At 30.2% G+C, this 57,671-nt stretch carries 49 protein-coding genes and 1 tRNA gene (1 of these 50 only partly in view); 27 read left to right on the top strand and 23 right to left on the bottom strand.

The annotated features are described in order from the left end of the window. Positions 1-20 precede the first annotated feature (20 nt). From G507_RS0106945 to G507_RS0106925, 5 genes are read right to left on the bottom strand one after another with little or no spacing between them, the layout of a single operon-like run. Positions 21-563, bottom strand: coding sequence for a c-type cytochrome (locus G507_RS0106945; protein WP_026716824.1), 543 nt, complete (start codon positions 561-563; stop codon positions 21-23). Between the two features lie 8 nt (positions 564-571). Next, the gene (locus tag G507_RS0106940) at positions 572-1,096 is read right to left on the bottom strand and encodes a DUF3341 domain-containing protein (protein WP_026716823.1); all 525 of its coding nucleotides are present in this window, start codon (positions 1,094-1,096) and stop codon (positions 572-574) included. Between the two features lie 4 nt (positions 1,097-1,100). Then, positions 1,101-2,507: an NrfD/PsrC family molybdoenzyme membrane anchor subunit gene (nrfD, locus tag G507_RS0106935; RefSeq protein WP_026716822.1), complete on the bottom strand. Its 1,407-nt coding sequence runs from the start codon at positions 2,505-2,507 to the stop codon at positions 1,101-1,103. 33 nt (positions 2,508-2,540) lie between these two features. Then, entirely contained in the window at positions 2,541-5,588 is a 3,048-nt protein-coding gene (locus tag G507_RS0106930) for a TAT-variant-translocated molybdopterin oxidoreductase (RefSeq protein ID WP_026716821.1), read from the bottom strand. 31 nt (positions 5,589-5,619) lie between these two features. Then, positions 5,620-6,939: a c-type cytochrome gene (locus G507_RS0106925; protein WP_026716820.1), complete on the bottom strand. Its 1,320-nt coding sequence runs from the start codon at positions 6,937-6,939 to the stop codon at positions 5,620-5,622. 216 nt (positions 6,940-7,155) lie between these two features. On the opposite strand from G507_RS0106925, the gene G507_RS0106920 reads away from it, so the two are divergent. Together G507_RS0106920 and G507_RS16535 are read left to right on the top strand one after the other, a co-directional pair. Next, entirely contained in the window at positions 7,156-7,533 is a 378-nt protein-coding gene (locus G507_RS0106920; protein ID WP_026716819.1) for an SPOR domain-containing protein, read from the top strand. A gap of 3 nt (positions 7,534-7,536) precedes the next feature. After that, positions 7,537-9,735, top strand: a complete 2,199-nt coding sequence (locus G507_RS16535) for a TonB-dependent receptor plug domain-containing protein (protein ID WP_051191512.1) — start codon at positions 7,537-7,539, stop codon at positions 9,733-9,735. A gap of 111 nt (positions 9,736-9,846) precedes the next feature. Here the strand turns inward: G507_RS16535 and infB are convergent, their stop codons facing one another. The 3 genes from infB to rimP all read right to left on the bottom strand — a co-directional run bounded on the left by infB (position 9,847) and on the right by rimP (position 14,496). After that, a complete protein-coding gene (gene infB / locus G507_RS0106910; RefSeq protein ID WP_026716818.1) occupies positions 9,847-12,684 on the bottom strand; it encodes a translation initiation factor IF-2 in 2,838 nt (945 codons plus the stop codon). Positions 12,685-12,771: 87 nt separating this feature from the next. Next, positions 12,772-14,013, bottom strand: a complete 1,242-nt coding sequence (gene nusA, locus G507_RS0106905; RefSeq protein WP_026716817.1) for a transcription termination factor NusA — start codon at positions 14,011-14,013, stop codon at positions 12,772-12,774. Positions 14,014-14,028: 15 nt separating this feature from the next. Further along, positions 14,029-14,496 (bottom strand): ribosome assembly cofactor RimP, encoded by a 468-nt coding sequence (gene rimP / locus G507_RS0106900; protein WP_026716816.1) that lies wholly within the window; start codon positions 14,494-14,496, stop codon positions 14,029-14,031. Between the two features lie 172 nt (positions 14,497-14,668). On the opposite strand from rimP, the gene G507_RS0106895 reads away from it, so the two are divergent. Beyond that, positions 14,669-15,493: a universal stress protein gene (locus tag G507_RS0106895; protein ID WP_026716815.1), complete on the top strand. Its 825-nt coding sequence runs from the start codon at positions 14,669-14,671 to the stop codon at positions 15,491-15,493. 50 nt (positions 15,494-15,543) lie between these two features. On the opposite strand, the gene G507_RS0106890 is transcribed toward G507_RS0106895, so the two are convergent. After that, positions 15,544-15,614: transfer RNA gene (locus G507_RS0106890), tRNA-Gln, on the bottom strand. 151 nt (positions 15,615-15,765) lie between these two features. Here G507_RS0106890 and G507_RS0106885 point away from each other — a divergent pair. Together G507_RS0106885 and G507_RS0106880 are read left to right on the top strand one after the other, a co-directional pair. Further along, positions 15,766-18,972 (top strand): glycosyltransferase family 117 protein, encoded by a 3,207-nt coding sequence (locus G507_RS0106885; RefSeq protein ID WP_026716814.1) that lies wholly within the window; start codon positions 15,766-15,768, stop codon positions 18,970-18,972. Positions 18,973-19,024: 52 nt separating this feature from the next. Beyond that, entirely contained in the window at positions 19,025-19,654 is a 630-nt protein-coding gene (locus G507_RS0106880; RefSeq protein WP_035665777.1) for a polysaccharide deacetylase family protein, read from the top strand. On the opposite strand, the gene G507_RS0106875 is transcribed toward G507_RS0106880, so the two are convergent. From G507_RS0106875 to G507_RS0106865, 3 genes are all read right to left on the bottom strand, one after another. Continuing rightward, positions 19,651-19,947 (bottom strand): thioredoxin family protein, encoded by a 297-nt coding sequence (locus G507_RS0106875; protein ID WP_026716812.1) that lies wholly within the window; start codon positions 19,945-19,947, stop codon positions 19,651-19,653. The two genes, G507_RS0106880 and G507_RS0106875, sit on opposite strands and share 4 nt — an antisense overlap. Positions 19,948-20,144: 197 nt before the next feature. Then, positions 20,145-21,614, bottom strand: a complete 1,470-nt coding sequence (locus G507_RS0106870; RefSeq protein WP_026716811.1) for a hypothetical protein — start codon at positions 21,612-21,614, stop codon at positions 20,145-20,147. A gap of 231 nt (positions 21,615-21,845) precedes the next feature. Continuing rightward, positions 21,846-23,078, bottom strand: a complete 1,233-nt coding sequence (locus tag G507_RS0106865) for a metallophosphoesterase (protein WP_084518942.1) — start codon at positions 23,076-23,078, stop codon at positions 21,846-21,848. A gap of 121 nt (positions 23,079-23,199) precedes the next feature. On the opposite strand from G507_RS0106865, the gene polA reads away from it, so the two are divergent. From polA to G507_RS0106795, 13 genes are all read left to right on the top strand, one after another. Further along, positions 23,200-26,052, top strand: coding sequence for a DNA polymerase I (polA, locus tag G507_RS16530; protein ID WP_035665775.1), 2,853 nt, complete (start codon positions 23,200-23,202; stop codon positions 26,050-26,052). A 106-nt stretch (positions 26,053-26,158) separates the two neighbouring features. Then, positions 26,159-27,061 carry a nucleotidyltransferase domain-containing protein gene (locus tag G507_RS0106850; RefSeq protein ID WP_026716809.1) on the top strand — a complete coding sequence of 301 codons (903 nt, stop codon included), beginning with the start codon at positions 26,159-26,161 and terminating at the stop codon, positions 27,059-27,061. Continuing rightward, positions 27,054-28,499 carry a B12-binding domain-containing radical SAM protein gene (locus G507_RS0106845; protein ID WP_026716808.1) on the top strand — a complete coding sequence of 482 codons (1,446 nt, stop codon included), beginning with the start codon at positions 27,054-27,056 and terminating at the stop codon, positions 28,497-28,499. Before G507_RS0106850 ends, G507_RS0106845 begins: the two co-directional genes overlap by 8 nt. Then, positions 28,489-29,265 carry a class I SAM-dependent methyltransferase gene (locus tag G507_RS0106840; RefSeq protein WP_026716807.1) on the top strand — a complete coding sequence of 259 codons (777 nt, stop codon included), beginning with the start codon at positions 28,489-28,491 and terminating at the stop codon, positions 29,263-29,265. Before G507_RS0106845 ends, G507_RS0106840 begins: the two co-directional genes overlap by 11 nt. After that, complete coding sequence (locus G507_RS0106835; RefSeq protein WP_026716806.1) at positions 29,262-30,632, top strand: B12-binding domain-containing radical SAM protein; 1,371 nt, start codon at positions 29,262-29,264, stop codon at positions 30,630-30,632. The genes G507_RS0106840 and G507_RS0106835 overlap by 4 nt, the downstream gene beginning before the upstream one ends. A gap of 3 nt (positions 30,633-30,635) precedes the next feature. Next, complete coding sequence (locus G507_RS0106830; RefSeq protein ID WP_026716805.1) at positions 30,636-31,691, top strand: glycosyltransferase; 1,056 nt, start codon at positions 30,636-30,638, stop codon at positions 31,689-31,691. Next, positions 31,675-32,823, top strand: coding sequence for a lipopolysaccharide biosynthesis protein (locus tag G507_RS0106825; protein ID WP_026716804.1), 1,149 nt, complete (start codon positions 31,675-31,677; stop codon positions 32,821-32,823). The genes G507_RS0106830 and G507_RS0106825 overlap by 17 nt, the downstream gene beginning before the upstream one ends. Before the next feature lie 189 nt (positions 32,824-33,012). Further along, complete coding sequence (locus G507_RS0106820) at positions 33,013-33,843, top strand: methyltransferase domain-containing protein (RefSeq protein ID WP_026716803.1); 831 nt, start codon at positions 33,013-33,015, stop codon at positions 33,841-33,843. After that, positions 33,836-34,513: an FkbM family methyltransferase gene (locus G507_RS0106815; protein ID WP_026716802.1), complete on the top strand. Its 678-nt coding sequence runs from the start codon at positions 33,836-33,838 to the stop codon at positions 34,511-34,513. The genes G507_RS0106820 and G507_RS0106815 overlap by 8 nt, the downstream gene beginning before the upstream one ends. Then, positions 34,506-36,029, top strand: coding sequence for a B12-binding domain-containing radical SAM protein (locus tag G507_RS0106810; RefSeq protein WP_026716801.1), 1,524 nt, complete (start codon positions 34,506-34,508; stop codon positions 36,027-36,029). The genes G507_RS0106815 and G507_RS0106810 overlap by 8 nt, the downstream gene beginning before the upstream one ends. Then, positions 36,030-36,698, top strand: a complete 669-nt coding sequence (locus G507_RS0106805; RefSeq protein ID WP_026716800.1) for a methyltransferase — start codon at positions 36,030-36,032, stop codon at positions 36,696-36,698. Further along, the gene (locus tag G507_RS0106800) at positions 36,695-38,002 is read left to right on the top strand and encodes a serine hydrolase domain-containing protein (protein ID WP_026716799.1); all 1,308 of its coding nucleotides are present in this window, start codon (positions 36,695-36,697) and stop codon (positions 38,000-38,002) included. Before G507_RS0106805 ends, G507_RS0106800 begins: the two co-directional genes overlap by 4 nt. Then, the gene (locus tag G507_RS0106795) at positions 38,002-38,733 is read left to right on the top strand and encodes a nicotinamide mononucleotide transporter family protein (protein ID WP_026716798.1); all 732 of its coding nucleotides are present in this window, start codon (positions 38,002-38,004) and stop codon (positions 38,731-38,733) included. Before G507_RS0106800 ends, G507_RS0106795 begins: the two co-directional genes overlap by 1 nt. Here G507_RS0106795 and G507_RS0106790 read toward each other — a convergent pair. Then, the gene (locus G507_RS0106790; protein ID WP_026716797.1) at positions 38,728-39,756 is read right to left on the bottom strand and encodes a LacI family DNA-binding transcriptional regulator; all 1,029 of its coding nucleotides are present in this window, start codon (positions 39,754-39,756) and stop codon (positions 38,728-38,730) included. The two genes, G507_RS0106795 and G507_RS0106790, sit on opposite strands and share 6 nt — an antisense overlap. A 242-nt stretch (positions 39,757-39,998) precedes the next feature. Between G507_RS0106790 and rplM the strand changes: the two genes are divergently transcribed. The 7 genes from rplM to G507_RS0106755 all read left to right on the top strand — a co-directional run bounded on the left by rplM (position 39,999) and on the right by G507_RS0106755 (position 48,183). Then, complete coding sequence (gene rplM, locus G507_RS0106785) at positions 39,999-40,454, top strand: 50S ribosomal protein L13 (protein ID WP_026716796.1); 456 nt, start codon at positions 39,999-40,001, stop codon at positions 40,452-40,454. Further along, positions 40,454-40,840, top strand: coding sequence for a 30S ribosomal protein S9 (rpsI, locus tag G507_RS0106780; protein ID WP_026716795.1), 387 nt, complete (start codon positions 40,454-40,456; stop codon positions 40,838-40,840). Before rplM ends, rpsI begins: the two co-directional genes overlap by 1 nt. Positions 40,841-41,069: 229 nt before the next feature. Continuing rightward, positions 41,070-41,930, top strand: coding sequence for a 30S ribosomal protein S2 (gene rpsB / locus G507_RS0106775; RefSeq protein ID WP_026716794.1), 861 nt, complete (start codon positions 41,070-41,072; stop codon positions 41,928-41,930). A 127-nt stretch (positions 41,931-42,057) separates the two neighbouring features. Next, positions 42,058-42,882 carry a translation elongation factor Ts gene (tsf, locus tag G507_RS0106770; RefSeq protein WP_026716793.1) on the top strand — a complete coding sequence of 275 codons (825 nt, stop codon included), beginning with the start codon at positions 42,058-42,060 and terminating at the stop codon, positions 42,880-42,882. A 162-nt stretch (positions 42,883-43,044) separates the two neighbouring features. After that, a complete protein-coding gene (locus tag G507_RS0106765) occupies positions 43,045-46,821 on the top strand; it encodes a TraB/GumN family protein (protein WP_026716792.1) in 3,777 nt (1,258 codons plus the stop codon). A gap of 8 nt (positions 46,822-46,829) precedes the next feature. Beyond that, on the top strand, positions 46,830-47,390 hold the full coding sequence (locus G507_RS0106760; RefSeq protein ID WP_026716791.1) for a DNA-3-methyladenine glycosylase I: 561 nt from the start codon (positions 46,830-46,832) through the stop codon (positions 47,388-47,390). A 70-nt stretch (positions 47,391-47,460) separates the two neighbouring features. Next, the gene (locus tag G507_RS0106755) at positions 47,461-48,183 is read left to right on the top strand and encodes a YoaK family protein (protein WP_026716790.1); all 723 of its coding nucleotides are present in this window, start codon (positions 47,461-47,463) and stop codon (positions 48,181-48,183) included. Between the two features lie 110 nt (positions 48,184-48,293). Here the strand turns inward: G507_RS0106755 and G507_RS16525 are convergent, their stop codons facing one another. From G507_RS16525 to G507_RS0106735, 4 genes are all read right to left on the bottom strand, one after another. Beyond that, positions 48,294-48,725, bottom strand: a complete 432-nt coding sequence (locus tag G507_RS16525; protein ID WP_051191509.1) for a hypothetical protein — start codon at positions 48,723-48,725, stop codon at positions 48,294-48,296. A gap of 118 nt (positions 48,726-48,843) precedes the next feature. Then, the gene (gene aat / locus G507_RS0106745; protein ID WP_026716789.1) at positions 48,844-49,491 is read right to left on the bottom strand and encodes a leucyl/phenylalanyl-tRNA--protein transferase; all 648 of its coding nucleotides are present in this window, start codon (positions 49,489-49,491) and stop codon (positions 48,844-48,846) included. 118 nt (positions 49,492-49,609) lie between these two features. Continuing rightward, entirely contained in the window at positions 49,610-49,984 is a 375-nt protein-coding gene (locus tag G507_RS0106740) for a DUF3127 domain-containing protein (protein WP_026716788.1), read from the bottom strand. An 11-nt stretch (positions 49,985-49,995) separates the two neighbouring features. Next, positions 49,996-50,871 carry a flavin reductase family protein gene (locus G507_RS0106735; RefSeq protein WP_026716787.1) on the bottom strand — a complete coding sequence of 292 codons (876 nt, stop codon included), beginning with the start codon at positions 50,869-50,871 and terminating at the stop codon, positions 49,996-49,998. A 97-nt stretch (positions 50,872-50,968) separates the two neighbouring features. Between G507_RS0106735 and G507_RS0106730 the strand changes: the two genes are divergently transcribed. Beyond that, positions 50,969-52,123, top strand: coding sequence for a sensor histidine kinase (locus G507_RS0106730; protein WP_026716786.1), 1,155 nt, complete (start codon positions 50,969-50,971; stop codon positions 52,121-52,123). Here the strand turns inward: G507_RS0106730 and G507_RS0106725 are convergent. The 3 genes from G507_RS0106725 to greA are packed head-to-tail and all read right to left on the bottom strand — an operon-like array spanning position 52,113 to position 54,177. Next, the gene (locus G507_RS0106725; protein ID WP_026716785.1) at positions 52,113-53,261 is read right to left on the bottom strand and encodes a transglutaminase domain-containing protein; all 1,149 of its coding nucleotides are present in this window, start codon (positions 53,259-53,261) and stop codon (positions 52,113-52,115) included. The two genes, G507_RS0106730 and G507_RS0106725, sit on opposite strands and share 11 nt — an antisense overlap. 42 nt (positions 53,262-53,303) lie before the next feature. Further along, complete coding sequence (locus G507_RS0106720) at positions 53,304-53,693, bottom strand: HIT family protein (protein ID WP_026716784.1); 390 nt, start codon at positions 53,691-53,693, stop codon at positions 53,304-53,306. Between the two features lie 10 nt (positions 53,694-53,703). Then, entirely contained in the window at positions 53,704-54,177 is a 474-nt protein-coding gene (gene greA, locus G507_RS0106715; protein WP_026716783.1) for a transcription elongation factor GreA, read from the bottom strand. A 148-nt stretch (positions 54,178-54,325) separates the two neighbouring features. On the opposite strand from greA, the gene G507_RS0106710 reads away from it, so the two are divergent. Next, a complete protein-coding gene (locus tag G507_RS0106710; RefSeq protein WP_026716782.1) occupies positions 54,326-54,748 on the top strand; it encodes a Rieske (2Fe-2S) protein in 423 nt (140 codons plus the stop codon). 39 nt (positions 54,749-54,787) lie between these two features. Here the strand turns inward: G507_RS0106710 and G507_RS0106705 are convergent, their stop codons facing one another. The 3 genes from G507_RS0106705 to G507_RS0106695 all read right to left on the bottom strand — a co-directional run. Continuing rightward, positions 54,788-56,980 (bottom strand): TonB-dependent receptor, encoded by a 2,193-nt coding sequence (locus G507_RS0106705; RefSeq protein ID WP_026716781.1) that lies wholly within the window; start codon positions 56,978-56,980, stop codon positions 54,788-54,790. Between the two features lie 263 nt (positions 56,981-57,243). Beyond that, positions 57,244-57,645, bottom strand: a complete 402-nt coding sequence (gene arfB, locus G507_RS0106700) for an alternative ribosome rescue aminoacyl-tRNA hydrolase ArfB (RefSeq protein ID WP_026716780.1) — start codon at positions 57,643-57,645, stop codon at positions 57,244-57,246. Then, on the bottom strand, positions 57,646-57,671 hold the 3' end of the coding sequence (locus tag G507_RS0106695; protein WP_026716779.1) for a DUF4301 family protein. 1,516 nt of this gene lie beyond the right edge of the window; 26 of the gene's 1,542 nt are visible here — the last part of the coding sequence; the start codon falls outside the window, past its right edge; the stop codon is at positions 57,646-57,648. It abuts the gene before it with no gap.

Here is a 57,671-nt window from a genome sequence, read left to right as displayed (position 1 = left end):
TTCAAAAAAGTGTTTTACAATTATAATTCTGATCTCAATTTTAAAACATAATCAGCTACTTGCCATCTTTCTTCTTGTGAAAGTTGATTTGCATGTGAACCCATTGAGTTTAATCCGTAAGTTACTACGTGGAAAATACTTCCTGAAGTAACTTCTCTATCTTTATAGCTAGGTACTCCTAAAAATTTTTCTCTTTCTACTAGTTTTCCTTTACCGTTTCCTTTTTCACCGTGGCAAATTGCACAATAGATATTATATAATTCTTTTCCTTTTTCTGGATTAGATGATATAGAATCTAAAGGTGATGTCATAGATTTAGACATAGCATAACCTTCAGGTGTATTAGGGATTTCGTATGGAACAAAACCTCTTTTGATAGCACCATCTGGCACTAATTGTCCTTCTTTTCCATTTTTAAATGCATCACTTTCTGAATATGTTTCATATCCAACAGATTCATACATATTTGGGAAAAATTGATAGTTTGGTTTAGCATTATCATGGCAAGAAGTTACCATAATTGACAAACCTACTAGTACTATTATTTTATATAAGCTTTTCATATCTTGTATTAATGCTTTTCTATTACTTTAACTTCAACTGCTCCAGTAGTTTTGAAGAAAGATACTAATTCTTCTTCATTTCCGTGAATTCCAACTTCCATTAAAAAATGATCATCAGTTGTTCTTACGTCAGGATTTTCAGCTTGTTTAAATGGCCATAATTTACTTCTCATGTAAAAGGTAATAACCATTAAGTGAGCGGCAAAAAACACTGTTAATTCAAACATAATTGGAACGAATGCTGGCATATTTTGTAAATAACTAAAACTTGGTTTTCCCCCAATATCTTGAGGCCAATCACTAATCATTATAAAATTCATCATTGCAGTTGCAACAGACAAACCAACCAAACCATATAAGAAAGCAGCAATTGCAATTCTTGTTGGTGCCAATCCCATTGCCTTATCTAATCCGTGTACTGGAAAAGGAGTATAAACCTCTTCTATATGATGATGTGCAGATCTAGTCTTGTGAACTGCATCTAATAATACATCATCATCATTGTATATAGCGTGTATAACTTTACTCATGATATTATTAATGATTATCTGAATTATTATCTTGTTGTGCTCTTGCTCTTTTGAAATTGTCTCCTGAAGTTTTCAAAATTGTTTTAACTTCAGCTTGAGCAATTACTGGGAAACTTCTAGAATATAATAAAAATAATACAAAGAAGAATCCGATAGTTCCAATGAATATACCTGCATCAACAAACGTTGGTTGAAACATTGTCCAAGACGAAGGTAAGTAATCTCTATGTAAAGATGTAACAATAATTACAAAACGCTCAAACCACATTCCAATATTTACTACAATGGAGATTATGAAAGAGAAAGTAATACTTGTTCTTAGTTTTTTAGACCACATAAATTGTGGAGAAAATACATTACAAGACATCATCAACCAATATGACCACCAGTAAGGACCAGTTGCTCTGTTTAAGAATGCGTATTGTTCATACTCTACACCTGAATACCAAGCTATGAATAATTCCGTAATATATGCCGTTCCAACAATAGAACCCGTAATCATAATTACAATATTCATTAATTCGATATGTTGAACTGTAATATATTCTTCTAAGTTTGATACTTTTCGCATAATGATAAGCAAAGTATTTACCATTGCAAATCCAGAGAAAATTGCACCAGCCACGAAATATGGTGGTAAAATTGTTGTGTGCCAACCTGGAACGATAGAAGTTGCAAAGTCAAAAGATACAATTGTATGAACCGAAAGTACAAGAGGTGTAGCCAATCCAGCTAATACTAATGAAACTTCTTCAAAACGTTGCCAGTCTTTTGCCCTACCACTCCATCCAAAAGATACAATTGAGTATATCTTTTTGGTAAAAGGTGTAACAGCTCTATCTCTAATCATTGCGAAATCAGGTAACAAACCAGTCCACCAGAAAACTAATGATACTGAAAGATACGTTGAAATTGCGAATACATCCCAAAGTAAAGGCGAATTAAAGTTAACCCATAATGAACCAAACTGATTTGGAATAGGTAATACCCAGTATCCTAACCATGGACGACCCATGTGAATGATCGGAAATAAACCTGCTTGCATTACTGAGAAAATCGTCATTGCTTCTGCAGAACGGTTAATTGCCATTCTCCATTTTTGACGGAATAATAATAGTACTGCTGAAATTAAGGTTCCTGCGTGACCGATACCAACCCACCAAACGAAGTTTGTGATATCCCATGCCCAACCAACTGTTTTGTTTAATCCCCAAGTACCTATACCTGTAGTTATAGTGTAAGTCATACAACCTAATCCCCAAAGGAATGCAGCAAGTGCGATTGTAAAAACTGTCCACCAAAGTTTGTTTGCTCTACCTTCAACAGGTCTAGCAACATCTACTGTAACATCGTGGTAGGATTTATTTCCTACTACTAAAGGTCTTCTAATGGGTGCTTCGTAATGAGACGACATATCCTTTATATTGTTTCTTGTTAATTAAAAATTTTATTTATCGTTTGTAACCTTCACATGATAAAACACATTTGGTTTTGTTCCAATATGTTCTAGTAAGTGATACATTCTTTTATCTTCTGCTAATTCAGCTATTTGAGATTCTTTATCGTTAACGTCTCCAAAAACCATCGCTCCACTTGAACAAGCAGATGAACAAGCTGTTTGGAATTCTCCGTCTTTGATTTGTCTTCCATCACGTTTAGCGTCAAGAATAGTTTTTTGTGTCATTTGAATACACATAGAACATTTTTCCATAACTCCACGAGAACGGACATTCACATCTGGATTAAGAACCATTCGTCCTAAATCATCGTTCATGTGATAATCAAATTCACTGTTTTTATTATATAAGAACCAGTTAAAACGTCTTACTTTATATGGACAGTTGTTTGCACAATAACGAGTACCAACACATCTGTTGTAAGCCATATGGTTTTGACCTTGACGACTATGAGAAGTTGCGGCAACTGGACAAACAGTTTCACATGGTGCGTGATTACAGTGCTGACACATAATTGGTTGAAACGCTATTTGTGGATTTTCCGAAGGATCTTCCATATCTTTCAATGTACCAATTACACTAGTCAATCCGTGAGCATTCTCTTTTAATTCAACATCACCAGCAAATGTTTCTTCGTGAGAATAATATCTATCAATACGCAACCAGTGCATATCTCTACTTCTTCTTACTTCAGATTTACCAACTACTGGCACATTATTTTCTGCGTGACATGCTATAACACATGCTCCACAACCTGTACAAGCATTTAAGTCAATAGATAAATTAAAATGATGACCTGTTGATCTATCAAATGATTCCCATAAATCTACTGATGTAGCAGGAACTTCCTTGTGATCTAAAGAAACCATAGGAGTTGGATTCCAAACTTCTGAATTTTCTTTTACAAAAGTACTTAATGTAGTTTCCTTGATGATATCACCTCTACCCATTAATGTTTTTTGCAACTGAACACATGCAAATTCATGTTCACCACTAGCTTTTGAAATACTTGCAGATAAATTTGAGTTCAAATTAGCATATAACTCATAAGCATTTACACCTACTTGCATTTCAGACTTCATTGACTCTTTCTTACCATATCCGAATGCTAAACCAACCGTTCCAACAGCTTGACCTGGTTGAATAATTACTGGTACATTTTTCAGTGTAGTATTCCCAACTTTAATATCAGCATAACTTCCGTTAAGACCTCCATTCGCAACATTCCAATTTTCTAATTCTAATTTTTCAGCATCTTTCTTAGAAACAGTAACATAATTATCCCAAGATACTCTTGTAATTGGATCAGGAAATTCTTGCAACCAAGGGTTATTCGCTTGCTGCCCATCACCTAAACCAACTTTAGTATACAATACTAGGTCCATTCCAGATGATTTAGCACTTGCTAATTTAGATGCAGAAGCAGCATAATCTGCAGATGTTGCTGTTAAAGCTGAAGCTTCACTTGCAACAAATCCATCATGCACGGCTTTATTCCATGTTTTTCCATTTAAAGGAGCATTACTCTTTAAATAATCATGGTAAGAAGTTGCATTATCAGTTAACGACAATAATACTTCTTGGAATTGTTTTGTATCAAACAACGGATTAATAGTTGGTTGCTGAATACTATAGTTCCCTCTAGTTATTGCAACATCTCCCCAAGATTCTAAATAATGTGGAGTTGCGGCCGCAATTGAAGCAACTTTTGCTGTTTCATCTTCTTTCATTGAAAATGCAACAGATAATTTTGTTTTCTTTAAACCTTCTACAAACTCTTTTGAATTTGATAAAGTATATACTGGATTAACTCCACTCATTAATAAAGTGTGAACTTTTCCTGCTTTTAAGTCTGAAACTAGTTGATTTACTTCTTTTGCGTTACCTTTTCTTGTAAGAATCGCGTTTGAAGTATTGAAAGCTTCAGAATTTAATTGATTATTAATTGCCAATGTTAGCATTTGAGCATCAACATCATCTAATCCACAAACAAGAACTCCTTTAGAGCCTGCTGCTTTTAATTGTTGAGCTGCTTTTAAAACATCTGCTTCATATTTGTCAATTTTTGATGTACCAACAGATGCACCAGAAACAACATTATATAGTTTAACTAAAGCTTGTTTTTGATTAGCAATAGTTAATGGAATTCTTTTATCTGCTTTTGCACCAGCTAAAGACATATTTGCCTCTATTTGGATATGCTTCGACATTTTTCCGTTTTTAGGAATCCTTCCTTTAGCATAACTTGAATCAAAACCACCACCTTGCCAATCTCCTAAGAAATCTGCACCTACAGATACAATAACATCAGCTTTTGAAAAGTCGTAATTAGCTAAAGCTCTAACACCATAAACTGCTTGAAAAGCATCGAGTGCATTTGACTCAGAAACTGCATCATAAACTACATGCTTAACATTAGGGTATTTAGTTATTAAATTTGCTAACAAAGTATCCGTTGAAGGACTAGCAGAAGTGTTAGTTAAAACCACAACACTTTCTCCTTTTGCTTTTGCGTCTTCAAGACTAGATTTGATTTTTGCATTTACAGCATTCCAATCAGAGTCTTTTTGATCAATTTTTGATTTTTTTAAACGTAGACTATCATATAGTGAAAGAACTGATGCGTGAACTCTTGCGTTAGCTCCAGATCTTGCACCTTCTAAATTGTTATTCTCTACTTTAATAGGACGACCTTCGCGAGTTTTGATTAAAATATTAGCAAAATCAAAACCATCAGCAATCGTTGTTGCGTAGTAATCAGCAACACCTGGAATTATTTGTTCTGGTTGAAGTACATAAGGTATTGACTTTACAACTGGACCTTCACACGCAGCCAAAGATGCAGCTGCAGTACTAAATCCAACGTATTTTAAAAAGTCACGACGAGAAGTTGAAGAAGAAGATAAATTTTCTTTATCTCCTAAAAACTCATCAACTGGTATTTGCTCCACAAACTCGTTGCTTCTTAGCGTCTCAACAATAGAGCTATTTTCGTCTAGCTCTTCAACACTTTTCCAGTATTTTTTGTTTGATGCCATTGTATATAAATATTAGCTTCTTAAATTATTATTAATAGTGACACTTACCACATTCTAAACCACCCATTTGCGCTGCAGTTAACTGCTTAACACCGTATTTCTTAGATAGTTCTTCGTGTATTTTTGTATAGTATTCGTTGTCTTCTACTTTTACATTTGTTTCTCGGTGACAATTAATACACCAACCCATAGTTAAAGGTGCAAATTGTTTTTGAATTTCATATTCCTGAACTGGTCCATGACAAGTTTGACATTCTACTCCAGCAACAGAAACGTGTTGTGAGTGATTGAAATAAACAAAATCAGGTAAATTGTGAATACGCACCCATTTGACTGGACTCGTTTTCCCTGTATATGACTGAGTTGATTCATCCCAACCTACAGCAGTGTATAATTTATCTATTTGCTCATCGTAGAAAGCTTTTGAATATTCTTCTGTAGCAGTTGTTTCAGCAACTTCAGCAATATTTTTATGACAGTTCATACAAACATTTAATGATGGAATATTTGAGTGCTTACTAACTCTTGCGGCAGAATGGCAATATTTACAATCAATACCATTGTCACCAGCATGAATTCTGTGTGAATAATGAATTGGTTGAATTGGCTCATATCCTTGATCAACACCTATTTGCATTAAATATCCATAAGCAAAATAAGCACTAACTAATAAGAACAAGATTGCCGTTACAACCATTAAGAATTGATTTTTGGCAAATGCTTTCCACAAAGGAAGTGATTTCTCTTTTACAGGAGCTTCTATTCCGTTTGCTTTTGCAATTTTATTTAATACATTACCCACTAAGAACAACATAACAACTAACATCATCAACACCAAAGCCAAAGCTCCAAGTATAATGTTATTTGAAATGCCTGATCCTCCTCCTTGAGCTTCAGTTCCTGGCACAGCAGCAGCAACAGCAGCTACTGGCAAAGGCTCAGAAGTATAAGCTAAAATGTTATCAATGTCCGCTGTAGACAATTGAGGAAAAGCTGACATTGCTACTTTTCCATTTTCTTCGTAAACTTTTACTGCTAATGCATCACCCGACTTGATTAAATCAGCACTGTTGTGAATCCATTTATACAGCCATTCTTTTTCATATTTTTCAGCCACATTACGTAGCGCAGGACCCGTAGCTTTGGCGTCCAACTTATGACAAGCTGCACAATTTGCATTGAACAATTCTTTTCCTTTTGCAGCATCACCACCAGTAGCAGGAGCAGCATCAGCAACAGGTGCATCAGCCATAGCTGCATCTTGAGAATAAGAAACTAATGATAAAGATAGCGTTAAAGCTAAACTGAAGAAAATCCTAGAAAACGATTTATGGTTACCCACCTTTTTCATATTTAAAATGATTATCGACTATAATTGGTATAGTTTTAGTTATAAATGTGCTTAATTAATCTGACACCTTTTTTAAAACTCCGACAAAAATACAATAATTGGATTATTATCAAAACCTTAATTTTACCTTAAAATGCAATTTATACTTGTTCTAAATAAAACATTAGTTTTAACAAATACATTTTAAGTGTAAATTTGCATTAAACATTATTCATTATGAAGAAATTAACGACTTACAAATTACTTTTTTTAGTGCTGATATTCAGCTTTATATCGCACAAAAATTTTTCTCAATCCATAGAACAAGACCCGAAAATTGAGGCATTATTAAAAGAAAAAAGAAAAATTAATACCGGAATAACCATAAATGATTTGTACAAAATTCAAATTTTTAATGGCAAAAAAGATGACGCTTTGAAAACATTAAATGAATTTAAAAGCAATTATAAAGAAATTGACGGTACAATCATCTATAATAATCCGACATTTAAAGTTTGGGTTGGCAGTTTCAAAACTAGAATTGAAGCCGAAAATGCTTTACTTGAAATTAAAAAGAAGTATCCCTTGGCTTTATTAATAAAACCCAATAAATAAGAAATGAAAAGAGCCTTTCTTTTATATAGTCTGTTTGTAGCTACATATACATTTTCACAAAACAAAAAAGACACTACTGCGGTAAATCATCTTGAAGAGGTAGTCCTTTCAACAGTTAGACTACCTAAGAAAAAAGAGGCTCTACCTATTCAAGTAGAAACAATCAATTTAAAACAAATTGAGTTTCAAAATTTTCAAAACACAGCCGATTTATTATCAAACTCAGGTACTCTAGTAGTTCAAAAATCCCAGCAAGGAGGAGGAAGTCCAACAATTAGAGGTTTTGAAGCTAGTAGAGTTTTATTGTTAGTTGACGGCATACGAATGAACAACCTAATATACAGGTCTGGGCATTTACAAAATGTAATTTCTGTTGATGAAAACTTACTTGAAAACGTTACTGTTTTTTATGGCCCAACATCAACTCTTTTTGGAAGTGATGCACTTGGTGGGACTATTAATATGACTACCAAAAAAGCAAAATTTATATCGAATCAGGTTGAAAGAATTAGTGGAAATGTTTTAACAAGATATTCCTCTGTAAATGAAGAAAAATCAAGTCATTTTGAATTAAATTATGCCAAAGAAAATTGGGCTTCCTTAACTTCTTTCTCTTATAATGATTTTGGTGACTTGAAAATGGGAAAAAGGAAGAATCATAATGGAAATTTCTTTGGAGAAAGACCTTTTTATATTGAAAATATAAATGGAGTTGATGTTTTAACCGAAAATTCGGATAAATTTATTCAAAAAAATTCCGGTTTTAAGCAGTATAATTTAATGCAAAAAGTTGCTTATAAAAGTCAAAAAGGGTTTGAACATGGTTTAAATTTTCAGTTTTCAAACAGTACAGATATTCCAAGATACGACAGATTAACCGACGCTTCTTCTTCAGGTTTAAAAAATGCTGAATGGTATTATGGACCACAAAAAAGACTTCTAGGTATTTATAGTTTAACAAAAGAAAAAGTTTTTTTGAATAGTGATTTAAAAATAGATTTTGCTTATCAAAACGTAGAAGAAAGTCGTCATAATAGAAGATTTGAAAATTACAACTTACAAAATAGAATTGAGAAAGTTAACATGTATTCTATAAGTATTGATTTGCATAAAGAGTTTACTAAAAGTGATTTATTTTATGGTGTTGAAAGTTATTTAGAAGATTTAAATTCTTCAGCTTTTTCAAACAATATTAATACTGGGGAAATTAAAATAATTGACACACGTTATCCAAACGGAAAAAACAATATGTTAAGAAATGATTTATATGTTTCTTATAATACAATATTGTCAAAACGAACAAATTTCAATATTGGTGCTAGAGCAGGATTCACTATTTTGAACAGTACAATTTCAGATGATACCTTTTTTGCACTTCCTTTTAATGATATAAATCAAAAAAACTTTACTTATAGTGGAACTGCCGGTTTAGTTCATAAGCCTTCTAAAAACATTGATTTAAAAACTAATATTAGTACGGGATTTAGAGTTCCAAATATTGATGATTTAGCTAAAATTTTTGAATCTGGTGGTGGATTTGTAATAGTTCCAAATGCAGATTTGAAGCCTGAAAAAACAATTACAACTGATTTGGGATTGGTTATTAAGTCGAATAATAAACGTTTTCAGATAGAAAACACATATTACTTTACTCGTTTTATCGATGCTATTATTACAGACAATTATCTATATAATGGTCAATCAACCCTAACATATAATGGAAGTCAAAGTCAAGTTTTAGCGAATCAAAACAAAGGTAGAGCTTATGTAACTGGCTTTTCAACTAACATAAAAGGCTATCTAGTTTCTAGTTTACAATACGTAGCTAATTTTAATTACACATTAGGAAGAATTACTAGTGAAGAAGAAAAAACTCCTCTTGATCACATTCCTCCTTATTATGGTAAAGTTGGCTTGAACTATGAAAAAAACTGGGGAAAAATTGAAGCTTACGTTTTATACAACGGTAAAAAACCAATAAGTGATTATTTCTTAAATGGTGAAGACAACGAACAATATGCTCCAAATGGAGGAATGCCCGCTTGGGAAACTTACAACCTAAAAACAGCCTTTACAATCATTCCAAAAGCAACTTTATTTGTAGGCGTTGAAAATATTTTAGATACGCAGTATAGAGTTTTTGCTTCAGGAATAAATGCTCCCGGAAGAAATATTTATGGTGGTTTAAAGTATGATTTTTAAGCAATATTCAAACATGATAAAAAACATTAATTAATTAACAAAAAAAACCCAAGCTTTTAAACTTGGGATTTTTTATTTATATGTTCTGAAACTTATTGAGAATAAACAATTTTATTTCAATTTTTTCTTGACTTCTACTTCTTGGAAAGCTTCGATGATATCTAACTCTTCGATGTCGTTGTAGTTCTTAATTTGCATACCACAATCGTATCCTTTTGACACATCTTTAACATCATCTTTGAAACGTTTTAAAGTTGATAATTCTCCTGTATGAACAACTACACCATCTCTGATTATACGAATTTTAGAATTTCTAAATATTTTTCCATCAGTAACCATACAACCTGCAATTGATCCAATTTTAGAAACTTTAAAGATTTCTCTAATTTCCGCAGTACCTGTAATTTCTTCTTTTAATTCTGGAGAAAGCATTCCTTCCATTGCATCACGTAAGTCATCAATTGCATCATAAATGATTGAGTAGTTACGGATATCAATTTCTTCTTTTTCTGCTAATTGCTTAGCATTTCCTTGTGGACGAACGTTAAATCCGATTATAATTGCGTCAGAAGCAGAAGCTAACAATACGTCAGATTCAGTAATTGCTCCAACACCTTTATGTATAATATTTACTTGAATTTCTTCTGTTGATAATTTAGAGAATGAATCAGAAAGTGCTTCCACAGATCCATCCACATCACCTTTAAGAATAATATTTAATTCTTTAAATTGACCTAAAGCGATACGACGACCAATTTCGGCAAGCGTAATATGCTTTTGAGTACGTACAGATTGTTCTCTTTGTAATTGAGTACGTTTTGCAGCAATTTGTTTTGCTTCTCTTTCGTCTTCATAAACATTGAATTTATCACCTGCTGTTGGTGCACCGTCTAAACCTAAAATAGATACAGGAGTTGATGGACCAGCTTCAGTAATTACATTACCTCTTTCATCATGCATAGCTTTAATCTTACCATGATTTTTACCTGCCAACATATAATCTCCAACACGTAATGTACCTGCTTGTACTAAAATAGTTGAAACATAACCTCTACCTTTATCTAATTGTGCTTCCACGACAGTTCCAATAGCGGCTTTATCTGGGTTTGCTGTTAATTCTAATATTTCAGCTTCTAATAAAACTTTTTCTAAAAGTTCTTTTATACCTGTTCCTTTTTTAGCAGAGATATCTTGAGACTGGTATTTTCCACCCCAATCTTCTACTAATAAATTCATAGCTGCTAACTTTTCTTTTATTTTTTCTGGATTTGCAGTTTCTTTATCTACCTTATTTATAGCAAAGATCATTGGAACTCCAGCTGCTTGAGCGTGACTTATTGCTTCTTTAGTTTGAGGCATTATATCATCATCTGCAGCAATTACAATAATTGCAATATCTGTTATTTGAGCTCCACGAGCACGCATTGCTGTAAAGGCTTCGTGACCTGGTGTATCTAAAAAAGCGATTTTTTGACCACCTTCTAAAGTTACTCCATATGCCCCAATATGTTGTGTAATTCCACCTGATTCACCAGCTATTACATTTGCTGAACGAATATAATCCAATAAAGATGTTTTACCATGATCAACGTGTCCCATTACAGTAACAATTGGAGAACGAGATTGTAAATCTTCTGGTTTATCTTGAACTACTTCTAAATTTTCTTCAATTTCTGAAGTAATAAATTCTACTTCATAACCAAATTCGTCTGCAACAATTGTTAATGTCTCAGCATCTAAACGTTGGTTTTGGGTAACCATGATACCAAGTGTCATACAAGTACCGATTACTTTGGTAACAGGCACATCCATCATTGTTGCAACTTCACCTACAGTAACAAATTCTGTAACTTTAATTGTTTTACTTCCTTCGTCTAATGCTTGTTGTTCATCTTCAGAACGTTGACGGTGAGAATCTCTTTTATCTCTTCTGTATTTGGCAGCTTTAGATTTTCCACCTTTACCTCTACCTTGAAGTCTTTCTAGAGTTTCTTTAATTTGGTTTTTAACGTCTTCTTCAGTAGGCTCTGTTTTTTGAATAACAGGTTTTTTACCGCCTTTGTTAAAACCACCTCTTACAAACTCTTTTTTACCACCTACATTACTAACACCTGGAACTATAGGAGTTCCTGGTTTAGCAATTCTACGGCGTTTATTTTTATTGGCATTGTTATTCGCTCCAGGAGTTCCTGCTGCTTTTACATCACCTGCTTTTTTAACTTCTTTTTTAGGATCTTTCTTTTTAGGTTTATTGAATTGAGATAAATCAATTGTTTTTCCTGTAAAAGTAGCACCTGCTAATTTAGTATATTGAGTTTCAACTTTTTCCTCTTCTGGCTCAGTTGATGTTTCAACTGGAACTACTGCTTCTTCTTTTTTAGAAATCTCAGCAGCCTTTTCAACTTTAGGAGCTTTTTTCTCAACTTTTGGTTTTTCTAAAACCGGTTTGTTTTCAGCTTTTGGAGTTTCCACTTTAGGAGCTTCTGCTTCTGGAGTTTCAACCTTAGGGGTCTCAACTTTTGGAGCACCAACTTTTGGAGTTTCCACTTTTGACTCTACTGCTTTTTCTTGAGGCTTACCTGATTTTTTTAAATCCAAGTCAATTTTACCAACAGTTTTTGGACCTGAAAGCTCAGCTTTTGCTTTAATCACTTCAAGCTTTTGCTTTTCTTCTTGCAATCTTTTTACTTCAAGTTCTTTTTCGAGTTCTCTTTTAAGGGCTTCTTTTTCTTTACGCTTTTCTTCACCAACTTCAAGAGAGGCAACTTTTTTTCCTTTGTCAGCAGAAAATTGACCACATAAAATATCATATTCCACTTGAGAAATTTTTGCGTTAGGACTTGAATCAATTGAATGATCTTTTTCTTTTAAGTAGTCCACTGCTCTCTCTAAGGAAATATTTAATTCTCTTAAAACTTTGTTTATTCGTATTGCTCTTTCTTCAGACATAAATTAATTTAGTATTTCTTCTGAACTATATTTTTACAAATATAATCTTTTTTTAATCTTTTTTATTAAGCTTAATAGGCTTTAAAACTATCTATCAAACTCTTCTTTTAAGACTCTAACAACCTCTAAAACTGTTTCTTCTTCAAGATCTGTTCTACGAACTAAATCCGCAACATCTTGATCAAGAATACTTTTAGCAGTGTCTAAACCTATTTTTTCAAATTCTAGTATAACCCATTCTTCAATTTCATCAGAGAATTCTCTTAATTCAACATCATCTTCTTCTTCTGTTAAACCTTCTCTAATTACATCTAATTCGTATCCTGTAAGTTGTCCAGCTAATCTAATATTGTGTCCACCACGACCGATTGCTTTTGAAACTTCTTCTACTTTTAAGAACACTTCTGCCGTTTTCTTTTCTTCATTAATTTTAATCGAAGAAACTTTAGCAGGACTTAATGCTCTTGTAATATATAACTGGGTGTTTGTTGTATAATTAATTACATCAATATTTTCGTTACCCAATTCTCTTACAATTCCGTGAATCCTAGAACCTTTCATTCCAACGCAAGCTCCGACTGGATCAATTCTATCATCATAAGAATCTACAGCAACTTTCGCTTTTTCACCTGGAATACGAACTACATTCTTAACAGAAATTAATCCGTCAAAAACTTCTGGAATTTCTTGTTCAAATAATTTTTCTAAAAACAACGGTGCTGTTCTAGACATTATAATTTGAGGTTTATTTCCCTTTAATTCAACACTTTCAATAATACCTCTTACGCTATCTCCTTTTTTGAAATAATCACTTGGGATTTGTTTTTCTTTTGGAAGCACAATTTCGTTACCTTCATCATCCATCAAAATTACAACTTTTGGACGTACGTGATGTACTTCAGCTGTATAAATATCACCTATTAAATCTTTAAATTGCTTGTAAAGATTCGTATTGTCGTGTTCGTGTATTTTTGAAATTAGGTTTTGACGTAAAGCTAAAATAGCTCTTCTTCCTAATTGAATTAATTTTACTTCTTCAGATACATCTTCACCTACTTCAAAATCTGGCTCGATTCTTCTTGCTTCAGATAATGATATTTCAGAATTTTCATCTTCTACTTCTCCATCAGCAACAACGACTCTATTTCTCCATATTTCCATATCTCCTTTATCAGGGTTTATGATTATATCAAAGTTGTCATCTGATCCGTATTTTTTCTTTAATGCGTTTCTAAAAACATCTTCTAAAATAGCCATTAACGTTACTCTGTCTATGAGTTTGTCGTCTTTAAATTCTGAAAACGAATCGATTAATGCAATATTCTCCATGTTGATTCTAAATAATTAAAATGATATTAATACAATTGCTTCTTTTATTTCAGCGTAAGCAATTTCTTTTTTATTGTTAACCGTTTCTTTTCCTTTGCCAATTTTCTTTGGCTCTCTTGATTGCCACTCTAATGTGATTTTTTCATCATCAGCTGCTACAAGCTTGGCTTCAATTTTCTCCATTTCGTTGGTAGTTACCCTTAAGTTTCTACTCACATTTTTTTTGTATTGTCGTATGAAATTTAAAGGAGTAGAAACTCCAGCTGAAGCAACATCAATTGAATATTCAAGCTCATCTTTGTCTAATTCGTGTTCAATCGCACGACTTATAACTATACAATCTTGTAGGTTCACACCATTATCATCATCCAAAGTTATCGAAATTTTGTTGTCTTCTGTAACAACCAAATCAATTAAAAACATTGATGGATTCTGGGATAGAGCCTCATCTAGAAGGACTTTTACTGTTTCTTTAAAACTCATAATTTTATAAAAAGAGGGAAGCATTGCTTCCCTCATTATCTAAACTGTCATACAAATAACGGTGCAAATATACATAATTTTTTAAATAAATAAAACCTTTGATTTATATAATTAATTTTCATACCTTTATGTAAATAAAAAATTACATATAATTAAAAATAATATATACACAATGAAAAAAATTTTAGTACCTACAGATTTTTCTAAAAGCGCAGAACATGCATTAAAAGTTGCAGCACAAATTGCTAAAAAAAATAATGGAGAAATACTATTAATTCATATGCTAGAATTACCAACTTCTGGAAATGACGCTGTTTCAAGCTCGCATGACATCCCTGAATTAATGTTGTTTAAAAATGCAGCTTTAAACAAATTAGAAGAAATTATGAATGCTGATTTTTTAAAAGGCATTAATGTTTCTAAAGTTATTCAATTTGAAATGGCTTTTGATGGGATTCTTAAAAGCGGAAAAGCACATAATGCGGATTTAATAGTTATGGGTTCACATGGGGCAAGCGGTTTTCAAGAAATGTTTATAGGGTCTAACACAGAAAAAGTAGTCAGAAATTCAGATGTTCCTGTTTTGGTAATTAAGAAAGAAGATGACAACTTTAACGCTGACAGTTTTGTTTTTGCATCTGACTTCTCAGACGAAATTAGAGAGCCCTTCAAAAAAGTTGTTGAATTTGCTAATAATTTCAATTCTCACTTGCATTTAGTAATGATAAATACTCCTAACAGTTTTAAATCAACTCATGTTGCCAAAGAAATAATGGATAATTTTACTGCAGGTTTCAAAATCGACAACTATTCAACTCATATTTACAACGATGTAAATGTAGAAAAAGGAATTTTACATTTTGCAAAAAGCATTAAAGCTGACTTAATCGGAATGAGCACACATGGTAGAAAAGGTATTGCGCATTTCTTCAACGGAAGTATTAGCGAAGACTTAGTTAATCACGCAAAAAGAGCCGTTATTACTTTTAAAATCTAATAAAAAAATACAAGCATAAAAAAAGCCCCGATATACTCGGGGCTTTTTTGTTGTCCCACAAGGACTCGAACCTTGAACGACGGTACCAAAAACCGATGTGTTACCATTACACCATGGGACATGGTTTGCTATTGCGAGTGCAAATGTAACACATATTTTATTTAATGCAAATTTTTCTAAAAAAAATATTAAAAAATTAATTTCAGCGTTACTTATAATAAAAAAATAGTTTCTTTGTACAATTGATAAAATAATCTCATTTAAATTTACTTATGACATCATTTAACTTTAATAAATGGAATAATATTCTAGGTTGGTTTGCGTTTGCAGTAGCTCTAGTTACTTATAGCTTAACTGTTGAACCTACTTTAAGTTTCTGGGACTGTGGAGAATACATATCGACAGCTGCTAAACTAGAAATTGGTCATCCACCAGGAGCACCTCTATTTCAAATGCTGGGCTCTTTCTTTGCAATGTTTGCAACAAGTTCAGATAAAATAGCATTAATGGTTAATATGCTGTCCGTTTTTTCGAGTGCATTTACTATTTTATTTATGTTTTGGTCTATGACTATTTTACTTAAAAAAATAGTTCCGAGCACAAATAAAGATGAAAAAAGCAATTTTATCATGATTTTGGGAAGTGCTTTAGTCGCATCTTTAGCTTTTACTTTTACAGATAGTTTTTGGTTTAATGCAACCGAAGCAGAAGTTTATGCAATGGCTTCTTTATTTATTGCTTTATTACTTTGGTTAGCCTTGAGATGGGAACAAGAAATGGATGAACCTAGAGGAAACAGATGGTTAGTCTTAATTTCTTTAGTGATTGGACTTTCTTTTGGCGCTCACTTTATGGCATTACTAACTATTCCATCAATTGGTATTCTATATTACTTTAAAAAATATAAAGAGATCACTCTTAAAAACTTTATTATTGCTAATGTTGTTGTTGTTGTAATTTTGTTCTTTGTATTTAAATTCTTGCTTCCTTATACGCTGTCATTCTTCGGAAAAACAGAAATTTTTATGGTAAACACCTTTGGCTTACCTTTTAATTCAGGTACAATCTTCGCCTTTATCCTAATCATAACTTTCTTTTATTTTGGATTAAACTATACCCGAAAAAAAGGGCATGTTTTTTATAATACTATTTTACTTTGCTTATTATTTATCCTAATTGGTTTTTCAACTTGGATAATGTTACCAATTAGAGCAAATACAGATATTCCAATCAATGAAAATAAACCATCTGATGCCGCCGAGGTCTTAGCTTATTATAACAGAGAGCAATATGGAGAGCAAAAAACATTTTATGGGCCAATGTTTTCAGAAACATATGCAGGAATTGACGAAAACAATCCTTATTTCGATGAAAAACCCAATTATGAGAGAGATTATACCACTGGAGAATATGTAATTACTAATGATTACAAAAACGGAAATCAAAATTTGGATGACAACCACAAAGGATTTATGCCAAGGATGTGGAGCACTGATCATGCTGAAAACTATATGCTTTTTACCGAACCCTTAGAGTTTAGAATAAATCCAGAATATTCGCATGAAGACGAATTAGTTCAAATAGTTTCTGAATTCAGAACAGCTTATGCTCAAGGAAAAGTAGATTTAGAAGACTATTCTGCATTTTTAAAAGGATATGGAGATTATTTGATTATTGAAAAGCCTTCATTTGCCAACAACATGAAGTTTATGTTTGAATACCAATTTGGCTACATGTACTTAAGGTATTTAGGATGGAATTTTGTAGGTCGCCAAAACGATCTTCAAGGAAAATATGATAATGAAAATGGTAATTGGATTAGTGGAATTAAACCATTAGATGAAATTAGACTAGACAATCAGTCTCAATTAACGTCTGACATGAAAAATAATAAAGCTAGAAACACTTATTATTTCTTACCGCTTATATTAGGTATTGTTGGAATGATTTTCCATGCAAAAAAAGACTTAAAAAGCTTCTATGTTCTTTTAGCATTGTTTTTATTTACAAGTTTTGCTTTAAAAATATTTTTGAATGAAAGACCTTTTGAACCACGTGAGCGTGATTATGCAGTTGTAGGTTCCTTTTATGTATTTGCCATGTGGATTGGTTATGGTGTTTATGGAATATATGAAGGATTAAAAAAATTCTTAAGTCCGAAAATTACAATTCCTGTTGTTTTAGCAGCAACTATGTTAGCTGGGCCAGTACTTTTAGCATCAGAAAACTGGGACGATCATGATCGTTCTGGAAAATATACAGCCTTAGCATTAGCAAAAGCATATTTAGATTCATGTGATCCTAATGCGATTTTATTTACTATTGGAGACAACGATACTTTTCCGCTTTGGTATGCACAAGAAATTGAAGGTTACAGAACTGATGTTCGAATAGTAAATACTAGTTTATTAGCAACGGATTGGTACATAGATCAAATGAAAAATAAAGCTTATAAATCCGAACCATTACCAATTTCATTTACCAGAGATCAATATAAAGGTAGCAATAGAGACGGTGTTCTTTTTGTAGAAAAAACGAAAGAGCCATTAGTTCTTGACGAAGTTTTAAAGTTTATTAAACTAGAAGACGAAAGAGCAACTGTAGAAATGAACAGTGGTCAAAGATTGCATTATTATCCTTCTAATAAAATAATTATTCCTGTCGATAGGGAAGCAATTATTAAAAATAATGTCGTAGCAAAACAGTTCCAAGATTCTATTGTTCCTGCAATGTATTTAACCATTAAAGGAAATGCGTTATACAAAAATCGTTTAATAATGCTTGACATTTTAAATGAAAACAATTGGAAACGCCCTATGTATTTTACTGGTGGAAGTTTTGCTGACGAAGATTTCTTATGGTTAAAAGATTATTTAGAATTAGTTGGAAATTGCTATAAAATTGTCCCAATAAAAACACCAAAAAAAGAAGGTGGTAGTCCATTAGATATGGGCATTATTAATAGTGAAAAAATGTATGATATCATTATGAAGCTAGACTGGGGAAACAGTGGAAATCCTGATATGCTTCACGATACAGAGACAAGAAAAAATGCTGTTTCTTATCGTTCAAATATTGCTAGATTAATGGAAGTATTAATTAACGAAGGTAAAAAAGAAAAAGCAGAGAAACTTATTGATTTAGCAATGGCAAAAATGCCAATTGAACAATTTGGCTATTACACTTTGGTTGAACCTTTTGCAACTGGATATTATGAATTAGGCAAAAAAGAGAAAGCGCAACAAATATTAAAAACTTTAATTGGTAAATATCAAGAAAACCTTACTTATTATAGAAGTTTAACCATCAATCAACAAAACAGATTGGTAAATGATATCAGTCTAGATATTGAAAGATATAGAAGTTTATTAGAAATTATTGAAAGCGCAAATGACACTAATTTCTACAATACTGAAAAAATAAAATTCAACAACTACAACAAAATGTTTCAGCGTTTTGAGAGGGATATGTTAAAATAATTTAATAATTCAAAGCCTAATAAGACAAAAACTTATTAGGTTTTTTATTTATATGGTAAAAGTTCCAAAATTCATTAAAAAAATATTTTACAATCAGGTTTGGGATATTCCAAATGCTGAAAATAAAATATATCTAACATTTGATGACGGTCCAACACCTTTAATAACAGAATGGGTTTTAGATATACTTGAAAAGGAAAACATTAAAGCTACATTTTTCTGTATTGGAAATAACATTGAAAAGTATCCTGAAATATTCAAAAAAACAATTAAAGCTGGTCATTCCATAGGAAATCACACATTTAATCATTTAAAAGGATGGAAAACAGCATCAAAAAGATATGTTGAAAATATTGATTTATGCAGTACTATCATTCAACAATCAGCAATCGACAGACATCAATCATTATTATTTCGTCCTCCTTATGGAAAGATAAAACCCAATCAAACTAGATTGCTTAGATTAAAAGGTTTTAAAATAATAATGTGGGATGTTTTAAGTAAAGACTACGATCAAGCCATTTCGCCCGAAAAATGCCTAGAAAACACCAAAAGAACAGCTTCTGGAAGTATTTTAGTTTTTCATGATAGTTTGAAAGCACAGAAAAACCTTGAGTATACTTTACCCAAAGCAATAAAACTTCTAAAAGAAAAAGGATTTGTTTTTGATACGATAAATTAAGCTTGCTCTTTTACGATGCTTATCAAAGTATTAGCATCTAATTCACCGCTTTGTCTCCAAACCATTTGACCCGATTTGTAAATCATCAAAGTAGGCAAACCTTTAATACGAAGTGCTTCTGCAAGTTCTTGATTTTTGTCAATATCAATTTTTATAACTTTGGCTTTATCACCAAGCGCTGCTGCTACATGACGAATTACTTCGTTCATTGCAATTGAAGGCTCATTCCATTCTGTAAAAAAATCTAACAAAACAGGAACTTGAGCATCTATAAGTTCTCCAAATTTTGACATAAATTTGATGTTATTTATAGTAAAAATTTAATTTCACCATACAATTTATTGTACAAATGTAGTATTTTCTATGATATAATATAAAAAATTATCGTTTTTTACGATATGTTTCGAAATCACATAATCGCTTCAATAGATTCTTATTAAAAAACTACAACTTGATTTTACACAATACGTGATAGCAAAAATCAAATCAATTAGTTAAAAATTAAATTATATGATGTAATTAAAAACTGTTCATTCCCAGCCGTAACTTTTTGCACATATATTTCAATATAGTCATTTTTTGCGACATCAACTGTACCTATTATTGACACAGATTGCCTAGCATTTGTTGTTGTTACATCAATTTCTACCTCACTTCCAACCACAACACCTCCATTTTTATATATTGAAAAAATATAACGGCTTCCACCAGTTGCAGTAAAAGATAATGCACCCAATACATTTAATGCTCTTCTATCCTCACCTTTATATATTAAACGATTTTCACTATTGCCGCCAGTACCCTCAGCAGTTCGAAAAAGCCTAATTGAATTAGTATTTACAGGCAACTTAAAAGGAGTTGTATTAGTAATAGTTACTATACTTGAACTCTGATAATACAAATTTCCAGTTGCTGCGTCATCACTTTCTCGAGGAATTCCTGGTGAGCTAACAGACCACGTGTTACTAAAATTATAACCTGTGTAAGTTTGTGCTGCACTATACTCCTTAATATAACCTTCAGTTGCAGTAGTTGTTCCTGAAAACACAGTTCCTTCTAACGTTCCTGTTCCAACAGTTAGACCAGAAGTACTAACATCCATTGCTACATCAGCACCGTCAACAGTACTGAAACCACTTCCTTTTTCGATTAGTCCAAACGTACCGGTAAATTTTTCAAAAGTTCCACTATTTGAGCTTAGCCATGCTTGATTATCTAACAAACAATTACCAATATTAGAATAAGTTATTCCATTTACATTACTTACAAACTGAACAATTCCACCATAATAAAGACCTAAACCAGAAATACTTCCTACACTAGTTGTCATTCCTACTATTATCGTATTCTGAACCAAAAGAGAGGAAGCAGTTGCTATTCCTGGACCGGTAATTTCAAAAGCTTTGGCTCCTTTTAAAGTAACGTTTTTTATACTTCCACCAGTATTACCTTTAAATACAACCCCTCCAGTAAACTGTAAAATATCTTCGTTTGCATCTAATCCCGCAACATACGCATTGTTTAAATCTATAGGTTTGGTTAGAGTTATGGTACCGTTTATTTCATAAAAAGTATTAGTGTTCAACTGATAATTGCCCGAAACAATAGTAGAAGAAGCTATCAAATCTGCTTCAGTCTGTATTCTCGCAAAATTTGTTCTAGTTGCAGATCCACTATTAATTCTAACCCAAGAAGAAGTTGCAGTATTGTAATAATAAAAAGATTTTAAGACAGTATCATAAACAATTAATCCGTCGGCAGGCGAAGATATTGCTGTCCTTTGTGTAGTCGTCATTCTTGGAGTCAAAAGACCCGAAGTTGTAGATGAAATATCTAACATAGAACTAGCAGCTGGAGAAGTAGTTCCAATACCAACTTGTGCATTTACATTTTGCGTTGAAAAGAAAAGCATAAATGAACAAATAATGCTTCTAATCAGTATATAAAAAGTCTTTTTCATCACGATCATATTTAATGTTATCGAGACAAACATACAAACAAAAAACCGATTAAAAGTATATTAATCGGTTAAAGTGCGTTTTCGGTTTTAAAAAAAAATATTTAAAATACAAAAAATCGTGTTGCTAAATATAAAATAAAAATTCAATTGTTTGATTTTCAGATATTTATAAATATTTTAAACAATAAAAATAGTTAACAAAAATTAAAATTATAAAAAATATGGTGGAAATTATACGGTTAAACCTTTATTTTTTAAAGTGATAACCGTAATTTCGGGCATAATACCCACTCTTCCAGGATAAGCATGAAAGCCAAAACCACGATTAACGTATACATATCTGCCCTTATTTTCGTACAACCCTGCCCATTGTTTATACACATATTGCACAGGACTCCATTTTAACCAACCCGGAATTTCTATACCAAATTGGAAACCATGAGTATGTCCAGATAAAGTTAAATGATAATTATTTTCATCATGTTGAACCTCAGCATCCCAATGACTTGGATCATGAGACATTAAAATTTTAAAATCTTCTTTTAACAGACCTTGTGATGCTAACTTTAAATCGCCAGCTTTTTTGAAATGTTTTCCCCAGTTTTCAACACCAACTAAACGAATTGAATCATTCTCTTTTTGAATTTTTATATTTTCATTGAGCAATAATTTAAAATCAATTTGACGATGTAGGTCTTTTATTGCTTCAAAATTATCTTCTTTATCTTTTTCAGAATCCCAATCACTATATTCGCCATAATCATGATTTCCTAGTATTGAATATTTTCCTAAAACTGGATTATGTATTTTTTTAAACGTTTCAATCCAAGGATGCATTTCTTTTGCATGCGTATTTACAATATCACCAGTAAACAAAACCATGTCACTATTTTGTTCATTAATTAAATCGATTGCATATTGTATTTTTTCAGGATTATCAAAACTTCCACTGTGTATATCTGATATTTGAGTTATGGTTGTTCCGTCAAAAGATTCAGGTAAATCTGGAAAAAACAAGGTTTGTTTAATGACTTTAAAATTATATTTCCCTATTGTCATTCCGTATAATAATGATGCAAATGGAATTGTAGCAATCCCTAAAGCAATTTGACTAACAAACCTTCGTCTTGTGGGCATAAATTTTCCTTCATTATTGTCTCCTACAAAATAAACAATAACACCTTTAAAGAATCTAAAAATATCTTCTCCAAATAACATTACACTTATCAATATTTTTGGAACCATAAACAACAAGAATAAACCCATTGTAAATAAAGACTGTTGGGTTTGTCCCACACCTCTATCAAACTGGGTAAATTGATAAATTATATAACCTAAAACAACTAATGTTATAACTATGTAAAAAATTAAGACAGCTTTAGATTTTGAAACTGTTCTTATGGCTTGAAACGAATAAAATTCAATTACAGCAATGATTATAAGCGGAATTAACCAACGAAGCATAATATATTTTTTTACAAAGTAACTAACTCCGCTTTAAATACACTATTTATTTAATCAAATTTAACAAAGTGATATTTAATAAAGTATTGTATTTTTACGTTTTAAAACAAATTTCAGAACCATGTCACAAAAACGTCTATTCCTTCTCGATGCTTATGCTTTAATATTTAGAGGCTATTATGCTTTTATCAAAAATCCAAGAATTAACTCTAAAGGAATGGACACTTCTGCCATAATGGGATTTATGAATTCTTTAATGGATGTGATAAAACGTGAAAAACCAGATCATTTGGCTGTTGCATTTGATAAAGGAGGAAGCGATTTAAGAAACGAAATGTTTCCAGAATATAAAGCCAATCGTGATGCAACTCCAGAAGCCATCAAAATTGCTATCCCATATATCCAAGATTTATTAAAAGCTATGCACATTCCAATTATGGAACAAGCAGGTTTTGAAGCTGATGATTTAATAGGAACACTTGCAAAACAAGCCGAAAAAGAAGGTTTTCAAGTTTTTATGGTAACTCCAGATAAAGATTTTGCTCAATTAGTGTCTGAAAATATTTTCATGTACAAACCCGCAAGAATGGGTAATGGAATTGAAATTTGGGGAGTTCCAGAAGTTCAAGCAAAATTTGAAATAACACATCCTTTACAAGTAATAGACTTTTTAGGTATGATGGGAGATTCTGCCGATAATATTCCGGGATTACCTGGTGTTGGAGAAAAAACAGCCAAAAAATTCTTAGCGCAATATGGCTCTATGGAAAAATTACTAGAAAGCACACATGAACTTAAAGGCAAAATGAAAGAAAACATTGAAGCCAATAAGGAATTAGGATTACTTTCTAAAAAATTAGCCACTATTCTACTCGATTGTCCGGTAATTTTTAATGAAAATGACTTTGAACTATCAAAGCCTGATGTTGAAAAAACAGAAGCTATTTTTCAGGAATTGGAGTTTAGAAGAATGCAAGAACAGTTTGACAAATTATTTAGAGATGGAAGCGATTATGATGAAATAAACACCAACGATATTCCAAACAATGGTGAAACTCCAAAACCAGCTAGAAAAGCAGTACCAAAAAATGATGATCAAATGGATTTATTCGGGTTTTCAGATGATTCTAATGATATTTCTAGTACTTCTTCCTTTTATGCGACTTTAGAAAACACAGAACATTTTTATCAAATAATTCAAGGTGATTTGGCTTTGAAATTATTACTTCAAAATTTACAAAATCAGACTTCTGTGTGTTTTGATACTGAAACTACTGGTTTAGATGCTTTAAATGCTGAATTAGTCGGAATTGCATTTTCATACGAAAAAGGAAAAGGATTTTACGTTCCATTTCCAGAAAATCAAGACGAAGCTTTAGTCCTTATTGAAAAAATAAAACCATTTTTCGAAAATGAAGCAATTGAAAAAATAGGTCAGAACTTAAAATATGATTTAAAAATTCTTTCAAATTATAATATTACAGTAAAAGGTAAATTATTTGACACAATGATTGCTCATTATTTGATTAATCCAGATATGCGTCACAATATGGATATTTTAAGTGAAACCTATTTAAAATATAGTCCAAAAAGTATTGAAGAATTAATTGGAAAAAAAGGAAAAAACCAAAAATCAATGAAAGACGTTCCTTTAGAAGAAGTAAAAGAATATGCTGTTGAAGATGCAGATATTACATATCAATTAAAAGAACACTTTCAGCCTATTTTAGAAAAAGTAGGCACAAAAAAATTATTTGATGAAATCGAAATTCCATTAGTTGAAGTTTTAGCTGATATGGAAAAAGAAGGGATCAATTTAGATGTTGACTTTTTAAAAGCAATGTCAAAAGATTTAGCTGAAGAGAGTAATGCTTTAGAACAAAACATATATGAAACGGTTGGAGAAACCTTCAATTTAGCGTCACCAAAACAATTGGGTGAAGTTTTATTTGACAAGCTAAAAATTGGTGGACCAAAACAAAAGAAAACCAAAACGGGTCAATATGCTACAGGTGAAGAAGTATTAAGTTATTTAGCCAAAGACAACGAAATTGTACGCAATATTTTAGAATGGAGACAATTGGTAAAATTACAAAGTACTTATGTCGATGCTTTACCCAATCAAGTTGATGCAAAAACAAAAAGAGTTCATACAGATTATATGCAAACAGTTGCTGCAACAGGAAGATTGAGTTCTACTAATCCGAATTTACAAAACATTCCTATTCGAACAGAAAGAGGAAGACAAATTAGAAAAGCATTTATTGCGCGTGATGAAAATTATACTTTACTAGCAGCCGATTATTCTCAAATAGAACTTCGAATAATTGCTGCTTTATCTGGTGAAGAAAACATGATTAAAGCGTTTCAAAATAATGAAGATATTCACAAAAGTACCGCTTCGAAAGTATTTAATGTTCCATTAGAAGAAGTTACTAAAGAACAACGTAGCAATGCTAAAACAGTTAATTTCGGAATCATTTATGGTGTTTCCGCTTTTGGATTAAGCAATCAAACTGATTTATCACGAAAAGAAGCTGCTGATTTAATTGAAGCTTATTATCAAAGTTATCCAAAACTAAAGGCTTACATGTCAGAGCAAGTTGATTTTGCAAGAGAAAATGGCTATGTTCAAACGGTTTTAGGCAGAAGAAGATATTTAAAAGACATCAATTCGGCTAACGCAATGGTTCGTGGTGGAGCAGAAAGAAATGCAGTAAATGCACCAATACAAGGAAGTGCTGCAGATATTATCAAAATTGCCATGATTAACATTCACAAGCGGTTAATTGCAGAAAACTGGAAATCAAAAATGTTGTTACAAGTACATGATGAACTTGTTTTTGATGTACATAATAGCGAATTAGAAAAAATTCAACCCATGATAAAAAGTGAAATGGAAAACGCTTTTAAACTAGATGTCCCATTAATTGTTGATTTAGGAATGGGTAAAAATTGGCTTGAAGCACATTGATTTTTTGAAACACTTATATATTAACTTCAAATTTAAAGCAACTAAATAAACAGAAATACATCTAATTAAAAATGTAATTTTATTATATTTAACAAAAAAATAAGCCTTGCAAAGTCTAAAAACGATATTATACTTTTCAATTTTTCGATATCCTTTGACTATTGAAGAAATTCATAGTTACACAAAACATAATGATTTATCAGAAACAAAAGATGAATTAAATTACTTGTTGCAAGAAAAAATCATAACTGATATTGATGGTTTTTTTGTTTATGCAAATGACTTACATAGTGTTACAAAAAGAATAAAAGGCAATCTTGAAGCTAAAAAAGCATTAGTAATTGCCAAAGAAAGAGCCATGTTTATTTCAAAATTTCCTTATGTAAAAGCTGTTGGTGTTTCTGGTTCTTTGTCAAAAGGTTATTATGATAACGAAAGTGATATTGATTTTTTTGTCATAACAAAACATTCCAAACTTTGGCTTTGCAGAACATTTTTAATGCTTTATAAAAAAATATTTCTACTAAATTCGAGAAAATATTTCTGCGTCAACTATTTTGTATCAGAAAAACAATTGGAAATTGAAGAAAAAAATCGATTTACAGCAACCGAATTAAAAACACTTATTCCCTTACAAGGAAAAGAAATTTTTGAAGAATTTTTTAATCAAAACAATTGGATTTCAACCTATTTTTCTAATTTTCAACCAACTCTAGAAAATATTCAAAATATAAAAAAACCTGTTTTCACTAAAACTATAGAATTAACGTTTAGCAATAAGTTTGGAACTTCAATTGATTTTATTTTCAAATCAATTACTTTAAAAAAATGGAATTCAAAATTTCATTATTTAAGCAAAGAAGACTTTAATATTGCTTTAAAATCAACAAATAACATCTCTAAACATCATCCTTCTAATTTTCAGAAAAAAGTCATAATGGCTTTAAATGAAAAAACTGAAGAAGTTCAAAGAAAATTCAAAATCGAATTAACCAAAGAATATGTCTAACATACTTTTTTCGCATTCCTATTATTACAAATTAGACGCAAAGCAATGGAAAAATAAAATGCCATTTCCACCATTGGGAACTTTGTATGCAGCTTCATTAATGAGAAAAAATGCCTTTGATGTAGATTTATTTGATACCAATTTATTAGATTCTCCAAAGGCAATTGTTTCAAAACTAAATTCCAATCAACCAAAATATTTAGTAATTTATGATGATGGCTTCAATTATCTAACCAAAATGTGCTTAACCAATATGCGTGAAGCTTGTTTTGAGATGATTCAAATTGCAAAAAAATATAATTGCAAAGTAATTGTTTGCAGTTCAGATTCAACAGATCATTATGACAAATATCTTGAAAAAGGAGCTGATTTCATCATTCAAGGGGAAGGAGAAATTACTTTATTAGAGTTAATTCAACATTTAGACGAAAATAAAGATATTGCTTCCATAAACGGAATTGTATTCAAAAATAAAGACGAAATAAAAGTTAATCAAAAACGAGCAGTTCTTCAAAATTTAGACGAATTGCCTTTGCCGGCTTGGGATTTGGTTGACATGAATTCCTATAGAGAAGTTTGGAAAGAAAGCGATCAAGAATTCACTTTAAATTTAGCTACAACTCGTGGTTGTCCTTACAAATGTAATTGGTGTGCAAAACCTATTTATGGCAATCGTTACAATGCGCATTCTCCAGAATATATAGTAAAAGAAATTGCTTATTTAAAAAAACAATTTGGAGTATCTCGTTTTTGGATGTGTGATGATATTTTTGGTTTAAAACCCAATTGGGTTCAAGAATTTAATGTCGAGTTAAAAAAAGCAAATCAAAAAATCAGTTATTATATTCAAAGTCGTGTTGATTTGTTATTAAAAGAAGACACTATTGACGCTTTGGCAGAATCTGGTTTAGAAGAAGTTTGGGTTGGTGCAGAAAGTGGTTCGCAAAAGATTTTGGATGCAATGGATAAAGGCACAAAAGTGGAAGAAATTTATGAAGCAACGCATCTTTTACAACAAAAAAATATTAGAGTTGCCTTGTTTCTTCAGTTTGGGTATTTGACCGAAAACCAAGAAGATATTCAGAAAACCATTCAAATGGTTAAAGAGTTGAAACCAGATAATATCGGAATTTCCGTTTCGTATCCTTTACCTGGAACAAAATTTTATGACAAAGTTAAAGATGATTTAAAATTGAAAGCCAATTGGACCGATTCAGACGATTTTGATATGATGTTTCAAGGAACATACAATTCCAATTATTACAAAAAATTACAAAGATTTGTTCACAAGCAATTTAGAAAAAGTCAAGGCATAGATAATTTAAAAAACTTTTCGTTTTCTAAAAACAAAATTAAATCCATATTGAAATTGGGATATTATATTCCTAGTGCTTTTTTGGATAAGATTAAATTGAAAACACTTCAGAATGAAAGCTAGTTTTGATAAAGCAGCAACTACTTATGACCAATCTTTTACAAACACTTTGATTGGTAAACTACAACGCAATTTAGTTTATGAAGTAGTTTCAAAACATTTATATCAAATAAAAAACATTCTTGAAATTAATTGTGGAACTGGTGAAGATGCAATTTGGTTAGCAAAAAAAGGCTTTGAAGTAACTGCAACCGATATTTCAACTGAAATGATTTTCATTGCAAACTCAAAAAAAAATCTCCAAAACCTCAACTTTGTTTATGCTGATATTAATACAATTTCAGAACAATTTTCAGATAAAAAGTTCGATTTAGTTTTTTCAAATTTTGGAGGTCTTAATTGTTTAAATATTGATGAATTATCTGATTTTTTAAATTCAGTTTCAACTATTTTATCAGAAAAAGGAAAGCTTATTTTGGTAATAATGCCAAAAAATACACTTTGGGAAAAAGTCTATTTTATCCTGAAAGGAAAATTCAAAACTGCTTTTAGACGTGCAAAAAAAGTAGTTTTCGCAAATGTTGATGGCATAAGTGTTCCAACATATTACTATAATCCAAAAGATATCGTAAATTTATCCAAAACAAATTTTAATTATTTAGATGTAAAACCTGTTGGATTTTTTATTCCACCATCTTTTTTAGAACCTTTTTTCAAAAACAAGAAAGGTTTTTTAGGGTTGTTGGAAACATTAGAATCAAGAATCAAAAACTGGTCATTTCTATCAAAATATGCAGATCATTATTTAATTGTTTTACAAAAAAAATGAGTTTACTTTTCACACATGCTTACTATTTGTCAGACGACTTGAAAGAGCAAAAGATAATGAAACCTTATCCACCACTAGGTTTACTTTATGTGTCTGCTTATTTGTGGAGTAAAAATATTGCTAATGATGTTTTTGATACTACTTTTTCATCTCTAGAAAAGCAATTGGAATTTATTGAATATAAAAAGCCAAAAGTAATTTGCATATACACCAATTTGATGACAAAAATTGAAGTCCTTAAATTGATTAAAACACTGAAAACCAAAAAATATAACTTTCCAAAAATTGTTCTTGGTGGTCCAGATGTTACTTATAATATAGAAAATTATTTAAAAGCTGGAGCCGACTTTTTAGTCATTGGTGAAGGAGAAGAAACGACTTATGAATTGTATAATGCCATTATTGAAGACGAAAATTATCACAACATAAACGGAATTGCTTTTTTAGAAAACAACGAAGTAATTCAAAACAAACCTAGAGTAAAATTCAAAGAATTAGACGAATTGCCTTTGCCTAATAGAGAAGCAATTAATATGCAACACTATTTAGATACTTGGAAAAACAATCACGGAAAAAGTTCGATGACCATTTCTACACAACGTGGTTGTCCTTATACTTGCAAATGGTGTAGCACAGCTGTTTACGGACAAAGTTACAGACGAAGACCAGCAGAACAAGTTGCAGCAGAAATGAAAATGCTAAAAGAAAACTACAATCCAGATGCTATTTGGTTTGTGGATGATGTTTTTACAGTAAGTCATAAATGGTTGTTGGCCTTTAGAGAAGAAGTTATAAAGCAAGAAGCTATAATTCCGTTTGAATGCATTACTCGTGCAGAACGATTAAACGATGAAATATTAGCCTTATTAAAAGAAGTTGGTTGTTTTAGAATTTGGATTGGCGCCGAAAGTGGTTCACAAAAAGTAATCGACTTAATGGACAGACGTGTTGATGTTTCTGTTGTAAAAGAAGCCATTCAGAAAACCAATGCTCTCGGAATGGAAACAGGAACATTTATAATGCTTGGTTATCCAGGAGAAACGGAAGAAGACATCACAGAAACCATTCAGTATTTGAAAGATGCAAACCCAACTTTATACACTATAACAGTAGCTTATCCAATTAAAGGAACTTCGCTTTATAATGAAGTGGAAAGTAAAATTACAAATCAGTTAGAATGGGAAACCTCAACTGATAGAGAAATCGAATTTGAACGAACTTATTCCAAAAAATTCTATAAATATGCTGTGAGTAAGGTTGTGAATGAAGTGGAATTTAGTAGAAAATTTTCATTGTCAAAATACAAAGCAATAAAGCATAAAGTAAAATCTGTTTTGGCTAGTGGATTAATGGTTTTAAATAGGTAAGTTATGAAACAAAACCCTCATATCGTATTTTTAACTCCAGGATTTGCTGTGTCAGAAGCAGATTCTACTACAATTCCTGCGCAACAGATTTTTCTGAAAGCTCTGCAAAAAAGCATTCCAAATGCAAAACTAACAATTATTGCATTTCATTATCCATTTCAAAAGAAGCAATATAAATGGTTTGGTTTTGATGTAATTCCTTTAAATGGAAAAAACAATAAGCTTAAAAAAATCATTACTTGGTATAAAGTTATTCAAACTTTAAAAAATCTTAATAAAGAGCAAAAAATCACTACAATTCATAGTTTTTGGATTGGAGAATGTGCTTTTATTGGTAATTATTTTTCTAAAAAAAATAAAACACCACATGTAACAACTGCAATGGGGCAAGATGTGAATACGGAAAATTTACTCCCAAAATTAATCAATTTTAAAAACCGTAAAATTGTTTCTCAATCAAAAATTCAACAAGAAATTCTATTAAGAAATCACCATATTAATTCCACAATAATTCCCTGGAATTTAGACATAGACTCTTTTCCAGAAATTAAAGAGAGTACAATTGATATTTTAGGAGTTGGATCACTAAATGAAGTAAAAAATTACAGTTTATTTATTGATATTGTTTCTGATTTAGTGCAAATAAAGCCAAATTTAAAAATTGAAATTATTGGAGATGGTCAACAATTTGAGTTTTTAAAAAATAAAATTGAAACCAGAAAACTAGCAAAAAACATTTCATTATTAGGTTTACTCTCCAGAAATGAAGTACTTCTAAAAATGTCTCAAACTACACTCCTTTTGCATACAAGTACATTTGAAGGTTTTGGTTATGTTTTTGCTGAAGCTTTATATAGTGGAATGAAAATCATTTCTTTTAATGTTGGTACAAGTATGCCTTCTAGCAAATGGAAAATCGCAAATTCAAAAGAAGAAATGATTCAATTTTGCAACGAATATCTTAACCAAAAAAAGTCTTTTAAGCAACGCTTTTTGTTGAATTCCGAAAATGAAACCGTAAGCTCCTATTTAAAATTATATAATGAAAAAAATTATTAAAATAGGGCTTAGTATACTTAGAGGTTTTTCAATTCCATTGATGAACTTCATAATAATAATTACCGGAATTAAATATTTTGGTAAAGAAAATTGGGGAGAATATTTAAATGTTATAATCTGGATTTCATTCATTGTTTTTATTTTAAATTGGGGAAACAAAGATTATTTAATACGAAAATATGGTAAAAACCCTTCCAAAATAAATTCGTTTTTTTTATCCAATTTAATTACACGAAGTTTATTGCTTCCAATTACTCTTTTTTTATTTATTTTTTTTCCTTTCAAAGTTGCAACTTTAGCAGTTTTAATTATAATTTTGAGTCTTCTGTATAATTCATTTGAAAGTTTAATAATATATCATCAAAAATTTGGGCAACAAGTTATTATTGAAGCAATAGGTTTTGGCGTTTTTTTCGGAGCTATTCATTGTACAGTAAATTTTAACATAATAAACATTCTTCAGTTTTATTGCCTAAGTATATTTGTAAAGCTACTTTTAGTAATTGGTTTATTTAAAAAATTTAAAAACCCAATACACATTAAAGTAACATTAAATGAACTACTTTTTAGCTTTCCTTTTTTTGCACTAGGCTTAAGCGGCATGATAAATTCTAAAATCGATTTGTATTTAGTAACTATTTTTTTGCCAAATCAAACACTTTCTTCTTATCAAACAATAACCGCTTCTTTTTTAATGTTACAAGCACTATCTGTTTTTATAACAGCGCCAATTAACAAGTCCTTTTATCGTTCTAATGATAAAATCATTAATAAATTAAAAAAGATTTTAAAAAAAATTACAATTCCAATTACTATTTTAGGCTCATTTTGCATATGGTTCTTATTGGAAAAATATTTAAAATTAGGGCTGTCTAAAACGATTTACTTTTTAAGTTTTTTTGCCAGTATTCCAGCTTTTTATTACATCATTCCAATTTTAAACTTATATAAGCATAAAAAAGAGAAAATAGTATTACATACAAACATTATTATAACCCTTTTTAACGTTACAATGAGTTTTATTTTATTAAAAACAATAGGATTAGAAGGAGTTTTTATTAGCGTTTGTATATCTCAATGGATTTATTTATTAACAATCAAACAATATGAAAATACTGCTTCAAAATTATAGTGAACCTAAAGATTTAAGAGAGTCAAACAAATACAAATTTGATGGAGTTTATGATATAATTCCAAAAAATATAAATAAGTAATTAAATTATTTTTTGCAAACTAACTTTAGAATTGCTAATTTGGATAATAAAGTATTGCCAAGAATTTAATTACATAATCAATGTGTTTTATAAAAAAAATTCAATAAATGCAGTTTAATATATCAAATATTATTGTTTCAGAAAAAAATCTTAATTATAATGGAAAGTATTGGGAATCCCTTTCTTCTGAATTCAAATTACACCTAGAGGAATATCTGAAAAAATTTGAAAAACATCGTTTAGAAATTGGATTGATTCCAACATCTAAGGAAGATTGGCAGGCTTTACCTTTTGGAAATTTTGCAAAAGATTCCTCATGGAAATGGAGAAGAGATAGCTTATCGATTATTAAAAAACAAATTAAAAATAAAACATTTAATTGCACTCTCGAAATTGGTCCTTGGAATGGTTGGCTTTCAAAATATTTAGCAAAAAAATCAAATACAGTTATTGCTTGTGATTATTTTGTTTGTCCAAATGATGGAATTGGAAATATAAACGAATTAGCCGAAAACATTATTCCCATTCAGTGTGATATTGAACAAATTTACACTTCATTTAAACCAAATAGTTTTGATTTTATTGTACTTAATCATAATTTATCTTTTATGAAAAATCCAACAGATTATATTAATCAATTAAAGCCATTATTGACATCAAGAGGAATTATCATCTCAATTGGAACAACCTTTTTTAAAAATCCAGAAAATAAAATTAAATCTAATCAAGAATCTGCTACTAATTACTTCAAAAAACACAATCTTGATTTATTTATACAACCAGTAAAAGGATATTTAGATTTTAATGATAAAATTAAGTTGCAGCATTTAAAATTTATAATAAAACCTTATTCTTCAAAATTACTTCAAAATATATATTCTTTTTTTAATGTTAAATCTCCATATTATTGTTACTTAATTTATAAAAACAATGATTAACTTTTTTACAAACTATAAAAGCAAAAAATTTTATTCTAAATTAATTGATAAAGAAGATTTATGTTTTGATATTGGAGCAAATATTGGTAAAAAGAGTGAATTAATTCTTTCAATTGGTGCAAAAGTAATCGCATTTGAACCGCAATCACAATGTTTTGATAAATTAGAAATACTTAAAAACAAATTTTTGAATTTTGAATTTTATCCTTACGGAATTGGTTCACAAAATGAAGAAAAGGAGCTTCATCTAGCAACTCATATTGAAGTTGCAACTTTTTCAGATGAATTTATTGAGTTTTATTCTAATGAAACTATACAATGGAATAAAAAAGAAATAGTTTCAGTTAAAACTTTAGATAGTATGATTGAAAAATATGGGGTACCAAACTATTGCAAAATTGACACTGAAGGTTATGAATTAAAAATCTTATCTTCGTTAACTTATAAAATTCCGATGATTGAATTTGAATTTACAGAAAGTCATTTTGATGAAACATTAGAAATTATAGATTTATTTGATTCAGAAAAAACAACTTTTAATTTTATATTAAATGAGAATTTAAAATTTAAACTAAAAAAATGGGTTTCAGGAAATGAATTAAAAGAGCAACTAAAAACCCTTTTAAAAAATAAATTACACGGGAATATTTTCGCAAAAACAGATGACTAAAAACAAAACCATACTATTCAACCCAAAAAGTGCTAACGGCAAACATCGAATTCCTAATTCTATCTTACAAGTTGGTGCGTCAATTCATGGAAAATTTGACTATGTTTTTGTAGATGGAAATTTAGAAAAAAATCCGTGGCAAACTATTGAGAATTATTTAAAAACTGGTGAATTCAAATATTTTGGCTCAACGGTTATGCCTGGTCCACAATTGCGAACTGCTATTCCGTTTACTAAAAAAATCAAAGAACAATTTCCAGAAATAATTACAATTTGGGGTGGCTATTTTGCTTCCAATCAATATAAAGTTTGTCTAAATTCTGAAACTGTAGATTATGTTATAAATGGTCCTGGAGACAACACTTTTCCTGAATTATTAAATACTTTAGAAACCAATACTCTTGAAAATTTACCCTCAATTAAAAATCTAATTTTTAAAAATGATAAAGGTGAAATTGTAAAAAATGCAATTGAAGCTTTACTCGATCAAGATAAATTGCCTAAATTTCCGTATAACTATTTAAACTCGTTTTATCCTGTAAAAAATTACTTGGCCAAAACCTTTATGGGAAGTACTACTTTATCTTATCATTCAAGTATGGGTTGTCCTTTTTCTTGTTCGTTTTGTGCCGTTGTTCCTATCTTTAATGCCAAATGGAAAGGAATGTCTGCTGCAAGAATGTATGAAGATGTAAAGTACTTTACAGAAAAACATAATATCGATGCTATTGAATTTCACGATAATAATTTCTTCACATCTAAAAAAAGAGTTTTAGAGTTTTCAGAACTTATTTTAAATGACAACATCAGCTATTGGGGAGAAGGAAGAATTGATACAATCAATATGTACAGCGATGATGATTTAAGATTGATGCGAAAAGCTGGTTGTAAAATGATATTTTTAGGTGCTGAAACAGGCAATGATGCTGTTTTAAAACAAATGAATAAAGGTGGAACTCAGTCGGGACAAATGATTAAAGATTTTGTACTTCGAATGAAAAACGCTGATATAATTCCGGAATTATCTTTTGTATTAGGAATGCCTGCAAAAACTGAAAAAGAAGTTTATGACCAAATTTTATGGGACATTAATTTTATAAAGGAAATTAAAGAAATCAATCCAAATGCTGAAATTATTATTTATCTATTTAGTCCCGTTCCAACAGAAGGTTCTGATTTATACCAACAAATTTTAGATGCAGGATTTTCTTTCCCAGAACGTTTAGAGGATTGGATTTCGCCAAGTTGGGAAAATTTCGACTTACGAAAAAATCCATTAACCCCTTGGTTAAAACCTTATATGATAGATACAATTATGAATTTTGAAACGGTTTTAAACGGCTATTATCCAACTGTTTCAGATTTTAGAATTAAAGGGTATAAAAAATCAATCTTGAAATCAGTTTCAGGAATTAGGTACAAAACAGGTATTTATAAATTTCCTTATGAAATAAAAGCACTACATAAACTTTGGAAATACAGACAACCTGAAATTGAAGGATTTTATTCAGAATAAATGAGAAACCTTTTAAAAAAAATAACGCATCCTTTTCTAAAACTAGGTTTAAAACTTTATTATTCAAAACCAAGAAACTATTGCTATGAAAATGTATGCGTAAAAGTTCATCCAGATGTTTTTCCACCACATTTAACTTTAAGCACAAAAATTCTGTTAGATTTTATAAAACCAATTAACTTATCCAACAAAACGTTTTTAGAATTAGGATGTGGTTCAGGAATTATTTCGCTTTTTGCTGCAAAAAAAGGAGCACAAGTAACTTCAATTGATATAAACATTATTGCTTTAGATTTTTTAAAAGAATCAGCAATCAAAAATCAATTAGAACTTACAATAATAGAATCTAATTTATTCGAAAATCTAACCGAACATTCATTTGATTATGTTATAATAAATCCACCTTATTATCCAAAGAATCCAAAAAACATAAAAGAGCAAGCTTGGTTTTGTGGCACAAATTTTGACTATTTTGAGGCATTATTTACTCAACTTCCAAATTATAAAATAGAAAGTAATTCTATATACATAATACTTTCTGAAGATTGTGAATTAGACAAAATAAAAGCTATTGCAAAAAAAAATAACTTATCAATGAAATGTGTATCCCAAAAAAGCGTTGTAAAGGAAATAAATTATATATTTATAATAGATAAAATTGAATCATGAAAAAAATAGTTTTAATAGCATTATTATTTTTAACTTTTACTGGTTATACACAAGAACGTTTCCAAAGAATCGATAGTTTATTAACCTATTTAAACAACAATAATAAATTCATGGGTTCAGTTTCCTTGCGAGAAGGCAATGAAGTTGTGTTTTCAAAAGCTTATGGTTTTGCTGACGAAGAAAATAAAATTGAAGCAACAAATACTACCAAATATAAAATTGGTTCAATTACTAAAACATTTACTGCAACTATTATTATGCAGTTAATTGAAGAAAAAAAATTGCATTTAGAAAGCAAGTTGACCAAGTTTTATCCAAAAGTTCAAAATGCAGAAAAAATTTCTATTTATGATTTATTACATCATAGAACAGGAATAAAAGATTACATCAATCAAGATTCGCTTTCTGTAGAAGATTTTGCAACTAATGATTTAAAAACGGTTATCTACAACAAAATAAACAATTACGAATCTATTTTTGAACCTGGTTCTAAATTTTTATATAGCAATTCAAATTATTACTTATTAGGTGGAATAATCGAAAAGCTAACAAAAGAATCTTATGCATCAAATGTAGAAAACCGAATAATTAAAAAGCTTGGATTAAAAAACACTTATTATCCGAACGATAAAATAAATTCTTCTAAAAAGGAAAGTTATTCTTATATTTTCAATGGCACTAATTGGGAAAAAGCTCCTGAATGGGGAAATAATGTTGCCTTTGCTGCTGGTGAAATTATGTCTACTCCGGATGATTTAACCGAATTCATGTTTGCTTTATTTAATGGAAAATTAGTCAAAAATACTTCCTTAGAAGCCATGAAAGATTTAAAAGATGGTTACGGAATAGCTTTAATGCAATTTCCGTTTGGAGAAAGAAAGTTTTATGGACACACAGGTGGAATTGAAAATTTTAGAGCTGTTGTTGGTTATTATCCAACTGATAATTTAGGAGTTTCCTTAATTGTGAATGGAGATAATTTTAATCGAAATGACATTATGATTGGAATTTTGAGTATTTACTATAAAATCCCTTTTCCTTTTCCAAATTTTGAAAAAATTGATGATACTGTTTTACAAAAATATGTTGGAACGTATGCTTCCCCAGAAATTCCATTAAAAATAACTGTTTCTACTAAAAACGGAGAATTAATTGCTCAGGCAACAGGTCAACCTTCTTTTCCTTTAACTCCCAAAAGCGATACTGAATTCGTTTTTCAAACTGCTGGAGTTGAAATGGTTTTTGAAGAAAACAAATTCACCTTAAAACAAGGTGGACAGAAATTCAAGTTCACAAAAGAATAATGAATTTAAACCTTAAACTTTCAAGTACACTTATTACAAAAATTAAAGCCCTAACTAATAGTACCTATTTAGATATTATTGGGTTAATCATTGTAATTAGCGTTTCTATTTATTTGGAATATTACAAAACCACTTATAATTTTAGTTATGGCGGAAAAAGTTATATCTTTTATTTAGGATACATATCAATATTGAATACCAGTTTCTCAATGATAGGAAATAGATTAGTAACTAAAAAGAACAACATTGGTAATTTCATTACAACTTGCAATACATTCTTAAGTGGTTCTATTGATTATTTATTAGGAAATGCTGGAGCAATTTTAACTTATCCCGTATCATTTATCGGAAACTATTTAGTTTTCAATACTTGGAAAAAAAGCAGGATTTTAAGAAAAATTGATTTTATATTTTATAGGAATATAGTCATAGGGTTTATATTATCATTCTTACTAAACTATATAGCTTTTCGTTATTTATCAACGAAAGATATAGATTGGAAGTTGTTTTTCGCTATTGCTATTCCAGCAGGATTAACTTTTGGAGGAACATTTAATACGGCAAGGATGTATCCTGACAATTGGTTGTTATGGCAATTTTATAATTTAACGAAAATTATTCAAAACCTTCTTTTGTTAAACATTGCCAATACAGCAAAATATAGTTTTTATTTCTTTAATGCTATAATAGGATATATAACATGGAAAGATGACAGTGAAAAAGAGTTATAATTTTCGTGTTGATTCACGTTGACGTAATTCAGTTTTAATAACAACCGTTTTATATTCTGGAATCTCTTTTTCTGTTTTGTCTTCTAGTCTATCAATTAATAAGTCAGCAGCATTTTTTCCAATTTCTGGCGCGTGTTGACTAACCGTTGACAAACTTGGTGTTAATCTTTTTGACCAAACACCATCTGCAAAACCAATAAAATTTATTTCTTCCGGAATTTTGAAACCCTTTTTTAAGGTTAATCTAAATGCGGTAGTTGTTGCGACTTCATTTAAAGCAAAAATTCCATCAATTTTTTTAGAACACAATAAGTCTTTTAATTTTGATTCAAAAACGTCAATATCATTTTCAATGATTATTAACTCTTCATCTAAAACCTGACCTTTACTTTCAATTGCTTTTTTAAAACCTTCTAATCTTAATTTTCCAACGCTTAAATTATCAATAGTAGAAAGTAAAGCAATTTTTCTACAACCTATTTTAATTAAATGATTTGTAGCATCAAAAGCTGAATCAAAATCATCAACTATTACTTTATCACATTTAATTTCGTCTGCAACTCTATCAAACATAACAATTGGGGTTCCGCTATTTAGAATTTCTTTTAAGTGAGTATATTTTTTTTCTGATTGTGTTTCTTCTGAAAGTGAAATAATAAAACCATCAATTGTTCCATTATTCAACATTTCCATTACCTGTTCTTCTTTCTTTTGAGATTCATTAGAAATACCGGTAATAACATTATAACCTCGCTCTAGCGAACGTTTTTCAATTCCACTAAAAACTTTAGCAAAAAAAGGATTTAATATATTAGGTATAATTACACCAATAGTATTAGTCCTTTGATTTTTTAAATTCTTAGCTATACTATTAGGTTTATAATTTTTTAAAGCAGCAAATTCTTTTATCTTTGTTTTTGTACTTTCACTAATTTCAGAGCTATCACTTAAAGCTTTAGATACTGTCGATACAGAAACACCTAGTTCTTTTGCAATTTGTTTTAATGTGGCTTTTGATTTCATAATATATTAAAAAGGTAAAAATAGTGAATTTTAAAATAACATTTTAATCTTGAGCCGAATAAAATTTGACATTCCTTTTTCATATTATATATCATATTTTATGGCTCATATTATAACTACTTCATTCACAACACAAATAATAATGTAATTCGTGTTTGGTTTTATAATAATTAATTGTACTTTTGCACTCCCTTACCCGAATCATGGGAAGGGAATGGAATGTTTAATTAAAATAAATTATTGTGAACACATTAAGCTACAAAACAGTTTCAGCTAACAAAGCCACCGTTGATAAACAGTGGGTTGTTGTAGATGCTGAAGGGTGTACCTTAGGTCGTTTTTCATCTAAAGTAGCAATACTTTTAAGGGGAAAACACAAACCAGACTTTACACCACACGTTGACTGTGGAGATAACGTAATTGTTATCAACGCAGAAAAAATCAAGCTAACTGGTAACAAGCTAGACGAAAAAACATATATTCGTCACACAGGTTACCCAGGAGGACAAAGAAGTTTAACTGCTAAAGTAATGCAACAAAAAAACCCTGCATTATTAGTAGAAAAAGCTGTAAAAGGAATGCTACCTAAAAATAAATTAGGTGCTGAGTTATTCCGAAATTTAAATGTATTTGTAGGTACTGAGCATACTCATGGAGCTCAAAAACCTAAAACCATTAACCTAAACGATCTTAAATAATGGGAGTTATTCACAAAATCGGTAGAAGAAAATGTGCTGTGGCACGTGTTTACGTTTCAGAAGGAACAGGTAAAATTACCGTAAACAAAAAAGAATTTGCAGTTTACTTCCCAACAGCTACTTTACAATACAAAGTTATGCAACCAATGTCTTTGACAGAAAATGCAACAAACTTTGACGTAAAAGTAAACGTTCATGGAGGTGGTTCAACAGGTCAAGCAGAAGCTGTAAGAATGGCTATTGCAAGAGCAATGTGTGAGGTAGAAGCTGACAACAGAGCTATCTTAAAACCAGAAGGATTACTTACAAGAGATCCTAGAATGGTTGAACGTAAAAAATTCGGTCAGAAAAAAGCAAGAAAAAAATTCCAATTCTCGAAACGTTAATACTGAACTTGTTTCAGTATCTTTCGAAGAGAACTCGATTTATTTCAAGTTGTATCGAATGATTACAAAAGATGTTGAAAATATTTCAGCATAAACAAAATTGAATTTAAAACACAGTTGTCGATATTCCTTTAAGTAAAAAAGGAATTAGTTTAGCATCTAAATTTTCAAGACTAACGCAAGTGACTACTTGAAGATTGCTATAACACGGAACGTAAACTATTACACAATGGCAAACAAAATTGACGTTAAAGAATTATTAGAAGCAGGTGTTCATTTTGGACACATGACTCGTAAGTGGGATCCAAACATGGCTCCTTACATTTATATGGAGCGTAATGGTATACATATCATTAACTTATATAAAACAGCTGCAAAAATTGAAGAAGCTAACGAAGCTTTGAAAAAAATTGCATCTTCAGGTAGAAAAGTACTTTTCGTTGCTACCAAAAAACAAGCTAAAGATATCGTAGCAGAAAAAGCTGCTGCAGCAAACATGCCTTACATCACTGAAAGATGGCCTGGTGGAATGCTAACTAACTTTATCACTATCAGAAAAGCCGTTAAAAAAATGGCAATGATTGACAGAATGAAGAAAGATGGTACATTCATGACGTTATCTAAAAAAGAAAGATTACAAGTTGATCGTCTTAGAGCAAAATTAGAAAAAAACTTAGGTTCTATTTCTGATATGACAAGACTTCCAGCTGCTCTTTTTGTAGTTGATATTAAAGCTGAGCATATCGCAATTAAAGAAGCTCACAAATTAAACATTCCAGTTTTTGCAATGGTTGATACAAATTCTGATCCTCGTGATGTAGATTTTGTTATTCCATCAAATGATGATGCTTCTAAATCAATCGATAAAATTTTATCTTTAGTTACTGGTGCAATTATTGAAGGTTTATCTGAAAGAACTTCTGATGGTGAAGACCAAGAAGAAGGGAAAGATGTAAAAAAAGCTCCAAAAGCCAAAAAAGTTGAAAAAGTAGAGGCTACTGAAACTAAAACTGAAGAAGTTGCTGAGGCGAAAGCTGAAGAAGTTACTGAAGTAGAAGTTAAAGCTGAAGAAACTTCAACAGAAGAATAATATAAAAATTCAGAATTTAAAAAATCCAAATTCCAATAAAGAATCAATTAATTGATAATTTAATAAAGTTGGGATTTGGATTTTTTTATTTAAAGATTTTAAATTTACAATTAAAAAATAAAATATTATGGCAACAATTACTGCTGCAGACGTAAATAAATTAAGAACAATCACTGGCGCAGGTATGATGGACTGCAAAAAAGCATTGGTTGAATCAGAAGGAGATTTTGATCTAGCAATCGAAAACCTTAGAAAAAAAGGACAAAAAGTTGCTGCTAATCGTTCAGATAGAGAATCAACTGAAGGTGCTGCAATTGCTGTAGTAAATGCAGAAAATACAGCTGGTGTTGTTATTACATTAAACTGTGAAACTGACTTCGTTGGAAAAAACGAAAGTTTCGTTAAATTAGCTACAGAATTAGCTAACCAAGCTTTAAAATTCAACACTAAAGAAGAATTATTAGCTTCAGATTTCAACGGAATGACTGTTGCTGATAAATTAATTGAGCAAACTGGAGTTATTGGAGAAAAAATTGAAATCGCTTCTTTCGAAAGATTAGAAGGTGCTTTTATTGGTTCTTACATTCACGCTGGAAACAAAATCGCTACTTTAACTGCATTATCATCAAAAGTTGATGGTGCTGAAGAAGTTGCAAGAAACGTATCTATGCAAGCTGCTGCAATGAACCCAATCGCTTTAAACGAAGCTGGTGTTGATGCTTCAATTATTGAAAAAGAAATCGAAATTGCTAAAGATTTATTAAGAGCAGAAGGAAAACCAGAAGCAATGTTAGATAATATCGCAAAAGGAAAAATCCAACGTTTTTATAAAGACAATACTTTAGTAAACCAAGATTATATTAAAGATGGTTCTATGAGTGTTGCTGCTTATGTAAAATCTGTTGATGCAGGTTTAACTGTAACAGGATTCAAAAGAGTTGCTTTAGGATAATATATTCTAAACTTGCTTGTGCTGAATTTGTTTCAGCATTTCTAAGTTATACAATTTAAAAAACCTTAATTCGTTATAGAATTAAGGTTTTTTTTATTTACACTATGTTTTAAAATTCCATATATTTGATAAATACTATTATATACACTTATTACACATTTTATGTCTAAAAAAATCATTCTGATTGCACTTCTATTTGTTTGTTTTACACAAGCGCAAGAAAAAAAATATCAAAGTCTTTTATGGGAAATTAGTGGAAACGGCCTTCAAAAAAACTCTTACGTTTATGGTTCTATGCATGTTAGCGAAAAAGTTTCGTACCATTTATCGGATGCCTTTTTCAAACATTTGATGGAAGCTGACTTTATTGCCAACGAAAGTGACCCAACAACTTGGTCAGATTTGTACAATATTTTTAGTGGAATGTATGGTAACAATTATGGTTATGGAGCTTTTTACAGCAATTTCTATATCACAAAACCAAAAAAAGAAGATTTATATCCTTTGTTTAGAGGTACTAATTATAACTTAATTGGATTACTATCTAGAACAAACGAAATGAACAAAGATTATCAAGAAGACACTTATCTTGATATGTTTATATATAGAACAGGAAGAAAATATGGCAAAAAAACACTTGGTTTAGAAGATGTAAAATCATCTACTATCAATATAATGAAGGCTGAAGCGAAAGTAAAGCCAAAAGACGTTGAAGAAAACCGTCAAAAACTTAAAAAACTTTTAAAAAACAAAAACTACAACGAAGCCATGATGGATTATTATCGTGAAAAGGATTTAGACATGCTAGATTCATTAACGATTTTATCTTCTTCTGAAACGTATTTAAAGGCTATGTTATACGATAGAAACACAGACATGGTAAAAAGCATGGATTCTATTATGAAAACTGGTAGTTTATTTTCTGCAATTGGTGCAGCACATTTACCAGGAAAAAACGGAGTTATTGAAGCATTAAGAGCAAAAGGTTACACTGTGAAACCAGTTTTTGGCGATTATACAGATGAAGGCAGAAAAACAAAAAAACAAATTGAAGAATATTTTATCAAACCTGAATTTGAAACAAAAACTTCAACGGATGGAATGATTTCGTTACCTCTTTATAAATTGGTTTTAGAAAATGCAGAAAATTTTGAATCTCCAGATTTAGCAAATGGAGGCTATATAAACGTAAAAAGGAGTCTTTTAAAGGATTTTATATCAAAAGACAATACAACATTCAATCATAAATCTTTAGACAGTTTATTCTATGAAAATATTCCTGGAGACATTTTAGATAAAAAATTCTACCAGGAAAAAAACTATATGGTTTATGACATAAAAAGCAAAACCAAAACAAACAACGCACAACGTTATAGATATTACATTACTCCATTAGAAATAATTGCTGTTATTATGGGTGGCGAAGGTGATTATGTGCGCCAATACGAATCGTATGTTTTTGATAATATAACCATAAAAACTAATCAAAATAGCACAGAAAAATTTACTCCTAAAAAAGGTGGTTTTGAGGTAGAAGTTCCTTCCTATTATATCACGCAAGGAAACAAAGATTTCGACAAACAATATGCTGACATTAAATTATTAGCTTATGACGATTCAGAAAAAGCAAATTATTTTTTAGAAGAACAAACACTTGGTGATAATGAGAATTTAGAAGATACAGAATTTGAATTAAAAAGAATTCAGTACGAATTTTATAACCAACACGATTTAGATTCAACAAACACTTTTTTCAACAAAGAAAAAATGAATTTTGTTTCGCAATCTAAAATTGGTGAAAAAGATATTTATTTAAAGTCAGTTATTAATGGCAGCAAATATTATCTTTTGGGAACAGTTGGCGCTTCAAAAAGTAAAACTGATGCATTTTTTAATTCATTTGAGGTAAAAAATCTAAAAGCAGAAGTTGAAACTAAAATTTATGTAGATAGTACAGCAATGTTCTCAGTTGAAATTCCAAAAAAACAAAACGAATATCTTGACTTCAGATTTGATAGAGATTATGACAGCTATCAAAAAAAGGAAAACATATTTAAAATAAAATCCAAAGCTTTTTCATTCATCTCACCAACAGGAAAAGATGTTGAATTATCTTTTTATCAATACCACAAATATGACAGTGAGAAAAATTTAGATTCTGTTTGGAATGAATTTAGAGAACACATTAAATCTGATTTTGCAAGCAACAACTATGATGACTTAGATGATCTTGGAGTAGAAACGGTTGAAAGTGTAGTAGAAATGGCTTCTGGCGATATAATTCCTGCTGATTTAGCAAAAGTAAGCTCTGATAAAAAGAAAAAATTAAGTTATAATATTTCACGTTGGGATGAAGAACTTGGTTTCAATAAAAAAGACAAAAACAAAATTGAATTAATCAACGAAAAATTGACTTCAAACGCAGACAAAACTATTCACGAAATGAATGTTTTGGCTGTTAAGCCTAATTCAAATCAAGCTATAAAATACAAAGCTATTTTTAAAGATGGAGCGTCCTATTTAATGAAAACGCTAGTCGAAAAAGACTATAAAAATGATGACGCTTTTGTAGAAAAAACGTTTAATTCATTCAAACCATTTGACACCATTTTATCAACTTCAGTTTTTGAAAATAAATTCAAATATTTTGTAGAAGATGCTTATAGCGATAATGACACTATTAGATATTCAGCTTTAAAATCCGTTTACTTTTTAGACATTTCAAAGGAAGATTTACCACAAGTGAAAGAATTTTTAAATGGTTTTGAATTCAAACAAGATGAAAACGAAACATTAGTATCACTTTATGAAAAAATTGGTCGAATTAAAGACCCAGCAATTATTCCATATTTAGAGAATATTTATAAGAAAGAAGATGTGACTACATCAATTCAGTTTGCAATTTTAAACGCATTAACAAATCAAAAAAGTAAAGATGCTTACAAAACCATAGCCAAATTACTTGAATATGACTTACCGCTTTCTGACAATGAATATGAAGTTTCTAGTTTGTTTAATAGTTTTGAATATGACATTGAGCATAGTGAAGTATTATTTCCAGATGTGTTTCAGTTTTATAGTGTAAATGAATATCATACACCAATAATTGATTTCACAAATAAATTGATTGAATCTAATTTGGGCAACCCAAAGAAATTAAAATCATACAAGAAAATGCTATTGACAAATGCCAAATTAGAATACAAACGTGTTTTAAGTTGGAAACAAAAACAAAATATTAAAGAGGATAACGATTATGGATACTATGACGATGGAAGCTATGCTCCAACGGAAGAATTGATAAGCTATTTAAATATTCTTTATCCCTTTAAGAAAGAAAAAGCTGTTGCTGAATTATATACAAAAGTTAACAAACTAGATGTTGATAATGTTACTATAGGCTTAGCCAAGATTCAATTGGACAAAAACAACCAAGTTGATAAAAAAACCATTGAGAAATTGCTAGCAAAACCAAAGACTAAATTTGTGGCACTTCAAATATTACATCATACTAAAGAAATAGATGAGTTAAATAAATATACTGAAGATTCAATTGTACTTGCTGCTATGACCTATTTTGATGATCTAAAAAAAGAAAAAGATGATGTTACATTTTTAGAAAAAAGGATCATTAAGCAAAACAAAAAAGAAATTCATTTTTTCTTCTATAAGATTGTAGATATTGATGAAGATTCATACAATAAAAATGCTGAGAAAATTACTGGGATTGCCTTTGTAATGGAAGACGGAAAAATAAATCCGCAGGCATTTAAAAAATTACGTTCTAAAACTTTTATTGAAGAAAAAGAAATTGAGCCTTATATTAGAGCTGTAATTGACGAAAGCATTAACACAAACCATCCTCGTGCAACTTATCAAAAATTAAGTGACACAAACAATATGTATGGTGGCTATGAAGATGAATATTATGGAGATTAAACTGGAAAATGGAAAACAAAAACCGTTGCGCTTGGTGCGAAAAAGATGATTTATATAGAGGTTATCACGATAACGAATGGGGAAAACCTGTTTATGACGATGATAACTTATTTGAATTTCTGATTTTAGAAACATTTCAAGCGGGTTTAAGTTGGTATACAATTTTAGCTAAAAGAGAAAATTTCAGGAAAGCTTTTGATAATTTCGATTATAAAAAAATAGCAGAATACGATGATTCTAAGATTGAAGAATTACTTCAAAATGCTGGAATTATCAGAAATAAATTAAAAGTAAAAGCAACCATTTCAAATGCAATTGCTTTTATGGAAATTCAAAAAGAATTTGAAAGTTTTTCAAAATATATTTGGGGTTTTGTAGATGGAAAACCTATTGACAACAAACCAAAAACGACACAAGAAGTTCCAGCAACTACTCCACTTTCTGATGCTATTAGTAAAGATTTAAAGAAACGTGGTTTTAAATTTGTAGGTTCAACCGTTATGTATGCACACATGCAAGCCACCGGAATGGTAAATGATCATGTGGAAGATTGTTTTACTAGAAATTAACACTAACTTACGGTTTTCATAATTCATTTTAACAAATGAATACTTTTAATTAGTTTTAAATTCCAATATTATGTTTCGTCATAAAGGTAGAAAAAGAACATTTTCGCACAATTTCCGTTTGGCCTCTACACTTTCATTTGTAGCTGGAATCGTTAATATCGTTGGCGTTTTATCCGTATCAACATTAACTACAAATGTGACTGGCCATTTTGCCTTTTTGGCTGAAGAAGTATCGTTAAAAAATTACTTAGAAGCTATACACATTATCTTATATGTTTTATTCTTTCTTTTTGGTGCTTTTATCTGCAACTTACTTGTTGAAATAATTTCGCGAAAAAGGCCCAGAATCTCTCATGCACTTCCAATGTTTATTGAAATTTTAATATTAACAATTATTGGACTTTCAACTGGTTTAAATCCCATATATATTGCCTATGGTTTACTTTTTGCTATGGGATTACAAAATGCCTTAGTAACAAACATATCACAATCCGTTATAAGAACAACACACCTTACTGGCCTTTTTACAGATTTAGGAATAAATTTATCTCAATTGTTTTTCACTAAAAAGAAAATCGAATTGAAACGACTAACTAGAATTATACTCCTAAAAATTTCGATTATTCTATTTTTCTTTTTTGGTGGAGTTTTAGGAGGTTTATTATTTGTGCCTTTTCAACTAAAAGTTTTATTCTTTGCTGTTGGATTATTAGTGGTTGCACTTTTTCTAGATAATGTTGTAGTTTACTATAACCTAACTAAAAGAAAAATCATGACTTCAAAATCTTCATAAAACTCTCTCTAGAAATTTAAAAGCAATTAGTTTTTCTAAAAGATTATTATATGATTTTTAAAACAACATCCTTAACAATAAACTATTAGTCTATAAAAAAAGGGAGCAAATTAATGTTCCCTTTTTTTATTTTTTTTGTATTTATTTCCTTTTTTATAAGGTTTACATTTATATTTAACTTTATGTTGGTGATAATGACTATAAGGCTCTGAGCCTCTATAATCAATTATCACACGCTGTCCATGTCTTACATCATAATCTCTATAATAAGTTGGCAAATTTCTAGATCTTACCCAATTATTATTAGAAAAATAAATATAAACAGAGGAATTTACCTCAAAATAAGTTTCAATCTCTGGGTAATAGTAATATGAAGGAGCAGGTGCTTCTTCATAACGAACGGTTTCTCTAGGAGTTGTGTTAATATTTATACCAACTGAAATATTTTGTGCTTGAGTCTGTAAAGAAAATATAAACAAGCAACTTGCCATTACTATTTTGGCTAAGTTTTGATTTCCGATTTTTAAAGCTTCTGTTTCCATGATATTTACATTTTTTAATGTTATTATCTAGTAGCAAAAACAACTTTTGTGCCAAAAAATAATTCGCCCATTCAAACATAAATAAGTCAATTCAAAAATTTAATAAGAAAAGCTTATTCTATCTACTTAAATCACTATTCAAAATAAGCATAAAGCTATCGCGAGAAATTTCAAAAGCACCTAGTTTTTCTAAATGATCATTATGCACTTGACAATCTAATAAACGATAGTTGTTTACTTTTAGATGTTCAATCAGTTTTACAAAAGCAACTTTTGAAGCATTTGGAACTTTTGAAAACATACTTTCACCACAGAAAATAGTTCCTAAATCAACACCATATAAACCACCAACTAATTCTTCGTTTTCCCAAACCTCAACAGACATGGCTTTACCTTGTTTATGCAATTCACAGTAAGCATTTATCATGTCTTGGGTAATCCAAGTGCCGTTTTGCCCTACTCTTTTTATTTGTTGGCAATTGGTAATTACTTCTTCAAAATTCTGATTAAAGGTAATTTTAAAAATACCGCGATTAATAATATTTCTTAAACTCTTCTTGACTTTATAATCTTGAGGATTTACAACCATTCGTTCAGAAGGTGACCACCAAAGAATAGGTTCATCCGCTTCAAACCAAGGAAAAACACCACTTCTATAAGCCAGAAGCAATCTTTCGGTTGATAAATCTCCACCAACAGCTAAAATACCTTCATATGAAGCTTCGTCAACAGGTGGAAAGTAAAGTTTTTTTGTTACGTAGTACATTATAGGAAATTCCAATATTAAAAATTCCAAATTCCAATATTACAAAATTCACGGTTTGTGAATAATTGCAGTTGGAATTTGGAATTTATTTTTTTGACTTTTACTTTTTATTTTCTAATTAAAAAGGAAGATCGTCATGTTCTTCTTCATTAAAGTTTGAAGCTGGTTCAAAAGCATCAGCAGCAGGCATTGGAGGCGTAGCAGATTGAGGTGCTGCAGCTTGCATTTTTTCAACTCTCCAACCTTTAATCGAATTAAAATATTTTGTTTCACCTTGAGGATTAACCCATTCTCTTCCTCCTAAATTAATAGAAACTTTTACATCTTCACCAACTGAAATTGTATTTAATAAATCCGTTTTATCTTGAATAAATTCAATCATAATACTTTGAGGATATTGCTCATCTGTTGTTACAACTAATTCTCTTTTTTTAAAAGTTGGACTAATTTGTTGTTCTGCACTAATTACTTTTACTTTTCCTGAAATTTCCATATTACTTATTTTTATTGTTTGGCCAAAAGTACTTTCCAAGCACTCAAAGCATCGTTATTATCTAAATATTCTTTTGCCATTTGGTGTTTCTTGCCTTCATCATCCGAACTTAAAACTCCTTTAACCGTAAAATTTTGTTTTACAAAGATAGTAATTTCTTCTTCATTTGGAATAGCTTCTATGTTTCCTAATTTACCTAAATCGTTTCCATCAAAATAAGTACTTTCTTTTACGAATTGAGGAATATTGTCAACTCCTATTCCCAATGTACTTATAGGTTTCTCAACTTCAAACAAACCATCAATTGCTCTGCTGTACCAATTGCCACCTAAACGCGAAACTAAATCAATTTTCTTTTGATCAATTAAACCATTTTCATCTAAAATAGCTTCACTTACGTGAATTTTTAATACTTCACAAATTATTAAATTTCCTGCACCACCTTCTGTTCCTAAAGCAATAATATCATTTACTTTACATTCAAATTGCACTGGACTTTCGGCAACTCTAAAAGGTTTTACAACATCCGATTTTAACATCGTAAAGCCTGATTTGTCAAATTCATTTACACCATCAGCATATTCTGTACTTGACAAAGACATTTGTTGCACCATAGAATAATCAACAATATTAATCACAACTTCTTTTGTTGCCTCACAATTTATTAATGTATGTTTTATAGTGTTATTCCTTACTCTTCTCGCTGGAGAAAAAACCAAAATTGGTGGGTTAGAACTAAAAACATTAAAAAAGCTAAAAGGAGATAAATTGGGATTTCCATTGGCATCAACTGTACTTGCAAACGCTATAGGTCTTGGTGCAATAGCACTTTGTAAATAACCTTGTAATTTTACAGGTGAAACTTCTTTTGGATCAATACTTATCATAAAAACATTTTTACAAATATAATTTTTTAAGATTAAAATCGTTTAAATAAGGTCTTAAATCTTTACTATAATTTTAGTACATTTAACAAAAAATTGCATGCAGTTTACCGAAAGAAGCAACTCAACACGCTGGTTTATTATTATATCTTCCTTTTTAATTGTTCTATTAATTTTATGGAACACTTATAACTTTTTTCAGATTTTTAAAAATGAAGAAAGAAATAAAATGGAATTATGGGCTTTAGCACAAAAAAAAATTAACTCTGATGATTTAAATGCAGATTTAGAATTGCCCTTTGAAATTATTCAGAATCCAAGAATCCCTATAATTGTTACGATTAATGATTCTATAAGTTTAACTGCAAATATAGATGACAAGATAATTAATGATCCTTTAGAATTGAAAGATTATATCGAATCTATTAAACTTCAAAACAAACCTATTATAACCAAAATTTCTGAAACTAAAACCCAATATTTATATTATGGCAATTCAACTTTAATAAATCAGCTTAAATATTATCCAATTGCTCTTTTATTAATCATTATCCTTTTTGGCGCCGTAGTGTACAATTTTTACAGAGCTACAAAAATGTCAACCCAAAACAAATTATGGGCAGGAATGGCAAAAGAAACAGCTCATCAGATAGGAACACCTTTATCTTCGTTAATAGGTTGGCTCGAAATATTGAAATTAGAAAATGTTGAAGAATCTACACTTGAAGAAATTGAGAAAGACATCAATAGGTTACAAACAATTACTGATAGATTTTCAAAAGTTGGCTCAGAACCTATTTTAGAAAACAAGGACATTGTTGAAGAAACAAAAACTTCATTTGATTATTTAAAAGACAGAAGTTCAAAACAAATTAACTTTACATTTATTGCTCCAGATAAAGCCATAAATATTCCTATAAATCCAGCTTTGCATAGTTGGACCATTGAAAATTTAGTCAAAAATGCGATTGATGCAATGAAAGGAAAAGGCCGTCTTACTTTAACAATAGAAGAGAAGGAAGATTATATAAAAATAAAAGTCACAGATTCTGGAAAAGGAATTCCGAAATCCGATTTTTCTAAAGTTTTTGAACCTGGTTTTACGACTAAAAGACGTGGTTGGGGTTTAGGCTTGTCTTTAACTAAAAGAATTGTTCAGGAATATCACAAAGGAAAAATAAAAGTGGCTCATTCTGAAATTGGCAAAGGAACTACTATGCAAATTAGTTATAAGAAAGGGAAACCTATTTCTTAAGTAAGAACATTTTTTTTCGTTCTCTTTCACTTTTAGTCAAATAATCATCTACAAAAACTTTGTGTTTTTTAGCTTCTTCCATTATATCAATTATGCTTCTTTTAAATTTATTTAAATCGTATAAATTATCTTGCCCTACAAAACCTAATTTATATATTTTATCGCTGCAATCTTCAAAAATACTTATTGGTTTTATAATCATTTCTAAAATTTCTTGATCTTCTTTTGCTGGTTTAAATTGTGCGTTTCTGTAGTAAATAAATTCATTTAGTAAACTTATGCCTTCGTTGTATTTGTTTGAAATAGCATTAAGCTCTTTTACATTTTTATTTAAAGAAAAAGTTTCGAGTTGCTTTTTTAAGATTTCAAATCTTTCTTTAGCTAAATTATTTTTGTAACCAGTCTGAATCATTCGTGTTTTTAAATCACTTAGTTGTTCGTTTTCGGTCAGCGTTAAATACGTTTTGATGGTTGCTTTATAATCAAATAATTCTTGATTTTTATCTTGAACTACTTTGTTAGCTAAAAAATCTTGTTCAGTTATAGGATAATTTAAAAATTGCCACATATAATCAAAAGGCATATGTGTTTGTAGCATTTCGAGCGGTTTAGTTTTATAATATTTTGAATTTAATCTGCGAACAAATTTCTTGTTTTGAATGAATCCAGAATCCCAAGTTGGATCAAAAGCATACCAATTTTGATCATTCATTTGAATAGCTGCCCAAGCATGTGATTGATCTGCAATAATGCTATTTTGTTTAGTATATCCTGAAATTATTTGGCAATTATAACCTAAATTTGACGCAATATCCTTAAAAAATTTAGCGTAATGAATACAAACTCCTTTTTTAGAAGTTATAGTTTTTGAAACCATTTCATCATCTGAAATTACTAAATTCACTGTAAACTCATGAGAAATATCATAAGCAACATTTGAAATCACATAATAGTATGCTGCTTTAATTTGTAAATCTTCAGAAGTAAATTTTTCTTGGATAAAAGCTGCAATTTCTGCTGTAGCTTTTTTTTGACTTGAAGGAATAGATTGTATTGTTTTTTCCACATCTGAATAAAAGCTTTTAACTTGAGTATAAGCAACTGTTTGAAAAAATAAAAAATAAATTAAATATTTCATGATAGTAAGTAAAACAAAAAAACACCAAAAAGGTGTTTTTTATTATAAGTTTGAAGCAATTTTTTTAGCAATTTCTTCAAATTCTTCTTTTTCTAGACTAACCTTTCGTTGAAAACGCATATCATCCATGTCTTTCAAAGGAATTAAGTGAACATGAACATGAGGCACTTCTAAACCAACAACTGCCATACCAACTCTTTTGCAATCAATTGATTTTTCTAAAGCCTTAGCAACTTTTTTACTAAATTGCATTAAACCTAAATAATAATCTTCTTCCATATCAAAGATTTTATTAATCTCTTGTTTAGGAATACATAACGTATGTCCTTTTGCATTTGGATTAACATCTAAAAAAGCCAAATAATTTTCATCTTCAGCAATTTTATAACTTGGAATTTCTCCATTTATTATTTTGGTAAAAATAGAAGCCATACTTATAGTTTTATCTTGAAATTTCTACTATTTCGAATTTTAGTATTCCGTTTGGAACTGTAATTTCGGCAATATCTCCAACAGATTTACCAAGTAATCCTTTTCCAATAGGAGAAGTTACTGATATTTTACCTGTTTTTAAATCCGCTTCACTTTCTGCTACTAAAGTATAATTCATTTCCATTCCATTGGTTTGGTTTTTGATTTTTACTTTAGACAAAACTAAAACTTTGGACACATCTAATTGAGATTCATCAATTAAACGTGCATTAGCTACAACTTCTTCCATTTTAGAAATTTTCATTTCAAGAAGACCTTGCGCTTCTTTAGCTGCATCATATTCTGCATTCTCAGATAAATCTCCTTTATCTCTAGCGTCTGCAATATCCTGTGATGCTTTTGGTCTTTGTATATTTTTAAGTTGGTCTAATTCATCCCTAAGGTGTTTTAACCCTTCTGCTGTGTAATAAGATACTGTACTCATAACTTCATCGTTTATAGAAATAGAAAGAATCCCATACGAGTGGGATTCCTATATGCAAATATAACAAATATTTTCATTCCTAAATTTTTTAAGATATAATTTTGACCTTTAGTAATTCAAAAGTATTAAATTTGACTAAAAATAAACCATGAAGAAATATATCTTATTATTACTAATTCCTCTTTTTATGGGTTGTGAAAAAGATAGTGTTGGTAGCAATAATCCTTTTTTGCCAGATTATTCTGTGAATTTGAATATAAATTTAAATTTACCAGCTTATAATGTTTTAAAATTTCCTAGCAATGGTGTTCTAATTACAACAGCAGGTGTAGGAATAAGAGGTGTTTTTGTTTTTAATGTTGGTAGCAATACATATGTTGCTTATGATGCGGCTTGTCCTAATCAAGCATTGAGTGATTGTTCAACCATGACATTAAACGGAATAACCGCAAAATGTCCTTGTGATGATGCTGAATACAATCTATTTACAGGCTTGAGTACTGGAAAAAATTATCCGATGAAATCTTATAGAACCGAAGTAAATGGTAATATAATTAGAGTATATAATTAAATAAAAAGGGAAGTGTTTAACTTCCCTTTTTATTTGCATTTAGAATTTTAAAGTCATTCCGGCTAAGAAATTAATTCCAGCTTGTGGATAAAAACCTGCTCCTTCAATTGTAGATATTGTACCTGGGTTCGAAAAATCATCATCATACGTATAAAAATACCCATTTGATTCATATTCAATATCTAAAATATTATTCACTAGTCCTGAAAAAACTATGGATTTAATTCCCTTGTTAATTTTCCATTCATAGTTTACATTTAAATCATTTATAAAATAAGCTTCTAATTCTGATTTTTTTGCATCAATATTTCCCATATATTGTTTGCCAACATATTTAGATAGTAAAGAAACTTGCAGGGTCTTTATTGGTAAAAAAGTAATGTTTCCACCAGCAATTATATTTGGAGAAAAAGCAATATCAGTATCTCCTAAATTTTTCAAAACACCATCACGTTGAAAGTTGAAATCTTTATTTTTATTTTGACTAATTGTTACATTAGGCTGAAAGAATAGGTTTTCTAGCACTTCAATTTGTGCATCAATTTCAAGTCCAACTCTATAGCTTTTTCCACTATTTGTGAAAATTGGTGAACCCACATCGTTTAAAGCTCCGGTTAAAACCAGCTGATCGGTGTAATCCATAAAAAATGCATTGGTATTTACTTTCAGTTTTTTAGAATTATATTTCCATCCTAGTTCTAAATCTTTCAAACGTTCTGATTTTGTACTTCCGTTTTCATAATCATCTCTTCTTGGTTCTTTGTTTGCAATTCCGAAATAACCATAAAGCATATTAGAATTATTCAATTGATAATTCAATCCTACTTTTGGATTAAAGAAACGAAACGTGTCATTTACATCTTCCTCAAACTTATAACTATCTGCTTGGTAAAAAACCATTCGATATTGCATATCTGCAAAAACACTTAATTTATTAATAACTTCATGTGATATTTTACCGTATACATTTACATCATCTTTGTTTCCAAAATTATCGTAATAACGATTCGCATTTGGAACATAATATTGAGTATCAATTACTTCTCCATAATGTTTTCCTAAATAACGATTTGCAGCACCGCCTATTTGAAAGCTAGTCTTTTTAGAATCATAATTTAAGGATGCTGTAGCTCCAAAAAAGTCATTATCTAACCATCTTTTTCGAACTAAATCTGAAATTGAATTTCCATTAAAATCAGGTAAATTATAATCTGAAAGCGTTTCGTCTTCTTTATATTGTTCAAAATATCCTTTCCCTAAAGTGTAATGCAAAGCAACATTAGAATTCCATTTAGAATTCCACTTCTCTGACCAATGCAATTGAAAATGATTTTGCCAATAGTTATCAGTTTCATTATCATAAAATTGCTCATTTCCATTTTCATCAAAATAGATTCCTGCAACATTATAAGTTCTATCATTTTTTAGCTTTTCCTCATCTTCAAGACCATACCATGCTTGATAGGTTTTTTCTTTTCCTCCAAAAGCCAAAAATTTTATTAATGTATTTTCTTTCACATAATTAGCATTAAAGAAATACCCAAACATGTTAGTTGAAGCTCTATCAATAAAACCATCAGAAGCAATTTGAGACAATCTACCGTTTATTTCAAAATTGTTTTGCAAGCCTGTTCCAAAAGCTAAAGTGTGTTTTCTAGTTCCAAAACTACCAACAGAGTTAGCAATTTCCGCATAAGCTTCTTCTTGATAAGATTTTGTTTCTACATTTAAACTTGCTCCAAAAGCTCCAGCTCCATTTGTAGAAGTTCCAACTCCTCTTTGCAATTGAGCACTTTGTATAGATGAAGCAAAATCGGGCAAATTAACAAAGAAAGTTCCTTGACTCTCGCTATCATTAAATGGAACTCCGTTTAATGTTACGTTAATTCTAGAACCATCAGAACCTCTTACACGCATGTAAGTATAACCTACACCATTTCCGGCATCGGTCGTAGTTACAACAGAAGGCTGATAGTTTAATAAAACTGGAAGGTCTTGTCCAAGATTTCTTTTAGCAATTTCTTCTTTAGAAATATTAGTAAAAGTAATTGGATCTTTTTCTTTTGCTCGAACAGATGTCAATACAACTTCTTTAAGCTGTGTAACTTTAGTTGAATCTGTTTCTACTTCCTGTGAAATGGCAAATGCTGAGTAAAATAAGGTGAATAGACTTAAATAAGTCTTTGTACTTTGTACTTTGTACTTTGTACTTTTTGCAAATAATTGTTTCATTCGTAAATAAATTATACGAATAAAAGGGGTAATTATTCTTTGGTTAAAATTAAAATTGAAAAACTCCAGACACAAGCAAACGTGCACATTTACTTGTGTCTTTTCCCTAAACAGCATTACCTGTTCTAGGTTCTATGGGTATAATCTCAGCTCGTTTTTTAGAGCACCCCTTTGAGACAGTGCAAATATAATTGAAAGTATTAAGATTTGAGTATTAAGTATTAAGATTTTTAAAACTTTTTCTAACCCCATCATTCTTAATACTATAAATCAGGTTTTTTTCTATTTTGTTTAAGTAAGGCTGTAGTTTTTTTAGATTTTAAACGCCTTTCTTTAGAAGCTTTTGTTGCTTTTGTTGCCATTCTTATTTTTGGCTTTGTTAATCCTTTTTCAAGGATCCCTATAAAACGTTTTGTGACAATGGATTTATTTTTTATTTGACTTCTGTCTTCATCACAATTTAAAATCAAAATAAATTCTTGAGTCAATTTTGAAGCTAATTTTTCCTTTAAATAGGTTTTTTCATTTTCAGTCAAGCCATTAGAATTTTCTAAATCAAAATTCAAAACTACTTTAGACGAAACTTTATTTACATTTTGCCCACCTGCTCCACTACTTCTAATAGCTTTGTAATTAAGTTCTTTTAAAAGAATTTCTTTATCCATTTAAGTAATTTTATCTTCTGGTTGAT

Origin of the sequence: Flavobacterium gelidilacus DSM 15343, from assembly GCF_000422685.1 — a bacterium.
GTDB classification, from domain to species: domain Bacteria; phylum Bacteroidota; class Bacteroidia; order Flavobacteriales; family Flavobacteriaceae; genus Flavobacterium; species Flavobacterium gelidilacus.
The sequence above is the reverse complement of the archived record's forward strand: the minus strand, read 5'-3'. Positions and strand labels throughout refer to the sequence as shown.

What these genes read in the sequence shown, in the direction of transcription:
- G507_RS0106945 (WP_026716824.1), bottom strand. Translation starts at nt 563, where the DNA reads ATGAAAAGCTTATATAAAATAATAGTACTAGTAGGTTTGTCAATTATG.
- nrfD (WP_026716822.1), bottom strand. Translation starts at nt 2,507, where the DNA reads ATGTCGTCTCATTACGAAGCACCCATTAGAAGACCTTTAGTAGTAGGA.
- G507_RS0106930 (WP_026716821.1), bottom strand. Translation starts at nt 5,588, where the DNA reads ATGGCATCAAACAAAAAATACTGGAAAAGTGTTGAAGAGCTAGACGAA.
- G507_RS0106925 (WP_026716820.1), bottom strand. Translation starts at nt 6,939, where the DNA reads ATGAAAAAGGTGGGTAACCATAAATCGTTTTCTAGGATTTTCTTCAGT.
- G507_RS0106920 (WP_026716819.1), top strand. Translation starts at nt 7,156, where the DNA reads ATGAAGAAATTAACGACTTACAAATTACTTTTTTTAGTGCTGATATTC.
- G507_RS16535 (WP_051191512.1), top strand. Translation starts at nt 7,537, where the DNA reads ATGAAAAGAGCCTTTCTTTTATATAGTCTGTTTGTAGCTACATATACA.
- infB (WP_026716818.1), bottom strand. Translation starts at nt 12,684, where the DNA reads ATGTCTGAAGAAAGAGCAATACGAATAAACAAAGTTTTAAGAGAATTA.
- nusA (WP_026716817.1), bottom strand. Translation starts at nt 14,013, where the DNA reads ATGGAGAATATTGCATTAATCGATTCGTTTTCAGAATTTAAAGACGAC.
- rimP (WP_026716816.1), bottom strand. Translation starts at nt 14,496, where the DNA reads ATGAGTTTTAAAGAAACAGTAAAAGTCCTTCTAGATGAGGCTCTATCC.
- G507_RS0106895 (WP_026716815.1), top strand. Translation starts at nt 14,669, where the DNA reads ATGAAAAAAATTTTAGTACCTACAGATTTTTCTAAAAGCGCAGAACAT.
- G507_RS0106885 (WP_026716814.1), top strand. Translation starts at nt 15,766, where the DNA reads ATGACATCATTTAACTTTAATAAATGGAATAATATTCTAGGTTGGTTT.
- G507_RS0106880 (WP_035665777.1), top strand. Translation starts at nt 19,025, where the DNA reads ATGGTAAAAGTTCCAAAATTCATTAAAAAAATATTTTACAATCAGGTT.
- G507_RS0106875 (WP_026716812.1), bottom strand. Translation starts at nt 19,947, where the DNA reads ATGTCAAAATTTGGAGAACTTATAGATGCTCAAGTTCCTGTTTTGTTA.
- G507_RS0106870 (WP_026716811.1), bottom strand. Translation starts at nt 21,614, where the DNA reads ATGAAAAAGACTTTTTATATACTGATTAGAAGCATTATTTGTTCATTT.
- G507_RS0106865 (WP_084518942.1), bottom strand. Translation starts at nt 23,078, where the DNA reads ATGCTTCGTTGGTTAATTCCGCTTATAATCATTGCTGTAATTGAATTT.
- polA (WP_035665775.1), top strand. Translation starts at nt 23,200, where the DNA reads ATGTCACAAAAACGTCTATTCCTTCTCGATGCTTATGCTTTAATATTT.
- G507_RS0106845 (WP_026716808.1), top strand. Translation starts at nt 27,054, where the DNA reads ATGTCTAACATACTTTTTTCGCATTCCTATTATTACAAATTAGACGCA.
- G507_RS0106840 (WP_026716807.1), top strand. Translation starts at nt 28,489, where the DNA reads ATGAAAGCTAGTTTTGATAAAGCAGCAACTACTTATGACCAATCTTTT.
- G507_RS0106835 (WP_026716806.1), top strand. Translation starts at nt 29,262, where the DNA reads ATGAGTTTACTTTTCACACATGCTTACTATTTGTCAGACGACTTGAAA.
- G507_RS0106830 (WP_026716805.1), top strand. Translation starts at nt 30,636, where the DNA reads ATGAAACAAAACCCTCATATCGTATTTTTAACTCCAGGATTTGCTGTG.
- G507_RS0106825 (WP_026716804.1), top strand. Translation starts at nt 31,675, where the DNA reads ATGAAAAAAATTATTAAAATAGGGCTTAGTATACTTAGAGGTTTTTCA.
- G507_RS0106820 (WP_026716803.1), top strand. Translation starts at nt 33,013, where the DNA reads ATGCAGTTTAATATATCAAATATTATTGTTTCAGAAAAAAATCTTAAT.
- G507_RS0106815 (WP_026716802.1), top strand. Translation starts at nt 33,836, where the DNA reads ATGATTAACTTTTTTACAAACTATAAAAGCAAAAAATTTTATTCTAAA.
- G507_RS0106810 (WP_026716801.1), top strand. Translation starts at nt 34,506, where the DNA reads ATGACTAAAAACAAAACCATACTATTCAACCCAAAAAGTGCTAACGGC.
- G507_RS0106805 (WP_026716800.1), top strand. Translation starts at nt 36,030, where the DNA reads ATGAGAAACCTTTTAAAAAAAATAACGCATCCTTTTCTAAAACTAGGT.
- G507_RS0106800 (WP_026716799.1), top strand. Translation starts at nt 36,695, where the DNA reads ATGAAAAAAATAGTTTTAATAGCATTATTATTTTTAACTTTTACTGGT.
- G507_RS0106795 (WP_026716798.1), top strand. Translation starts at nt 38,002, where the DNA reads ATGAATTTAAACCTTAAACTTTCAAGTACACTTATTACAAAAATTAAA.
- G507_RS0106790 (WP_026716797.1), bottom strand. Translation starts at nt 39,756, where the DNA reads ATGAAATCAAAAGCCACATTAAAACAAATTGCAAAAGAACTAGGTGTT.
- rpsI (WP_026716795.1), top strand. Translation starts at nt 40,454, where the DNA reads ATGGGAGTTATTCACAAAATCGGTAGAAGAAAATGTGCTGTGGCACGT.
- rpsB (WP_026716794.1), top strand. Translation starts at nt 41,070, where the DNA reads ATGGCAAACAAAATTGACGTTAAAGAATTATTAGAAGCAGGTGTTCAT.
- tsf (WP_026716793.1), top strand. Translation starts at nt 42,058, where the DNA reads ATGGCAACAATTACTGCTGCAGACGTAAATAAATTAAGAACAATCACT.
- G507_RS0106765 (WP_026716792.1), top strand. Translation starts at nt 43,045, where the DNA reads ATGTCTAAAAAAATCATTCTGATTGCACTTCTATTTGTTTGTTTTACA.
- G507_RS0106760 (WP_026716791.1), top strand. Translation starts at nt 46,830, where the DNA reads ATGGAAAACAAAAACCGTTGCGCTTGGTGCGAAAAAGATGATTTATAT.
- G507_RS0106755 (WP_026716790.1), top strand. Translation starts at nt 47,461, where the DNA reads ATGTTTCGTCATAAAGGTAGAAAAAGAACATTTTCGCACAATTTCCGT.
- G507_RS16525 (WP_051191509.1), bottom strand. Translation starts at nt 48,725, where the DNA reads ATGGAAACAGAAGCTTTAAAAATCGGAAATCAAAACTTAGCCAAAATA.
- aat (WP_026716789.1), bottom strand. Translation starts at nt 49,491, where the DNA reads ATGTACTACGTAACAAAAAAACTTTACTTTCCACCTGTTGACGAAGCT.
- G507_RS0106740 (WP_026716788.1), bottom strand. Translation starts at nt 49,984, where the DNA reads ATGGAAATTTCAGGAAAAGTAAAAGTAATTAGTGCAGAACAACAAATT.
- G507_RS0106735 (WP_026716787.1), bottom strand. Translation starts at nt 50,871, where the DNA reads ATGATAAGTATTGATCCAAAAGAAGTTTCACCTGTAAAATTACAAGGT.
- G507_RS0106730 (WP_026716786.1), top strand. Translation starts at nt 50,969, where the DNA reads ATGCAGTTTACCGAAAGAAGCAACTCAACACGCTGGTTTATTATTATA.
- G507_RS0106725 (WP_026716785.1), bottom strand. Translation starts at nt 53,261, where the DNA reads ATGAAATATTTAATTTATTTTTTATTTTTTCAAACAGTTGCTTATACT.
- G507_RS0106720 (WP_026716784.1), bottom strand. Translation starts at nt 53,693, where the DNA reads ATGGCTTCTATTTTTACCAAAATAATAAATGGAGAAATTCCAAGTTAT.
- greA (WP_026716783.1), bottom strand. Translation starts at nt 54,177, where the DNA reads ATGAGTACAGTATCTTATTACACAGCAGAAGGGTTAAAACACCTTAGG.
- G507_RS0106710 (WP_026716782.1), top strand. Translation starts at nt 54,326, where the DNA reads ATGAAGAAATATATCTTATTATTACTAATTCCTCTTTTTATGGGTTGT.
- G507_RS0106705 (WP_026716781.1), bottom strand. Translation starts at nt 56,980, where the DNA reads ATGAAACAATTATTTGCAAAAAGTACAAAGTACAAAGTACAAAGTACA.
- arfB (WP_026716780.1), bottom strand. Translation starts at nt 57,645, where the DNA reads ATGGATAAAGAAATTCTTTTAAAAGAACTTAATTACAAAGCTATTAGA.